A 55,520-nucleotide genomic window follows, 5' to 3' on the forward strand; every position below is an offset into this window, starting at 1 on the left:
GTCGCGATCCCCGTCTCGGGCAGGAAACGCGCCGCGATCATCGTCGCAATCCACGCCACGATGATCTTGGTGACAAGCAACGTTCCAGATTTCCGCAGCACCGTGCCGGTCGCCCGCAGATCGATGGTGGCGCCCATGCAGAAGAACCAGACCGCCAGAATCGGGACTGTGCCGGTGATCAGCCCGTTGGTGAACGAGCCGAGATAGGCGCCCGCCCCCGGGGAAAATGTCTTGCAGGCTGCGCCGAGCAACAGGGGGATCAGCATGATCCCGCCAGGAACCTTTTCAAGGAATTTTAGAATTTTCACGCTGCCTCCCAGCCACCGACGTTTGCGATTCGATTTTCTTATCAACGGCAAATAGCCTGCCCGGCCGACATGCGCCACAACCGACAAGAAGTCCCGGCGCAATTCTTCGTGGGCGTCGCCGGAATGAGGAGGGAATGAAAGCGGGCGCTTACATCTGAGTTGCCCGACGGCGCGAGAATGCGAATGTGTGACCTGCAGTTGGCGCAACACATTCGGTGTCGTCCCTGCGAAAGCAGGGACCCATAACCACCGATGTCGATTGGTGTGCAACTCTGGAACGACGAGTCCCATTCACAACGACCGCCGCGGAGTATGGGTCCCTGCTCCGGAGCGCAATTGCGCCCTAGGCAGGGACGACATCTTTACGCGGCAAGAGCGGCTCGGAATAACGACGAGAAGCCCTCACTTCCCCTTCGGCGCTTTCGCCTTCATCTTGATCTCGCGGTAGCGCTTGGCGCCGCCTTCGCGGATGGTCTGCTGGTTGCGCTCGACGGCCAACGCGTCGTCGGGCACGTCCTTGGTGATGACGGAGCCGGAGCCGATATAGGCGCCGTTGCCGATCTTGATGGGCGCCACCAGCGAGGAGTTGGTGCCGATGAAGGCGCCCTCGCCGATCAGCGTCTTGTGCTTGGAAAAACCGTCATAGTTGCAGGTGATGGTACCGGCGCCGAGGTTGGAATTGGCGCCGATATGGGCATCGCCGACATAGGAGAGATGGTTGACCTTGACGCCGGCCTCGAGCACAGCCGCCTTGGTCTCGACGAAATTGCCGATCCGCGCGCCGTCGCCGAGCGAGGTGCCGGGCCGGATCCGCGCATAGGGACCGACCGAGGCCTTCTTGCCGATCTTGGCCTCGACGATATGCGAGAAGGCATGGATCACCGCACCGTCGGCGATCGACACGCCGGGGCCGATCACCACGAACGGCTCGATGGTGACGTCGTTGCCGAATGTGGTGTCGGCGGCGAGGTAGACCGTGTCGGGCGCGATCAACGTGACGCCGGCCTCGAGCGCGGCTTTACGCAACCGCGCCTGCATCACGGCCTCGGCCTCGGCAAGCTGCGCCTTGGTGTTGATGCCGCGCACTTCGTCTTCGCTGGTTTCAATCACGACGGCCTCCAATCCCAGATCCCTGACGATGCTGACGGCATCGGTCAGATAATATTCGCCCTTGGCGTTGCTGTTGCCGATCTTCTCGATGATCGCGAGCGCCGTTCTGCCGTCGAACGCCATCACGCCGGCATTGCACAGCGTGATCCTGCGCTCCTCGGTGCTGGCGTCGGCGTGCTCGCGGATCGCGACCAGCCGGCCGTTGTCGACGACGAGCCGGCCATAGCCGGTCGGATCGGCCGCCTGGAAGCCCAGCACGGCCAGTGCCGCGCCCTGTCGCAGCGGAGCGCGCATCCGCGCAAAGGTCTCGGCGGTGATCAGCGGCGTGTCGCCAAATACAACCAGCAGGTCGTCGGCGCCGCGCGCCAATGCTTCGCGCGCCGCCAGCACCGCATGCGCGGTACCGAGCCGCTCGCGCTGGACGAAGACCTGCGCGTCGGGCCGTGTGCGCCGCGCCGCGGCGGCGACGGCTTCATGGTCCGGGCCGATCACGACCGCGAGCGACGATCCCGCGCCGGCGTCGGCGGCGTTGAGCACATGCGCCAGCAGCGACTGCGAGGCCACGGGGTGCAGCACCTTCGGCAGCGACGAGCGCATCCGCGTGCCCTCGCCGGCCGCAAGCACCACCGTCAGGCTCGATCGCGCAGTCATCACCTATCCTCAACCTCTCGCGCAGCGCTCTGCGCCGGGCCGTCTTTAATTGTTTTCCCCGGGAGAAGAAACCGATTCGCCTCCGTGCGCACCCGGATTCAAGTTCCCGGTCGATTTCCTGTTAATCTTTGCCCTGTGATTCGGCGGGCCTTGAGGAGGGCCAAGCGCGCTTTGGCCAAAGATCCCGACAACCTTGCGGCGGATTTCGACACGGAAAGCTCGACCGGCCTGCTCGCCGAGGAGCACGAGTCCGGTCGCAGCATGCTGTGGCGCCTCGGATCGTGGGGCCTCGCCGCGGTCGGTGCTGTGATCGTCGCCGTGATGGCCAACCAGTCGTCACTGACGCTCAAGCGCGACCAGGTCGCGGCCATCGACGTCGCCCGCCAGGCGCAGCAGCTGCAGACGCTGGCGAAGGAGAGCCACAACGAGACGCGGCGGCTCGCCTCGGCGATCGATACGCTCAACAGCGACCGCGACCGGCTCTATTCGCGCGTCAGCACGCTGGAGCAAGGGCTGGATTCCGTCACCGGCGCGATCGCCAAACAGCCGCCCCTCGTCCCGCCGATGTCGGCACCGGCAGCAGCTGCGCTGGTCGCTCCGACCGCCCCACCGGCACCGGCGCAGCCGTCGGCAGCCCCGGCCGTCGCACCGGTTGCCACCGCACAGCCCGCCCCGTCCGACAAGCCTACGCCATCAGACAAACCGGCGACATCGGACAAGGCGGCTGCACCGGCCGAGAAGCCGGCCGCTACGACGGAGAAATCCGCCGCGGCAGCGGACAAGAAATCAGTCCCCGCTATCAGGCCGCAGCCGGCTTCGGACGCCAAACCGCAGGCGACCTCCGACACCAAGCCCCTGGTTGCCGACAAGCCGCAGGCAGCGTCAGACAGGCCGGCGACGACAGTGCCAGACAATTCCCAGTCCTCGTCCCTGTCCGCGTCACAGGCCGCGGCTGCGCCCGCCCCAGCCGTTGCGGCGAGCCCCGCTGCCGCCGCGGCGCCGGCCGGCGCGGACGCCGGCAAACCTTCAGCGCCGACGTCCCCGGCGATACTGACGGCCGATAATTCCATGATCGGACCGCCAGCGCCTGCCGCCGGCAAGCCGCTCGAACCGATCAAGCCGCCAACGGCCAACGACGTGAAGACCACGCCGATGCCCGAACTGGCGACCGCAGATCCCGCTGACGACGCTGAGGCGGACGACGCCGGGGCACCGAAGGCGCAGATCCAGCGCACCGAGTTCGGCGTCGATCTCGGCACCGCGAATTCGGTCAACGGGCTGCGCGCACTGTGGCGCGGCCTGTTGAAGGCCAAGGCCAACGCGCCGCTCGCCGCGCTGCGCCCGATCATCGTGGTCAAGGAGAACACCAACGGCCTCGGCATGCAGCTTCGCCTGGTGGCCGGACCGCTCAACGATGCCGGCACTGCCGCCAAAATCTGCGCCGGGCTCAGTCTGACCCAGCGGACCTGCGAGACGGCGATCTATGACGGCCAGCGCCTCACCATGAAGCCCGACGACGCGCCGGCGGCGGGCAAGCCGGTTCAGCCGCAGCGGCGGTTTGCGCCCAAGCGCGCTGCTGCGCCACCGCCGGTTGCCGAGGAGAAGAAACCGGAGCCGACGACGTTCTCCTCGATGTTCCGGCGCAACGGCCAATGATCATCTGCGGCAATATGTTGCGGTCAAACTCTCAACCGATTTCATCGGTCCGGGGGACCTTGTCCGACACGTCGTTCCCGACCATAGTGCCGCGATGACAAAACCTCCGTTCCGCCTCACGCCCTACCAGGTCCAGTTCCTGCTGGTCATCGGCTTCATCACCGTCGGCTACGCGCTTTACGTGCGCTATCTGGCGATCGAGCTCTCGACGGTGGCGCTGGCCTGCGACGGCGGGCTGCAGACGCTGCTCTGCCAGGCGCGCGTGCTGTCGACGGTGCTGTTCAAGAACTCGGTATTCGGGATCACGGCGCTGGTCATCGCGGTGCTGCACGTGATGCGGCCCTCGATCGTGCTGCTGACCGGCGGGCTGATCGCGGCCGGGCTCGGCATCGTGCTCTACAATGTCGCGCTGTCGGGGATCGCGATCGGCCTGCTTATCCTGGGTTTTGCGCGGCCCGCGCCCGCCACAGCGTAGCCGCGAGCAAGAGATACATCGCGCAGGTCCAGTCCGATTGCCAGTTGATCGTGCCCTCGTTGAACAGCATGTAGGCCGCCGCGAGCACAAAAAGGCCGGCGAACACGAACTCGGCGATCGGGCGGACGCCTTCCTTCGGGCGGTTGAGCATGGTCAGCAGCGCGAACGGCACCACCGCCATGGTCAGCGAGGCAAACGGGAAATCACGGTAGCGCGGATCGAAGGTGAAGCCGAGCGCGGTCTCGGCGGCGATCACGGTGGTTGCAACAAGCACGATCGCCAGCAGCGCCCCGAGCACGCCCTTGCCGCGATAGTCGCGCGGCCCGACCAGTTCCAGGAAGGTCGGCAGCGCCCGTCCGGCGATCAGCGCAGGCGCCGACAGCAGGGGCGCGGCGATGCCAACCGCCAGCAGCGCGCCCCACAGCAGCCAGCCGCCGGCGCCGTAGCTCTCATAGGACATCTTGTCGATGGCGATCCCGAGCAGCGCGCCGGCCACCGTCGCGGAGATGCCGACCGCGATCCAGGCCGAGGGCCGCGGCGTCCAGGGCCGGCGCCGCCAGGTCAGCCACGCCACAAGGAAGGTCAAGGCGCTGAGCGCCATGCCGACGCCCATCTGCAGCTTCCAGGCGGGATAGTTGCTGATGGCGATGCCAGGCGGATACTTCACCTGCCGTTGCACGGAATCGAACAGGCCCCAATAGCCGCCGACGGTGCCCTCGAGCCTGCGCTTCCAGGGCTGGTCGTAGGCCTCGATCAGGTTGACGCGAAACCCCTCGCGCTTGGCCAGATCAAGGATCTCCGAGACCACCCGCGCCTGGTTGGTGCGCGACGGCAGCGCGCCCTCCCGCATCCGTCCCGCGCTCGGCCAGCCGGTCTCGCCGATCAGGATCTCCTTGGCCGGGAACGACACCGCCATCCGCTTGCGGATCTCGTCGACATGGGCGGCGGCGAACTTGGCCTTGACCGGCGTGTCCTCCCAATACGGCAGGATATGAATGGTGACGAAATCGACCGCGTCATAGATCTCGCGGTTCTTCAGCCAATATTCCCAGACATCGGCATAGGTCACCGGAACATTGGCCTGCGCCTTCACCGCGCGAATATTGCCGGCGAGGTCGGCGGTCGTCATCTCGCCGCGCAACAGCACCTCATTGCCGACGATCAGCGACGTGATCACGCCCGGATATTCCCTAGCGAGCCGCACCGCGATCGCGATCTGCTGCAGATTCTTGAAGCGGTTGCTGCCGAGCCAGATGCCCTGCATCACCTTCAGGCCAACCTTGGCGGCGACGCCGGGGACCAGGTCGAGGCCGTTCTCGATCGAATAGGTGCGCACGCAATCGGTGACCTTGGCGAGGTCGGTCAGGTCCTGCTCGATCTGCTCGACCGGGATTTGTGTACTGGGGTCAAGAGGCGTCTGGGCGCCGCGGAACGGCGTGTAGGACACGCATTGCAGCTTGGCGTTGGGATCGATCGGCGCGTGCGCAAGCGTGATCGGTGTGGCAAGCCACCACCACACGGCTGCGATCACGGAGAGCGAGATCAGGAGAAGCGCCAGCGGCGTACGAAGCGAAATCGGTTCCATCCTCCGGGGGACCGTCGAATTAGCCGGTCGCAGCCCGTCTGCCAAGAGCGGGAATCGGTCAATACCATGGTTGTCCTGCGACAGTTTTGCGCTGCTGCTATAAAGTTGTGAGTTTGCTGGACAAAATACCAAATTCCAGTCATGGGATTTTGCTTGGGATTTCGCTTGGGATTTCGCCAGAGTCTCCGCCGCATTGGAGACTGATTTGGACGGCATCACGCGAGCCGTTAGGATGATCCCGCGGGGCTGGAACATATCGGGGACTACATGCGTCGACGGCTGCTTGAGTTGAAGAACACGGGTTTGCGCCACCTCGCCGTCACCGGCCTCGTGCTGCTGATCGGGGCCGGCAGCGCGTTTGCCCAGAGCGGCACCCCCAATCCGCAGGACCAGGCCAAACCGCCGGCCGGCAATGCCGCCGACGCCAACGCAAACGCCGCGAAGGAAGCCAACCAGCGCAAGACCGACGAACTTGGCGAGGCGCAGCAGGCGATCAACGGCCCGGCCGGCAATCCGGAATGCGTCTGGCTCGGCCGCCGCGTGGTTCGGCTGATGTGGAACGACGACCTCGATACCGCCTTCCGCCATCTCGACCTTTACGACCGGTTCGGCTGCCCGGGCGGCCATGTCCAGGCGGCGTTCCGCTGCCTGACCCGGTTCGGTGCCCAGATCGACGACAAGGTGCCGCGCAGCCTCGATACCCGCATCCACGCCTGCTGGATCAATCCCGGCGCGCAGCCGCAGGCAGCGGCCGCCGCCGCGCCCACTCCGGCGCCGTCGACGGCCGGCAACGCCGCGCCTGTACCGGCTGCGTCGCCCTCGCCGGCTCCGTCTGCGTCGCCGTCACCTGCGCCGCCGGCGAAATAGCCGTCAAGCAATTCGCACCAGCCGTGATTTTTCACGGCTGGAGCAGCTGGCGCCCTTAAAACGCCATCGCGGCATACCAGTTGTTAAATCGTGCGGTGGAGATATCCTTAAGTCCGCCGCCGTTTGGTCGAACCCAGGGGACGGGTTCGCTTCGTCCTCAATCTCAGGCCCCGTATGGTTTAGTCGCGATGCGCGCCGTCGTCGCCGTCCTGTTGCTTGTCACCGCCGCCCACGCTGCGCTTTGGGGTCTGTTCCAGGAGAAGCAGGCGGCGCCCGACTTCCGCGGCACACTGCCGAGCCTGTCCTATACGCCGTTCGAGCCGAAGCACACCGTCGTCGACGGCGATGCCGACAAGGTGCGCGCCGACCTGAAGAAGCTCTCCACGGTCACGCGGGCGGTCCGTGGATATTCGTCGACCGAGGGAAACGAACTGGTACCGCGCATCGCCGCCGAGTTCGGCATGAAGGTGATGATTGGCGTTTGGATCGATAAAGATGCGGACCGCAATGGTCGCGAAATTGCAGCCGCTGTCGATCTTGCCAAGAGCAACGGCAACGTCACAGGCATCGTGATCGGCAACGAAACGATCTTTCGGGGCGAGCAGATTCCGATCGAGAACCTCGGGCCGATACCGCCGATACTGAAGACCAATGCCACCGCTGAAGAGAGGGACCGATTTCTTGAAGAGAAGGAGCGCTTTCTCAATGAATCCGCGCGCTTCCTTCGCGAGGACGCCCCGCGCATCGAACAAGAGGAAGAGGGACGGCTTCAAGATGCCAAGTCGCAGCCCGAGGACAAGCGCGATGAAGCGATAAAATGGGCGGTCGACGAAAACAACGTTCAGCGGCTGATCAAGGTGATCCAGCGCGCCAAGAAGTCGGTCAGCGTCTCCCTCACTCCCGTCACCACGGGCGAAATCTGGAACATCTGGCGTGACCATCCGCAGCTCGCCAATTCGGCCGATTTCATCGCCGCGCACGTGCTGCCCTACTGGGAAAACTTCACCGATGGCCAGGCGGTGGATCAGGCCGTCGACCGCTTCAATCTCCTGCGCGACAGCTTCCCCGGCAAGCGCATCCTGATCGCGGAATTCGGCTGGCCGAGCCAGGGCTACAATTTGCGCAACGCCGAGCCCGGCCCGTTCCAGCAAGCCTCGGTTCTCCGGAATTTCGTCACCCGCGCCGAAGCCATCGGCATGGACTACAACATCGTCGAGGCAATCGATCAGCCCTGGAAGTTCTTCGAAGGCGGCGTTGGGCCCTACTGGGGCGTCTTCACGGCCGACCGCGAGGCAAAATTCTCCTGGACCGGCCCGATCGTCAATCCGGACTTCTGGAAGATCGCCACGGTCGCAGTCCTGGTCGGGCTGTTCATGTCGCTGCCGATCCTGCGGCTGGCATCGCCGACGGTGATGCAGGCGCTGCTGCTGTCGGCCGCCGCCAACGGCGTCGGCGCCTGGGCCGCGACGGTGTTCGACTATTGGACCGTGCACTATTTCGTCTGGGGCTCGGCCTTTGCGCTCAGCCTCGGCCTGGTGCTGCTGGTTCCGCTGGTGCTGATCGCGATGGCACGGATCGAGGAGATCGCGGCGGTGGCATTCGGCCGCGGCCCACGCCGGCTGATCAGCGAAAGCGCGAGGCTGGCGCCGGCAACGATGGGCGAGAATGTCGCCTTCCCCAAGGTCTCGATCCACATCCCCGCCTATTTCGAGCCGGTCGAGATGCTGAAGCAGACGCTCGATGCGGTGGCGCGGCTCGACTACCCGAATTTCGAATGCGTCTGCATCATCAACAACACGCCCGATCCGGAATTCTGGCGGCCGATCCAGGATCACTGCCGGACGCTCGGCGAGCGCTTCAAGTTCATCAATGCCGAGAAGGTGCAGGGCTTCAAGGCCGGCGCACTGCGCATCGCGATGGAGCGCACTGCCGTTGATGCCGAGATCATCGGCATCATCGATGCCGACTATGTCGTGCATCCGGATTGGCTGAAGGACCTCGTGCCTGTCTTCGCCGATCCGCGCGTTGGCCTGGTGCAGGCGCCGCAGGAGCACCGCGACGGCGATCGCTCGCTGATGCACTACATCATGAACGGCGAATATGCCGGGTTCTTCGACATCGGCATGGTCCAGCGCAACGAGGCCAATGCGATCATCGTGCACGGCACGATGTGCCTGATCCGCCGCACCGCGATGGACAAGGCCGGCGGCTGGTCCAGCGACACCATCTGCGAAGACACCGATCTCGGCCTGACGATCCAGCAGCAGGGCTGGCTCACGCACTACACCAATGTGCGCTACGGCGAAGGCCTGCTGCCCGACACCTACGAGGCCTTCAAGAAGCAGCGCCACCGCTGGGCCTATGGCGGCTTCCAGATCGTCAAGAAGCACTGGCGGCGCTTTCTGCCCGGCGCCAGCCGGCTGACGCCCGATCAGCGCCGCGAGTTCTCGCTGGGCTGGCTCAACTGGCTCGGGGCCGAAAGCCTCGGCGTGGTGGTCGCGATCCTCAATTTGATCTGGGTGCCGATCGTCGCCTTTGCCGACATCGCGATCCCCGACAAGATCCTGACGCTGCCGATCATCGCCTCCTTCATCGTCTCATTGCTGCACTTCGTCGCGCTGTACCGGCTGCGGGTGAACATCAAGGCCGGCCAGATGCTCGGCGCCATGATCGCCGCGATGAGCGTGCAATGGACGGTGTCGCGTGCGGTGGCGCAGGGCCTGATCACCGAGCATCTCGCGTTCGCCCGCACCTCCAAGGGCGGCCTGTCGCGGATGTCGATCGAATTCCAGGCGTTCTGGGAGGCCGTGATCGGCGCGCTGCTGCTGCTTGGCGCCGCCGTGCTGATTACCGTGAACGGCTCCAAGCAGGTGCGCGAGATCTACATCTTCGCCGGCGTGCTGGTGCTGGAGAGCCTGCCGTTCCTCTCGGCGGTCGCGATCGCAATCCTGGAGAATTCGCGCATCAACGAGTTCGCCTTCTGGCGCAACAGCGCGATCCGCACCGCGGAACTGATCGGCCTGCGCCCGGTCAGCCTGCCCTCGGTCGCCGCACCCGCCCAGCCCGTCGCCTCCGAAATGCGCCGGGACGGCTGAGCCGGACCGTCCGAACGCCGTGGACGACCAGCCGGGCCGACTTCAAGAAGCCGCCCTAACCGCCGGTGGTGCAAAGGCAATTCCCCAACGCGCCGGCACATGATCGCGCCACCTTCCGCTATTGACCCGATGCGCCCTGCCCCCTACACAGCGCGGGCTGGAGCATGATCCGGAGACGCGGGTAACCGCTGGCGTCACGACCGGTTGCTCAGGTGAGTGAGCGCGTAGCTCAGGCGGTAGAGCACGTGACTTTTAATCATGGGGTCGTGGGTTCGAGTCCCACCGCGCTCACCAAGCAAATTCTGTCCGGCCCGGACACATCGGTAACAAGTCGTACTTAAGACATGGGTGACAATCTCGTGGCCGATGGTTGTCCGAGAGCCTAAAGCCGCTTCTCGCTCAACCGCTCGCCTCTGGGCGCCGGTGGGCCCGCGCGACCTGCTAGGTTCCGTACTCAAACCCCGTGTTGTCGATGAGACAGAATGATTCAAGGCTTCCAAATGGAGGCTTTGATGGCAAGCTCCGATTTGACAGACGCCGAATGGACGATCATCGCGCTGTTGTTGCCGGGAGCCGAGGGCAGGAAGAATGGCCGGCCCCGACCGACGATCGCAAGGTTCTCAACGGCACCGGCACTCCCTGACGTCACCTCCCGGAGCGCTATGGACCTTACATGACCGTATACAATCGGTTGAATCGCCTGGCAAAGGCGGGCATCTGGCTTCGAAAATTCTAGGCGTTGGCAGCGCGCTCACCGCGGTCGCTGCAGCTGATCGACTCCCGCCCCAGCTATACATTGCAAATAAACGCTACCGCCCACTTTCGGTTGCCAGAATCTGAACTCTACAGTTAGACTCCACGTGTCCAACAAAGCTTGTCCCATGCCCAGCGCCGACCAACTCAAAGCGCTCCTCAAGGCCTACGCCCTGGGCGACGAGGCGCAATTTCATTCGATCGCCATGCAGATCGCTGCCGGCGAAGCTCGTATTGGACATGGCAAACTTGCCGAAGAACTCCGCGACCTTATCGATAAATCGCGTGCGCGAGTGCCAAGTGGCCCGACACCAATTCCTCTCGCTCGGCCAAGGGGTGAAATAGCTGACCTTTTAACGGTAACCTATCCGCATATTCGTTTGCACGATCTGGTTCTGAATTCCAGAACGCGGAAAGTCTTGGACCGCGTTATTCGTGAACATAAAACGATCCGCGATATTCGCGCTCATGGTTTGTCACCCCGCAAAAAGCTACTTTTGGTCGGGCCGCCCGGCACGGGCAAAACCATGACCGCCTCCGCAATAGCAGGCGAGCTTTCATTGCCCTTGTTTGTCGTCCGACTGGACCGCCTCATCACGCGATTCATGGGCGAAACGGCAACAAAGCTTCGCTTGATATTCGATGCGATCGCCCAAACCCGCGCGGTCTATCTGTTCGACGAGTTCGACAGCATTGGTTCTGAGCGCGGACTCGGCAACGATGTCGGAGAGATACGTCGTATCGTCAATAGCTTCCTGCAGATGGTTGAGCAGGACGCTTCTGACAGTTTGATCATAGCCGCAACGAATCACCCGGCAATTCTCGACCGAGCGCTATTTCGACGCTTTGACGATATCGTGCAGTATTCATTGCCATCGACGAGCGAAATTCAGACTGTGTTAAAAATCAAACTCGCCGGTGCAAAAACTTCTACCAAAATGAATTGGGGGGGGCTTTCGACCCTGGCGAAAGGCCTGAGCTACGCTGATGTGACCCGCGCCACGGGCGATGCTTTGAAGCATGCTTTGATTGAGGGGCGCGCCCTTACTCACACAGATTTGCTTTCTTCCATCGCAGAACGAAAAACGGTTTTGCGTGGAAGCATCAAGAGATAATTCAAATTTATAAGGGCAGTCGATGCCACGATACCCGCATCTGTTTCTAGTAAAAGCTGCAGAGACTTCTCGCTACACTGCTACGCGCGGCCATTCCAAGGAATTCAGCAACCCCGATCGAGTGCGCGCCAACCACGCAGCCCACGTCATCGGGGCTTTGCAAACCGCACAGGCACAGCGCGAGCCATTCCCTGTTCAGATTGGTAATGGTTTTTATGAATCGCCCGGTCTGACGTTATCCTTCGAAAGCGACCCGCATTTTCCGTTGGCGTTTGAGAGTCTGGACCTACAGAAAAGTAAGATCCAACTTCTATCGGTCATTACGGATGGCGAAAATCGAACCATAGCAACCATTCGCGTGCCCGACGACAAAGTCGCAACGCTGTTAAAGAAACTGGAAGCTTACCGCGACGCTGTCCCGGGCAAGCGCGACAATCGGAAGCTCGTAGAGAGTATCGCCGATATCAAACTCGCAACCCTGCGAGAATTGTGGACTGACGATGTTGACTTGTACCCCGCCGCAAACACCGAGATTGCCTGGGAAGTCTGGTTGCGTCGCCCAGAGAAAGGCGAACCGCTCCCAAGCGAGCGCGTTCGCGCAAGCGAAACGGATTTCGGATACGAAGTCATCTCAAATGACCTGGCGTTCGTTGATCGAACGGTTTTACTCATCCGCGGAACACGGGAGCAACTAGCTCGCGGCGCCGAAGTCCTGGGCGTTATCGCCGAGGTTCGTAAAGCGAAGATTACGGCTGACTTCTATTCTACGCTAAGCGCGGCCGATCAACACGCGATATCGGCGAATCTGATCGCGCGGCTTGGGCAACTCGATGCTAATGCTCCGGCCGTCGGTTTGCTGGATACCGGCGTAAACCATGGCCACCCGTTGCTCGCTCCCGTGATGTCGGATGCCGATGTGCAGGCTCTCAAGCCTGCCTGGGGCGGCCATGATACCTATCAGCAAGGCCACGGTACTCAAATGGCCGGGCTGGCTATCTACGGCGATTTAACTGATGTGCTCAGCAGCGACGGACCGATCGAACTGACCCACGGTGTCCAATCTCTAAAGCTTTATCATGCTCCAGACCCGCATCGTCCGGAACTCTACGGTACGGTAACAATAGAGGGAATATCTCGACTTGAGGTCAACGTCGCGCGTCGCAAGGTCTATTGCATTGCGATCACCGCCGACGCGCGCGATAAAGGGCGCCCGTCTTCGTGGTCTGCCGCAATCGACAATCTCGCATTCGGCGAGGTCAACAGTACGCCACGGCTCATTTTGATTTCAGCAGGCAACACCGGCCTGTTCGACCGCGTACTCTATCCGTCTTACAACGAGACCGCCTCCGTCCAGGACCCAGCTCAGGCATGGAATGCCCTTACCGTCGGCGGTTATACCGAGCGAGCGCTGATTGACGCGACGGCCAATCCGGGCTGGACCGCGCTAGCAAAGGCTGGTGACCTTGCACCATCGAGCACAACGTCGATGACATGGCCGCCCAATATGAAGAAGCCCTTCAAGCCCGACATCGTTATGGAAGCGGGCAATATGGGGTCGCCACCTGGCGGAGGCGATCCTGATTTTCTGCCCGAACTGCAATTGCTCACGATCAACAATGAGTTCGCCGCCGGTGTTGCGCCCTTTGTTGAATTTCACGATACAAGCGCTTCCGTGGCGTTAGCGGCAAACTTGGCAGCCAAGCTTATCGCCCGGTATCCTGACTACACGCCAGAAACCGCGCGTGGGTTTATGGTTCATAGCGCCCGGTGGACGGACGCGATGTTGACCCGGGCGCGCGATCAGCATGGCAAAATAGATACTACACGGCTTCTAAGGACGTTCGGCCATGGCGTGCCGAACCCGGAAATGTTGTTCTACAGTGCGCAAAACAATCTTACGCTTGTGGCTGAGAGCACTATGCAGCCGTATTTTCTAAATGAAGATGGCGCGCTTGCCAGCCGCGACATCAATTTTCATGCGTTGCCGTGGCCGCGAGACGCTTTGCTGGCTCTACCGTTCGATACGTCAATCGAAATGCGAGTGACACTTTCTTACTTTATTGAACCAAGTCCGGGCGAGCGCGGGTGGGACCGCAAATACGGCTATCCGTCGCACGGATTGCGCTTCAAGGTGGTTCGACCGACTGAGGATATTGAACAATTCAAGTTGCGCATCAATGCGCATGACAGGGATGATGATTACGATGAGGACCATGTAGGTGAAACCGGTACATGGGAGCTCGGCACTGGCGGCCCAACCAATGGCTCAGTGCATTCAAATACCTGGCACGGTACCGCAGCAGACTTAGCCAATCGCAGCCACATTGCCGTACATCCGATCCTTGGGTGGTGGCGCACAAGAAAGCGAGAAAATCGATATCAAAACTCGGTTCGCTATTCGTTGATTGTGTCAATCTTCACCCCTAGCGCGGATGTCGACATTTATACGCCTGTCGCGATCGAGCTGGGCATCGACATACCCGTCGAAATCCAATGACATACAAGAGCCCCATCGGGGACAAACGCTTCCGCGAGTTTAGGTTGACGTGTCCGTCCCCCAAAAAGATCATAATCATCGGGTCGTGGGTTCTTGTCCCACCGCGCGCTCCAAAACTTAGCACAACAGCTCCGAGCGGATAGAGCGTTCAGCCATTTATTGCTCGCGCGCGATCGGCCAGCAATTCACGTCGAGAGCTGCGAAGTAGTTGCGGATGCTTGCACCAAATTCAACCGCTCACGTCAGCATCGAGATAGTCGCCTGAACCTGGTCGGACGCTGAGGTCACGAGGCCGTCAAACGATGTCTGGCCGTGCGCGGCTGCTTGCAAAATGTATTCGGCGACCGCGGCCTTGCCGCCCCCCTCCGAGGGCTCTCGTCGGCTTGAGCTTCGTTGAGGCCGCACGGCCGGCGCGCCGCGTCCCCACGATGAGGGAGCCGAGCCGCAGCCAAGCCACGGCTGAGCGCGGCGTCATTTCTTCAGCAGCGGCTTTATCATTGCTTCCAGTTCCCAGAACGCCGGCGCGCCTACAAACCTTTTGCCGTTGATGAAGAAGGTCGGCGTTGCGTCGACTCCGAAGGCGTCAACGGCGAAGTTCCAGTCGCGCAACAAATCTTCAGCCAGCGACTGATCTCCCCAGCATTTATCGACGGCGCTGTTGTCCATGCCGGCCTGCTGCTTGCCGATCAGCCTCAGCGTCTCAATGGTCTGCCGCATCAGTTGATCCTGCTGCTTGAAAAACTGCGCGATCACCGCATAGAATTTCGAGGTATCAGCAATGCAGCGCGCCAGCATCATGGCGGCCTGGTCCTTGCCGTTGCGCGGAAATTCGCGAAACACGAAATGCACCTTGCCGGTGTCGATGTATTTCTCTTTCAGCATCGGAAACACATTTGCGCCGAACTCGGCGCAATGCGGGCAGACTATCGATGTATATTCCACGATCCTGACGGGAGCGTCAGTGGACCCGAGCGCCATATCGGGCAGCGAGCGCGGCTCGGCGAGGCGCGCATCCATGAGGCGCGCCTCCGTCGAATCTTGCGCCATCGCTGCGCCGATCAGCAGCGGTGTGAAGCCGGCGAGGGCGGTGATCCCGATCAGAAACACCGCAGCAGCGAAAACAATGCGGATGACGATCAAGTGACGGCTCCGAAGGTTGGGCGTGAGTGGGGACATCCAGATACCAGCCGGGCGACGATTTGAAAGACCAATTCTGGCGGCGGCCGATTGCTCGCCCGGCGCGGTGACAGCCCTTGGTCCATCGGCCGCCGCGTGCCGGCTCGCGCGGCCCATGGCAAATCAGCGAAACGGCACAGGTACGGCCTCGCGGTGTCGGCTTCGGCGAATCCGGGCCCCGGATGCCCTCCCCCTGCGAAGTGTGCCACGTTCCTGAATAGGTCCCAAGCTCACCGTGTACGTTCCTAAAGCGCGATGAGATCGGGTTGAATCGTCATCGCGCTTTAGCTCTTTGTTTGAGCATGATCTTTTCGGAAAACCGCTTCACACTTTTCCGGATCATGCTCTAGATACCCCAATGTCGCGAGCCGGACCGACGGGACCGGAATTGGGGCTTTAGTCCCTGTTCCGAGCCGCAAGGGCTTGATAGTTTGCGTGCGACGGCCTGCGCTGCTTTCATAGGCTATGCGGCCTCAGAAAATCACCTTCGGCGAGATGCGCTCGATGGGCGTTTGTGGCGTGCTGATCTACTGCGCCGACCACACCTGCAGCCACTCGATTTCGATCATGGCCGATCGCTTTGCGGATGAGGTACGGCTATCTGACCTCGAGCCGCGGCTTCTTTGCAGCGCCTGCGGTAACCGGGGCGCCGATGTCCGGCCGAGCTTCAACTGGCACCCGAAGGGACCAATCGGCGGCATGGGTTATCGATAGACCGTGAGATCTGCAAAGGGGCTGGAGCTTCTTCGAAGCGGCCCGCGGATGCTTGCGCCAAATCCAACCGCTCACGTCAGCATCGAGATGATGGTCTGAACCTGATCGGACGCTGAGGTCACGGGGCCGTCGAACGACGTCTGGCCGTGCGCGGCGGCTTGCAAAATGTACTCGGCGACCGCGGCCTTGAGACCGAAGACGGCTTGGTCCGCAGGTACTCTTGCCATCACCGCCTCTAGCGCATCACGCATCGTCTGGATGAGTTCGGAGCTGTATTTCATCGCTGCCCTCCGCTCGACCAAGATAGTCCGGGAGCCTCCGCCCGCCACTCACAAGCTTGCGATTCCATCGCCACGTTTTGGTGAGTTGAATTCAGCTTGAGAGTTTCCAACGCGCAATCGCTCGCGGGGCTTTGCTTTAGAGCGTCTCCAACCTCCAGCGCATGTGATTGGCAAAGCCGACTGTGAGGCTGCGGTAAAAGCGGGCCTCCAAGGCTTGCCAAGGAAAGCCCCGCTCCTGAGCTCATGCTCGGCGGGGCTTTTTTTTGCGCGGCACGATCGAGCGTCTCGCAACCGCCATGCGGGCAACTACTCGGTCGCCTTCTCAATTTCGGAATATTGGAAATATACCCCTGAGTTGCCCGACGTGTCAAGTTGCCTTGTCGAACGCCAGCAGCCGCGAGCTACTTTGCATGGGGTTGTTTTCGATATTTTGGCAGCGCGCACCTGCGGCGGGGCCCCNCCCCGCCGATGCGGAGCCTCTCCTCGGTATATTGCAGATCAGTGACCGACCATCCCCGACCCCATCGCGCCGTCGTAGCCTGACCAGCCCGGCTGAGCAGCAACATTGCCGGGCGCGGCATAGGCATTGTTGCTGTTTCGAAATTGCTCGGTTGCTACGGCGCGGTGATTTGTTCGCGTGCGGTAGTGTCCGGAGGCAGCCGCCGCCGCTTGCGCGGTTAAGACCGCAATGATCGAGGCACCGACGACTGCAAGAATTGTCTTTCGCATCGTTATCTCCCATTTTTTGGCGGAAAGTCTGCGTTTGTACTTTCCGATTGCCTGGAGATAGCGATGGTTGGGTGGTCTGATTATGGGTGAGATTTTGAATAGACTGTTCTTTGGGAAGGGATAATCAGCGACGACCGCATTCCTTTCATTCCGGAAACAATCGGCCCCGCGGGACCGCTTGCTTAGCCCGTTCTCAGCAAGCACACGATCTCGCTCGCAAGGACATCTAAGGAACCGGACATCGCGCCTCCTCCTAATGAGTTATGGCAGCATCCGGCGCGACCGGATAAGTTGATAGTTGTTTTTGCTCATTTATTGGACCTGCACAGTGCGGATCTTACTCATTGTCCTGGGGATATGGCTGCTTCTGAACGTCCTCTTCGTGGTCGTAATAGCCCCGCCGCGCAAACCGCGGCGGACCGAACCGGCGCGCCAATCCGGCAGTGACTTCGCGCCTGCACCGATCGACAAGAACGCCTATCCGTTTGAGGACGACGAGAAGGTCTCCCTCCGCCACACCATCGTCTCGGTCGGGATGGGCGCATTCTTCGTGCTGTCCCCGTTTTTGCTCGAGGCGATCGAAGCCACGAAACGCCTCTTCAAGAGAGGCCGCGAATAACCCGCCCTCCGCCTGGAAGCACTCATGACCTCGACCGGGTTTTCGACATGATCACAAGGCGCGATTGGGCATTCGTCGTGGTCTGCATCGCAGGCGCACTGCTGCTCGGTATCTGGAGCTTCCAATTGGGTCTCGAATTTCATCGATCCCAGTCCGGCGCCACCGATCTCAGCAGCGCGCGTCGACACGATAGCGCTCCAGACAATTTGGTAACCCGCGGCGCTGAGTAGGTCGGAGGCAGCCACGGGCTCGCTCCGTAAGGTCTAAATGCGTTGGCCACGCCCCCGCGAGCCGGCGTCAACGTGAAATACAAGTTCGCCCGCGTCAGTGATGCCGGAATCATAGCCATTGCGATATCCGGCCCGGTAGAACAGCGTGGCCACTGCGCACGAGCAAAGGGCCAGAATGACGCTCGTCATAGGTTGCCTGCCATCTTTCTTCGGCGGCCCAACACGAGCCACCAGTTGCGCCGCCGACCATAGCGCGGATTACGGCGCTCCCACGGCTAAGCCGTGTCCCGCATGGGTCTGACCCAGCGTTTTGAGTTTCGCAATTTTCGCTCCGCATTGAAACGATGCTGCGTCGCCGTCAGAAAAGCTACGCGCAAGCCATGCCGGGAAAACAAGCCATGCCGGGAAAACAAGCCATGCGGGGAAAGACGGCAATGTCGTCGTCCGTGTTCGCCCGATCGCGCCGCTTGCGACCGCCGATCGCCTTCGTGCGAAGGTGACGGATATCCAGCACGCGCAGCGCAATCGGCACGCGCTGCAAAATCCAGCGAGCGTGATCAGCAGCTTGCCTGATCACGGTCATCACGGTCGCGACGCGCGTGAAGATGCCGACCAGGAAGATCATCGAGAAGATATCGATGTAGGCGAGCATGTCGCCAAGCAGCAACAATTCGGGAGGCAGCGGAATCCGGTGCAAATAGGCGAAGACGAGGATGACGACCGGGATGAACGCGATAACCCGTCGCAACGTCAGCCGATCGAGAAAGGCAGCGAGTTCAACAACCAGGATTTGCCACAACCAGTCGCCCAGCGCGGCGGGCTTGTCGATCGTCCAAGTCTGCCAAAATGGCTGCCAAAACTGCTTCCAGATCTGCCACATCGTCGCGGGCGCCCCACTGCTGCAATGTCGGGCAGCTGCTCCAAATGGACCACGCCGCCACGGCAGGTTCAATACCGCCAGATGTCACGGATCGGATGACGCCTGGTTTCCGTTGCCGTCGAGCAGGCTGGCTTCGTCGCGGCCGGACTCCGCCGACGGAAAGACGCGCTCGTAGTTCGCGCGGGCCTCACGTATCAGTCGCGCACGCTCAAGTTCGGACTTCGAAATGAACCGGATAACTTCGCCCATTTGCTCTCCAACGCAGTCTGTTCGATCAACCCGATCGACAATGCGAACCTCGTGCCAGATTGGTCCAAGAGACCTAAGTTCCCTCACCTCGGTGCTGGTGACTTGCCGCGACATGTCTCACCGGATCACCCGCGGCGGCATCCGCTGCGGGCCGAATGCAAAGCGCGGATTGTAGCCGCAAGAGGCATCCTGGCCGGATGCGGTTGCCTGACACTGCTGGTAGGTCTGGAAACCGCAATAGCCGGGATATCCCTGCTGCCTGCCCTGAATGCACCAGGGATAGTCATACGGATCGGCCGCCGCTGGCGACGCAAGGCCCATAAGCGAACCGGCGCCGAGCGCCGCAAACGCCAGAACTGCCCAAATTGTCACGCGCATGGTCCCGTTTCCTCTTCCGATCGGCCCCACCCGTTGATGTAGGTACGGAAGCGGATTACGCGAGGTTTCCGGCCGCCGTCTCAAGAAGCCGTGAGGGACGATCGAGACCAGTTCCCCACGTTGAATGAAGGCGGCTGGCCGGCCTTCAACGTCCGCGCCTGATCCGTCGATGCCTGCTGTCCTGGCTCCGCTGGACGCATGTGGTCAACCGGCAGTTAACGCAACGGGTGCGGTTGAGGTGCGCAACTTAAGTGCGCTGCAATGCGCACGCTCTAATCTCGGTGCCGATCACCATGACGAACGACGACAGACGACCTTCAGTTTGTCGCACAGGGGGATATTCATGCGTTGTACGCTCGTCGCCTCAATCATCCTGTCGCTCACGCTTGGCCATGCACTGGCTGGACCAAGAACATCCGAGCCGTCCAATGCGCCCGCACCGACGCCGACCGGCTTCGAGAAATATCGCGGCTATGTTTTCGATCTCTCCGAGAATACCGAACGCAAGGACGTCGCTGACCTCGCCGACATGGTCCGCCGCCAGCTCGACGTCGTGGAAGCGGCGCGCTTCAGCCCGAGGGTGCTGCAATTCTTCCACAGCGTGCCGATTGTTGCGAGCGAGATGGCGTGTCTTGAGGAGGGAGCCGCCGCGGCCTGCTACGGCATCATGTCTCCTGAATGGGACCAGCGCACGACGCGCGATATCACCATCTGGGATCACGATAAGCAGCAGTGGACCAATTCGGACCCGCTGGCACTTGCCGTCGATTCCGGCATTGGCGTCATCAAACTGCGCCCGAACATGATGCGCTCTGAGAAGGACCCGGTGCTGCTGCACGAATTCCTTCACGCCTATCACGCCCGGCTGATGCCGAACGGTTATGAAAACAAGGTCATCAAGAATTTCGCCGGCGAAGCCAAGTCAAAGGAGCTGTTCCCAAAGGACGCCTACGCGTTGAAAAACCATCAGGAGTTCTTCGCGGTTACGGCGAGCATCTTCCTTGCGGGCAAGGATTCTGCGCACGAACCCTATACGCGCGCCAAGCTCAAGGAGAAGATGCCGGAATACTATAAGTATCTCGTCGGCCTGTTCGGCTTCGACCCGGAAGAGACAAGCGTCACGCCCGTCGCATCGGCGAACTGAATTTTGAAACTACTGAATCTCGACACTGCCGAAAAGAGCACGAGGCCCGGTGTGCCTAGGAGACCGGGCCTCGCGTCTTCTGTCCCCCGCCTCACGTGGCGGATCAGGTGATGTCTGATGACACGCGTGTTAGATCAAGTCTTCCGCGCGATCCATTCCGGATGACTACGGTATCGGCCGCGTGATCAGATCTCACTTGCTGTAGCTGTAAAATCCCTGACCGGTCTTGCGGCCGAGATGACCGGCATCGACCATTTCCTTCAAGAGCGGCGCGGGCCGGTACTTGGGATCGTTGAATCCGGTATAAAACACCTCCATCACCGACAGCATCGTGTCGAGGCCGATCAAGTCGGCGAGCGCGAGCGGTCCGATCGGGTGGTTACAGCCGAGTTTCATGCCGGCATCGATCTCCTCGGCGGTGGCAATGCCCTCCTGCAGCGCGAAGATCGCCTCGTTGATCATCGGGCACAGGATGCGGTTGACGGCAAAGCCCGGGCTGTTCTTCGCAGTGATTGCGACCTTGCCGACGCGCTTGGCGAAAGCGGTTGCCTTGGCGACAGTATCGTCCGACGTCTGCAGCCCGCGGATCAATTCAAGCAGCGCCATCACCGGAACCGGGTTGAAGAAATGCATCCCGATGAAGCGGTCGGGACGATCCGTCGCGGCCGCGAGCCTGGTGATCGAGATCGACGATGTGTTGGTGGCGAGCAGCGTGCTCGGCTTCAACGATGCGCAGAGGTCCTTCAGGATCTTGATCTTGAGGTCCTCATTCTCGGTGGCAGCCTCGATCACCAGGTCACAGGCGACGAGCTTGGCTTTGTCTGACGTCGCCGTGATGCGCGCCAGCGTCGCCTCGCGGTCGGCAGCGGTCATCTTCTCCTTGCTGACCAGGCGATCGAGGCTTGCCCCGACCGTCTTCAGGCCGCGCTGCACCGCGGCGTCGGATATGTCGACCATGGTGACGCCGAGCCCCGCCGCAGCGCTCACCTGGGCGATGCCATTGCCCATGGTCCCGGCACCGATGATGCCAACCGTCTCGATCATTGTGTTCGTCCTTCCCGTCGCTTGAGCCGCCCCGCGGCACCGTCAAGAAAATGCGGACCTGCCATCCGCGGAAAGCGCATGCATAGCAGTCCGCTCAGGCGGCCGATACGGGAATGGCTGGTATCCTGGTGATGCTATTCGGGGCGCGGCGGCAACGATTGCCGCGGGGGCACGGCCGCGCGTGGCGGCACCCTGAGACGCGGCGGCTCGGCGACGCGCGACGGCTCGAGCATGCGATTCAGCCTGACGATCCACCAGGCCAGCCGTCCGTAGCTGCGGCGAAGCGCCGGCAATATCCCCTCGTCGATGTCATGCTCCGGGTCCATCTCCGCGCCTTGCTAGCCTCCATCCTTGAAGGAACGGTTTGGTGCAATCGCGCAGTGGAGGATCAGCTTTAAGAAATTGACAACCAACCCTGATAGACCGAATCACCGTACTCATGAGGTAGACTGGTTCCACACGGAAATAGTGGCAAGGTGCGACCTTCTGCTACTTCCACGCGAGCCGGAAGATTGCTAGTTTGTTGCAGGGATGGCACTCAGAAACGCTGGGGGATGCGGTGTTTCGATTGTTTCGGTGGTGGAGGACGAGCAAGCTGACGTTGGCTTGCCCGAATTGCAAAGAGATCGCCTCATCGGGTGTGTTCCGGCGCGGGCGCTATCTGCTGGGCGACGCGCCATTGCGTTGCGACCATTGCGAATCCGCGACGCCGGTGACGTTGTGGCGCTTCGAGGGGTTGTCGCAACGCCGATGTGCGGCCGCCGGCCATGCCTATCCGCGGCAGTCGCTGCTGTCGGATTCGTCCGCGAACTAGATCGGCGACGTTCCGCAAAGCGCGCTGATGTCGCGGCTGCCAGTTGAGCGGCTGTTGCGCGCGACCAGTAATCTCCCGGATTGATGACCGATACCGTGGCGCTGCAACATCGCGCCGGCCGGCATGCCTCGCGTTGAGTTGATCGAATTTTGGAGCAAGCGCCGCGACCTAAGAAAATAACCGATGAGGGCTATGCCCATGCTTGCCGAAAAATTCTTTTTGTATCTCGAGACGTTGCTCAAGAGCCCAACCCACTCCGACGGAAGCCCGCGCGTGGTGAGCACGTCGCCCCATGTGCCGGTCAAGCTGCCGGGCAGCAAATAATCCGGAAGCCACATCGTCCGGAGGTCTGGACCACTGACGGGAATGCTGTCAGCCTCGTCGCGCGGACGTTTGGTCCGCAATGAGGTGAGCCGATGAAACGGGCAGCCCGTTGCCTCCGATATGCGCCGCTCGCCGCGCTCGCCCTGATCGTTGGCGCGCTGCCCGCGGCAGCCCAGGAGCTGTGGCCGGCCGTTCCGCCCGAACTAGGCCTGCGCGCGCCGCTGGCGGACGTTTGGCTCCCCTACCGCTGCAGCACCGGCCCCGTGCAAAACTTCTACCACGGCGCGCTCTACCGCGAACCGCCGGCGATCTATCGCGGCTACGCCTATCGTCCGTACTATCGCTACACCGCCTCGCGCGTTGTGCCGCGAACCTATGTCTGTGTGGACGAGCACGTGAGCCATCTCACAGCCCGCTGACGTCAGGTGCGTTACACGGGCTCCGTAAGACCACGGAGCCGTCATGGGCAACAGGATCGATTTCGGGACCATCATCGTTGCGGTCTGCGTTGCCGGATACGCGGCGATCATGCTCGCTTGTGTGGCCCAAACCGGGTTCGGCCTGTCCGCCGCGCAGATCCGTCATCTCTCGATGATCACTGCACTTTTCATCGCGCTCCCGGTGGCGCTGGATTTCCTTCGTCCACGGCCCGACAAGGCTCGCTGAGCCGGCGCGGATGACGGCATCGCGCGTTCGCCGCGCGCCCCGATCCGGGGCGTCGCCGATTCACTCAACGCAACATGGCGCTGGCTGAAACGACGCGAATCAGCGCTACTCCACAACTGATCATTGCTTGAGATTCCGGCGGCATGACCCAGCCCGAGGTCTTGGATCAGAATATTCGCGCCCTGCAGGAATGGCTGCGCAAGGCCTGGCTGCAGCTCGGGGATCCTTCGCTCACCGCTTTCTCTCGTCGCGAATTGCGCAACCAGATGAAACAATGCAGCGCGGATCTGCGCATGCATTTGCAGACCGCATCGGAGCGGCCACCGCAGCCCTCCGCGAAGCCCCCCAAGGCGTTCGCCAAGCCAGAGCTGCGGCTCCTCGCCCTGAGCTAGGCACAATCACGGGCCGTCAGGCGTTGCAACGCTCGGCCATGGCGCGCGTGCCAAAATGCCGCGTTGCCCGCCGCATGCGCGTCATACCTGCGGCCGGCTTGCGCCTGACCGCCCCACAAGGCACAGCAAATCAGCTCCGGCGTGCCTATATAGCGGCCGTCGTGTCGCGGCGAACGCCGCCGAATGCTTTAGGGACCCCTGTGTTATATCTGGAACTTGCGATCGTGGCGGTGCTGATCGTCGTCAATGGTCTGCTGTCGATGTCGGAGCTCGCCATCGTCTCGTCGCGCCCGGCGCGGCTTGCGGCCATGGTTGAGAAAGGTGTCAGAGGCTCGCGTCGCGCGCTCACCCTTGCCTCCAATCCCGGAAAATTCCTGTCAACGGTGCAGATCGGCATCACGCTGATCGGCGTGCTGTCCGGCGCGTTCTCGGGCGCAACGCTCGGCCAGCGCCTCACGCAATGGCTGCTCGATATCGGGCTGTCGCCGGGCCTTGCCAACGCGCTCGGCGTCGGCCTCGTCGTCGGCGTGATCACCTATGCCTCGCTGATCATAGGCGAGCTGGTGCCGAAGCAGATCGCGTTGCGCGATCCAGAGGCGGTCGCGGTGAAGGCCGCGCCGGCGATGACGCTGATGGCAAAACTCTCGCTGCCGCTGGTGTGGCTGCTCGAACACTCCGGCAAGGCGCTGCTGTGGCTGCTCGGCCATCGCGAGGACGCGCAGGACCGGATCAGCGAGGACGAGATCAAGACGCTGGTAGTGGAGGCCGAGAACGCCGGCGTGCTGGAGCCCGGCGAAAAGGAGATGATTGCGGGCGTGATGCGGCTCGGCGACCTTCCGGTCGGCGCCGTGATGACCCCGCGCCACGAGGTCAGCCAGATCGACCTCGCCGACCCCGCGCCCGAGATCCTGGCGACGCTGCAGAAGAGCAGTCACTCGCGCTGCGTGGTGTTCGACGGCAATCGCGACCACGCGCTCGGCATCGTGCAGGCCAAGGACGTGCTCGACGTCTATCTCGCCGGCCGCACGCCCGACATCCGCGCGCTGACGCGCGATGCGCCGATCATTCCCGAGACCGTGGATGCGCGCGACGTGGTCGCGATCCTGCGCGATTCCGCCGTGCATATCGGCCTTGTGCATGACGAGTACGGCACCTTTCAAGGCGTCGTCACCAGCTTCGACATTCTCGAAGCCATCGTCGGCGCCTTCCACACCGAGGAAGGTCCGGCGGAGCCCGCCTATGTCAGGCGCGACGACGGCTCCTACCTGATCTCGGGCTGGATGCCTGCGCTCGCCTTCGCCGACCTGCTCCGCATCGCGCTGCCCTCGCCGCGGCCCTACCAGACCGCGGCCGGCTATTTGCTGCACGAGTTCGGCACGATTCCCAATGTCGGCGAGAAGATCACCGCGCAGGACTGGGACTTCGAGATAGTCGATCTGGACGGCCGGCGTATTGACAAGGTCCTGGTGAGCCGCGTGGAGGCGGCCTGACGTTGCGGCCCGGCCCCCCTGTTGATAACAGGCAGGAAAGCGAAACAGGCGGTCCTGCTGTGCTATCGGCATAGCTGTCCGAGCCAATCACGGAACTGATCCCATGAAACTTACCCTCGTCGGCTCCCGCCATTTCGGCGTGACGACTTTGAACATGCTGCGCGAGCACGCCGTCGAGATCGCCAGGGTCGTCGTTCATGACGGCGAGGACCGGCTGGCAGCGGCAGCCAGAGCTGTTGGCATCGAGGTCGCCGTGCAGGCCGATCCCAAGCTGGTGACGGCGTCCGAGATCGCGCCCGGCACCGACCTGATCGTGACGGCGCACAGCCACGCCCGCGTCAGCAAGGAAGCGTTGACGGCAGCCCGGCTTGGCGGCATCGGTTACCATCCGTCGCTGCTGCCCCGGCACCGCGGGATTGCGGCGGTCGAATGGACCATCAACGAAGGCGACCCGATCGCCGGCGGGACCATCTACCACCTCGCCGACCGCATGGATGCCGGCGCGATCGCAGCGCAGGACTGGGTGTTCGTGAAGAAGGGCGAGACGGCGCGGGAGCTATGGGAGCGCGCGCTGGCGCCGCTCGGCCTGCGCCTGCTCGGAGAGGTCATCGATTACGCGAAAGCCTTCAAGACCCTGCCGGCAAAACCGCAGGATGAGCAGTTTGCGACCAAGGCGCCCAGCCTACCTGGCAGCAAGCATTAGGTCCGGAACGGCCACATCCGGACACGCCCGCAAGCAAGCCTCCCATGCGATTTTTTCGTTCCGGGCCCGGAACCAGATTCACTATGATGTGTTTGAGTCCACAGGAACTTTCCTGGATTCTGCGGTGCAGCAAACTTTGGTCACATTGTGCCCGGATAAGCCGTGCCATCACACCAAAATTACGGGGAATTGATTCATGCGTTCGAACCGCATCCGCGACCTGATTGCCTGCTCCCTCGCCGCTGCCGCCGTGCTTGCCGCTGCGCCTGTTTCCGCCCAGCAGCCCTATGATGGCCTTTGGCAGGTCACCGTCGTGACCAAGACCGGCAGCTGCGAACCGTCGGCCAGCTCGACCCTGACCGTGGCCGAGGGCAAGATCAGTGGTCCGGGTGCCGCAATCTCCGGCACGGTGGGCAGCGGGGGACTTGTGCGAGTCTCGATCAATGGTGCATATGCGAACGGTCAACTCAATGGCAACTCCGGATCGGGGAAGTGGAATGGGGCATCAGCTGGCGTACCGTGCAGCGGCCGATGGGAAGCGTCCCGTCAGTAAGATCAGCAGCGCGGCGGGAATTTTTGCCAGGGCGCGGCGGCCTGCATTCGCAGCCGTCGCGTTTTTCATGACGGCCTTTTTCGTGACGGTCTTGGCGAGCACCGCCGGCCACGCTCAGTCGGGCCCGTTCGCGGGCCTCGCCGGTAGCTGGTCGGGCAGCGGCTCGGTCACGCTGGACGACGGGTCAAGCGAGCGGATTCGCTGCCGTGCAACCTACCGTGTCTCCGGCCCGACCATGGCCATGACCCTCACCTGCGCCAGTGACGCCTACAAGTTCAACCTGGCAGCCGACCTGCAAGCTGAAGGCAGCGCAGTCACCGGCTCCTGGAGCGAGGCCAGCCGCAATGTCAGCGGCAGCCTGCAGGGCCGCGGCGGCGGCGGTAACTTCCAGGTCGTCGCGAGCGCCCCGGGCTTCAACTCCGACATCTCGCTGCGCACCAGCGGCAACCGGCAATCGGTGACGATCAGGGCCGACAGCCAGTTCCGCGGCGCCAATATCACGCTGACGAAGTAAGTTCGACCCAGTCAAAGAAGCCCTCGGGATCGCGCGATTCCGAGGGCTTTTGTCTGCATGATGCTAGGCCGTCCGCGGCTTCGCGAGCTTCTCGGCGGTCTGCTGGATGTTGCGGGCCAGCAGCAGCGCCTGCTCCTTGTTGAGGATGAAGTCGTGCGCGCCCTTCGCCGTCTTCATCGAGATTACCATGATGTCGGGCTGATCATTGGGCCAGCCGGTCGCGAAGCCCGTGAGGAATTCCGGCTTTGTGAGATTGTCCATTGCAGTCAGTCCTATGTGGCAGGAACGAACGCGGTGACTTCGATTTCGACCTTGGCGCGCTGGTCGACCAGGCCGTCGATATAGAGCAGCGTCGAAGGCGGAAAATTGCGGCCGAGCGTCTCCTTCCACGCAGCCCCGATCCCGGTGCCCGCGGCTTCATATTCGCTGCGGCTGGTCAGGTACCAGGTCAGGCGAACGATGTGCTCGGGTCCCGCTCCGGCTTCGCTCAACAGCTTGATGATACGCTTCAGCGCGCTGCCGATCTGGGCGGCCATATCGGGTTGATACTCGCCCTTCTCGTCACCGCCGGTCTGCCCGGCCAGCACGATCCATTGGCCCGGGCCGTCGAAAGCGACGCCATGCGAGAAGCCGCGGGGTTTCGACCATTCGGCCGGTTGCAAAACACGCATGAGCAGATCCTCCTGATGACTGTCATTCCGGGATGGCTCGTTTCATTTGCGCCCCGGAATGATCACATATTCGAACGCTGCTTAGCACCGATTACCCGGACGACGCATCACCGCATCGGCGGAAATGCGCGTTGCAAATCCTCGTCAACTCGCCGATACCGGCCGTCCCCGCCTCACCTCATCCTCGGCCATGGACCGCACTCCCTCAAAGACTCGCGCCGCGCTGTGGATGTCGGGTTGGCTATCGCTGATGTTGGTCATGGTGGTGGCCGGCCGCGAGGCGACGCGCGAGGTGAACGTCTTCCAACTGATGGAAGTGCGCTCGGTGCTCGGCTTCCTGATGCTTTATCCGATGATCCGCATCAATGGCGGCTTCGCGATCCTGAAGACGGCGCGCCTCCATTTGCACATCGCGCGCAACCTGATCCACTATACCGCGCAAGTCGGCTGGTTCTACGCGCTGGCACTGATCCCGATCGGCCAGGTGGTCGCAATCGAGTTCACGATGCCGATCTGGACCGCGCTGCTTGCGGCAAGCTTTCTCGGCGAACGGATGACAATCCCGAAGATCGCCGCGATCATGCTCGGCGTTGCCGGCGTGCTCGTGATCGTGCGCCCGGCCACCGGCGAGATCAATCCGGGACAGTTGATCGCGCTTGCCGCCGCTGTCGGCTTCGGCGTCTCGCTCGTCATGGTGAAATCCCTGACGCGGACCGAACAGGCAGTGGCCATCATCTTCTGGCTCTTGACGATTCAGGCGGTCGTGAGCTTCGTGCCAGCGCTCTACGTCTGGACTTGGCCACCGCTCTCGACGTGGGGATGGCTCGCAGTGATCGCGTCCTGCGGCACCTACTCACACTATTGCATGGCCCGTGCCTTGCTGCACGCCGATGCGACCGTGGTGGTCCCGATGGATTTCCTGCGGGTTCCGCTGACCGCGATCGTCGGCTGGCTGGTCTACGCGGAACGGTTGGATGCCTTCACAGTGCTCGGTGCCGCATTGATCCTCTCCGGCAACCTTTTGAACCTGAAGCCGAACGCACCGGTTTCAGCTCGCGCGTGACCATGAATTAGCGGGCGATATGTGAGCTAGGTCACGCCACGCGATTTCGCGAGCCGATAACGTCGGGCTTTGGGAACGCCGCCTTTCACCGCCGGGTGCTTGCAATTTTTGCTGCGTGAAGTGCAGCTTTTTCGTGTAAACTGGCGCTGCTTTGCCGCCCAAGTCTATTTTCGATTCTGCCAGGGGATTTCATATGCGCACCCTCACCCTCATTGCGTCCCTGATTTGCGTAGCGCTGACCACGACCGCGGCGCAGGCCGAAAAACGGGTGGCCTTCGTGGTCGGCAACGGCGCCTACAAGAACGTCACGCCGCTGCCGAACCCGACCGTCGACGCCAAGGCGATGGCCGGAGCCTTGCGCAATGTCGGCTTCGACGTCGTCGAAGGCTCCAACCTCACCCGCGACAAGATGACGGAAAAACTGCTCGACTTCGGCAAGAAGGCGCAGGGCGCCGATATCGCGGTGTTCTACTATGCCGGCCACGGCATCGCGATCGGCGGCACCAACTATCTGTTGCCAGTTGACGCCGACATCAAATCCGAAATGGACGTCAAGCTTGGGGCCGCGATCAACATCGACCTCACGCTGGATCAGACCATGAGCGATGCCAAGGTGAAGCTGGTGTTCCTTGATGCCTGCCGCGACAACCCGTTCGCCGCCAAGATCAAGTCGAACTCGGCGACCCGCAGCGTCAACGTGCAGACCGGACTTGCCGAGATGAAGTCCGGCGAAGGCACCCTGATCGCATTCGCGACCGGCCCGGGCCAGACCGCGCTCGATGGTCAGGAAGGCACCAACAGCCCGTTCACCCGCGCGCTGGTCGACAACATTGCCCAGCCGGGCATCGAGATCCAGCAGGCGATGACCAAGGTCCGCGCCCAGGTCAACGAGGAGACCAACAAGGGACAATTGCCCTGGGGCCACACCAACCTGATCGGCGCGGTGTACCTCAACGGCGCGCCCGCTCCGGCCAATAGCGCAGCGGCCGCGCCATCGGCTCCATCAGCGGTCGCCGCGGCGCCGGGCTCTGACGTCGAACTCGAGTTCTGGCGCTCGATCAAGGACAGCAACAAGCCGGAAGAACTCAACGCCTATGTCTCCAAATACCCGAACGGCCAGTTCAAGCCGCTGGCGCTGGCGCGCATCGCGGCGCTTGAGAACGGGCCGAGCACCACCACCCGCAACCTGACCACCGGCGTCGATCCCGCGACCTTCAACGACGAAGCGAGCCAAGTCACCGAGGACCAGATCGGTCTCGACAAGGGCCAGCGCCGCGACGTGCAGCGCCGCCTCAACGGCCTCGGCTTCGACACCAAGGTGACCGGCAAGTTTGACGAGACGACCCGCGCAGTGATCACGCGTTGGCAGGCCGCCCGCGGCTACCCGAAGAGCGGCTTCCTGAACAAGCTGCAGCACAAGGCCCTGCTGACCGAGATCGTCTCGACGACGTCGACGGCCAGCTCAGACGATGAGGATCGCCCTGCCCGCCGGCGCTCGAGCGGTGGCGGCGGAGGCGGTGGCGGCGGCCGTCACTATCACGGTGGCGGCGGCGATCCGGCCGGCGTCGGACGCTTCATGGGTGGCGTGATGGGCGGCATCCTGCGCTAGACGGCCCGCGCCACAATGCATCGACGGCAAAAAGCCCGGGATCGCTCCCGGGCTTTTTGACATTGAGATGGTGCTATTTCCCCGCGGCCTTGCGCAAAGCCGTGTTGATCCGGTCCTGCCAGCCCGGACCGCCTTCCTGGAAGTATGCCAGCACGTCCTGGTCGATCCGCAGCGTGACCTGCTCCCGGACGCCGGGCGCCGCTATCGTCACCGGCTTTGGCGGCGGTGCCTCCGCCACCTTGGTGGTGGCACGTTTGAAGGCGGCCTCAGCCTCGCTGCGGGCGTCGTTCAAGGTTCGCGGTCGCCTCGGCAGATCGGCCATATCTCAAGATTCCTTCAAAGTCTCAGATTCCTTCAAACAGCGCAGTCGACAGATAGCGCTCCGAGAACGACGGCACAATCACCAGGATGGTCTTGCCGGCGGCCTCCGGGCGCTTGCCGATCTGCAACGCCGCCGCGATCGCGGCCCCCGATGAAATGCCGCCGGGGATGCCCTCGTTGCGCGCCAGCGCCCGCGCCGTCTCAATTGCGGTCGAACTGTTGATCTTGACGATCTCGTCGATCACCGAGCGGTCGAGGATGTCAGGGACGAAGCCGGCGCCGATGCCCTGGATCTTGTGCGGCGTATGCTGGCCGCCCGACAGCACCGGGCTCTCCTCCGGCTCGACCGCGACGATCCGCAACGACGGCTTGCGCGGCTTCAGCACCTGCCCGACGCCGGTGATGGTGCCGCCGGTGCCGACACCGGCTACGAAGTAATCGATGTTGCCGCCGGTGTCGTTCCAGATTTCCTCAGCGGTGGTGCGGCGATGGACTTCCGGATTGGCGAGGTTCTTGAACTGCTGCGGCATCACTGCGTTCGGCGTCGTGCGCACGAGCTCCTCGGCGGCGGCGATCGAGCCCTTCATGCCCTGCGCCGCCGGCGTCAGCACGATCTCGGCGCCAAGGAAGGCCAGCATCCGCCGCCGCTCGATCGACATCGATTCCGGCATCACCAGCTTCAGCCGGTAACCGCGCGAGGCCGCGACATAGGCGAGCGCGATGCCGGTGTTGCCCGAGGTCGGCTCGATCAGCACGGTGTCGGCGTTGATGATGCCAGCTTTTTCCATCGCGATGACCATCGCAGCACCGATGCGATCTTTCACGCTGGCCGCCGGATTGAAGTATTCCAGCTTGGCGAGGATCGTCGCGCTGACGCCGTTGGCCTGCGGCAATCTGCGCAGACGCACGATCGGCGTGTTGCCGATCGCGTCGACGATGGAGTCAAAGACGCGTCCGCGTCCGGGTTGCACTGCACTCGTTGTCGACGATGCGGCCATCAAGCGGCTCCTGTGGTGGGAATGTGCAGGGAATGTGGGGTCATCCCTCATTAGAAGCAGCGCGTCATGACGCGCAAGTGAGAAACCGCCGCATCCAGCGTTGGTTGCATTGCAAAATGAAAACCTGCGCAAATAACGTAAAACCTACGTATTTGTGTTGCGACAAGGTCAAACAATTCGGGCTATATACTTTCGTTAAGTAGCTGAGGTTCAGAACGCAAAGGAGGTCACGATGCCAGCGCTTGCTGCAGTCCTGTCGACCGTCGCGTCCAGGCCCGATCCCCGCGGCAGCGAACTGCCGACCTGTCCGGTGTGCGCAGACTCCATGGTGGCGGCGGAAGCCTCCGCCTACCTCCATGACAATTTGATCAGTTATCTCTGGACCTGCGACACCTGCGGTTATGGATTTGTGACCAAACACGCGGTGAAACCGATCGTCTGCAACTGACGACCGCCGCTCACCTCGGAGCGATATCCCCGCGCGCCCATCCGGCGCGCGTTTCCGTTCTGAAGTCCTCGAACGTGCCGTTTGCGATCGCGCCGCGGATGCCCTGCATCAGTTCCTGGTAATAGGCGACGTTGATCTCCGACAGCAGCATCGCGCCGAGCGTCTCGCCGGAGCGCACCAGATGATGCAGATAGGCGCGCGCGTAGCTGCGCGCCGCCGGCCACGCGCTCTCCTCGTCCAGCGGGCGCGGATCGTCGATATGGCGGGCGTTGCGCAGATTGATCTGGCCGAACCTCGTAAACGCCATGCCGTGGCGTCCGTTCCGGGTCGGCATCACGCAATCGAACATGTCGACGCCGCGCGCCACCGCTTCCAGCATGTCCTCGGGCGTGCCGACGCCCATCAAATAGCGGGGACGGTCAACCGGCAGCGCCGGCGCGGTCTCCTCGATCATCGCCAGCATGACAGCTTGCGGCTCGCCGACCGCCAGCCCGCCGATCGCGTAACCGTGAAAGCCAATCTCGGTAAGTCCGCGCGCACTGACGTGCCGCAGCGCAGGGATATCGCCGCCCTGCACGATGCCAAACAGCATGGTGCCGTCGGGCGCTGTCTCGAAGGCGCGCTTTGAGCGCTCCGCCCAGCGCAACGACAATTGCATCGCACGCTCGATGTCGGCGTGCTCGGCCGGCAGCCGCACGCATTCGTCCATCTGCATCGCGATATCGGAGCCGAGCAGCCGTTGCACCTCGATCGAGCGCTCCGGCGACAGTTCGACCTTGGCGCCGTCGATATGAGAGCGGAAGGTGACGGCCTTCTCGGTCACCTTCCGCAGCTCCGAGAGCGACATCACCTGGAAGCCGCCCGAATCCGTCAGCATCGGGCCGCCCCAGCCGGTGAAGCGTTGCAGGCCGCCCAGCGCCGCGATGCGCTCGGCGCCCGGCCGCAGCATCAGATGATAGGTGTTGCCGAGCACGATGTCTGCCCCGGCCTCGCGAACCTCGCGCCAGTGCATGCCCTTCATCGCGCCGGCGGTGCCGACCGGCATGAAGGCGGGTGTGCGCACCATGCCATGCGGCGTGGCCAGGCGGCCGGTCCGCGCGGCGCCGTGGGTTGCGAGAAGCTCGAAATGATTGGGAAGGCTCATGCGGCTGCTTATTGCGTGCCGCCGGTGCCTGATCAACCCTCGCAGGTTTGCCCGTGCCCGGGCTCCCAGGGCGCGGACGGCTGGATGGAGGTTTGATCGAGACTTGTGCCTGACGGGCTCCCGCCTTAAATAAAACGAAACCGTATCGTTTTATGACGAGAATAAGGCGGCGAAACCCTTCGCTGCGCCTGCATCCCGCGCGAACCGTAACGGGCCTCAGATGTTCTCACCTTCCAAGACCCGGCTTCCATGACCCGGCAGTCCGCCTGCGCCGGGCTTCGAATGACGGCAACCGGCGCGATCCGGCAAGCGGTTCTCCTGTGCGGCCTCGCGCTTGCGCTGGCGGCCTGCAGTTCGCTCCCGCGCGTGTCTTACACCGCGGCCGACGCTGCCGATTCGCGCGTCCTCGATCTCGACGGGCTGCGGCGCTATGCGGATGACCCCGTCTCAAAATTCCAGATCGACAAGCAGGTCCCCTCGCAGGTCCAGACATACCTAGCCCTCTCCGGCGGCGGCGCCGACGGCGCCTATGGCGTGGGCGTCCTCAACGGCTTGACGGCGGCCGGCACCCGCCCGACCTTCTCGGTCGTCTCGGGCGTCAGCACCGGCGGCCTGATGGCGCCCTTCGCGTTCCTCGGCCCGGGTTACGACGAGACGCTGAAAGACGTCTACACCAGCGGCATCGCGGAAACCCTGCTGAAGGATCCGAGCATCATGCGGGTGCTGTTCGGATCCGGCCTATTCGGCAACACGCGGCTGCGCGAGCTGGTGGCCCGCTATGTCGGGCCCGACGTCCTCAGCGCCGTGGCGCGCGAAAATGCCAAGGGCAGAAAACTGCTGATCGTCACGACCGATCTCGACACCCAGCGGACCGTGATCTGGGACATGGGGCGGATTGCCGCCGTCGGGACGCCTGAGGCGCTGCAGCTGTTCCGCGACGTGATGGCAGCCTCGGCCAGCATCCCGCTGGTGTTTCCGCCGATCATGATCGACGCCGAGGGTCAGGGGCAGCGTTTCCAGGAGATGCATGTCGATGGCGGCGTGACGGCGCCGGTGCTGACGCTGCCGGACGCCCTGCTGTTTCAGGGACACGCGTGGCCCGCAAACGGCCGGCTGAACATCTACATTCTCGTCAACAAGAAGCTCGAACGGACCTTCGAGCTCGTGTCCAACTCCACCCTGGACGTCGCCTCCCGAAGCATTTCCTCGCTCACGCAGGCGCAGACGCGCTCGGTCATCCTCTCGACCTACGACTTCGCCAGACGCAACCGCCTGGGCTTCCATTTGTCCTATATCGAGCGCGACTACCCGGAGCCGGCGTCGGCCGCCTTCGATACGGCCTATATGCGCGCCCTCTACGACTACGGATATGCGAAGGCTGCGGCCGGCCGCGCCTGGACCTCGACGCCACCATGAACTGATAGCTCGAGACGCCCCCGAATGGACGAATCCGCCCGTCGCGGGGTATAGACTGGAGAAACCCGTCCGACGCACAACGAGATGAATGGGCAATGGGATTGACGGCAACCAAGGTCAAGGCGGCAAAACGCGGCGTCGTGAAGTCGCGCGGTGGCCGGCCGACCCGGGACGCCGCGATCGAGCGCGACCAGCGGCTGATCGAGGCCGCCACGCGCTTGTTCCTGGAACGCGGCTTCGACGCGACCTCGATCGACGCATTGGCCGAGGCCGCACGCGTCAGCAAACCAACCGTTTATGCGCAGTATGGCGACAAGCGCGGCCTGTTCACCGCGGTGCTTCGGCGCGAGATTGCGCGCTGGCTCGCGCCACTTGCAGAGGCCGCGAGCGAGATGCGGTTCGACGACCTGTCAGCCGGTGCGGTCGAGCAGCGGCTGATCGATCTCGGGCGCCAGTTGCTCACGATGAACTGCGGCGACGATGCGATCGCCTTCAGCCGGATCCTGACCGCCCAGGCGATCAATTTTCCCGAGATCGCCAAACTTGCCGTAGACGAAGGCTGGTCGAAAGCCGTCTCCACGACGGCCGAATTCTTCGATCATCTGGTCGCCGGCGGTGCCCTCGACCTCGAGGACACGACCATCGCGGCCGAGACGTTTCTCAACATGGTGGTCGGCCACACCCACCGGATGGCGACGTTCGGTATCCCGATCGACATGGCGACCGCCGAGCAGCGGATGGAGGTGTCGATCCGGCTGTTTCTGGCGGGCGCCCTTGGACCGCCGGACCGGTCCCGGGACGCGGCCAAGGCCCGGCGTCGGCCGGCCCGCTGACGGTTCTAAAGACGTTCGATTTCCGCTGCGATTTCCGCTGCGAATACCGCCAATTCGTCCTTGACCAAAACAAAACGAAACCGTATGGTTTTATTATAAAGAAGACGCGGGAAACCCGTGATCCAGCCCCCATTGGTCTCGCGTCGTCTTGAAAACTTCGATCGTCGCAAATGGAGCCGTTCTGTCCAAGACATTCGGCGGCCGACCTTGCATTGAAGGTCGGCCGCACCACTCTTGAACGTAATGGCTCCTGCGGCGGACGAAAGCATGGGTGCGGCGATGACAACAGGACGACTGCGCATGCTGGAGGATCGGGCGTTTGGAGCGCTGTTGCTGGCGACAGCCCTGTTGTTGCCGTTCGCGTCCCCCTCCTATGCGGTCGCGACGTTGGACACTGCTCTAGCTCCGCTCCAGGCTCCTGCCGATGATGCCACCGACCTCGACCCGGAAACGGTCCGCCGCGAGCTCGACAGTTTCCGCGCCGCCCGGATCACATTGCGCCAGGCGATGACCATCGCCGAGGCCCTGCACGCCGGCTCGACGACAGCGGATATCAGCTTCGATGGCGCCGCTGCGCAGCCGGTCTACCGGGTCAAGACTGTGCAGCGTGATCGCGTCTGGCGGCATGCCATCAACGCCACGACGGGCGAAGTGATGGACCACCAAGCCGCCTCCCCCCTCGCGACGCTCGATACCGAGGACCAAAGCAACCTGCTCGTATTGCGGGCGCTGCGGCACCGCCTGTCGGACGCCGTGCTGGTGGCCGAGCGCGCGGCGGCCGGAAAGGCAATCAGCGGCGGCCTTACGCGCGAGGCCGGCAAGCTCAATTTCGTGATCGTCGTGGTCAGCGGCGCCGATCTGAAACAGGTGATCCTCGAGCCCCCGCGGGCGCGCGTGCGCTAGAGCATTTTCGGTTCTGATTGAATCAGAACCGAAGCTCTAGATTGTTGTTTTGACGCGTTTTCTTTACGCGAACCGGTATCCACTTCGCTCGAAAACGCTCTAGGATCGACGGCTGCGCGTCCAAAATCGGTTGACGGGCGCAAAACTCTCCCTCATATATCCGCGCCATGATCACGACCACCAAACGCACGACCAAAACCACCAAGCCCTCTGGGGCCTCGGGAGGCGTGCGCGCGTAGTCGATCGAACCGCATCATCTCATCCCGAAGCCCCGCCTGATGAAGGACCGGGGCTTTTTTATTGCCTAAAGCGAACGCAAATCGAAGGAGGACAAAGTGAGTAACGATCCCGTCGTCGCGATTGTCGGCGTCACCGGTGCCGTCGGCGCCGAATTCATCGCCACCATGGACAGACGCGGATTCCGCGTCGGCAGACTGAAGGCGCTGGCGAGTGCCCGCTCCGCCGGCAAGACCATCGACTTCCGCGGCAAGCAAGTCGTGATCGAGGAACTCACCGAGCGCGCCTTCGAGGGCGTCGACCTCGCGCTGTTCTCGGCCGGCAGCGGCATCTCGAAGAAGTTTGCGCCGCTGGCGGTCAAGTCCGGCGCCGTCGTGATCGACAATTCCTCGGCGTTCCGGATGGATCCGAACGTGCCGCTGGTGATCCCGGAGATCAATGCGAACCGCATCCGCGAGCACAAGGGCATCATCGCCGTTCCAAACTGCGCCGCCATCACTGCGCTGGTGCCGCTGTGGCCGGTCCACCAGAAGAACCGCATCAAGCGCGTGATCATCTCGACCTATCAGGCCGCGAGCGGCGCTGGAGCGGCCGCGATGGAAGAACTCGTGGAATCCACCCGCGCCAATCTCAACGGTCAGGTCTTTACGCCGAAGGTGATGCCGCATCCCTACGCCTTCAACCTGTTCAACCACAACACATCAGTCGATCCGGAGACCGGCTACAACGACGAGGAGACCAAGGTCATCAAGGAGACCCGCAAGATCTTCGAGGACGAGAGGATCGCGATCGGCGTCACCTGCGTTCGCGTGCCGGTGCTGCGCGCCCATTGCGAGGCGATCACCTTCGAATGCGAGAAGCCGATCACCGAGGACCAGGTGCGCGCGATCATGGCGCAGGCGCCGGGCGTCAAGGTCGTCGACGACCGCGTGAAGAACTACTTCCCGATGCCGATCGATGCATCCGGCCAGGACGACGTGCTGGTCGGCCGCATCCGCAAGGACCTCAGCGATCCCTCGGGTCATTCGATCTCGATCTTCGTCGCGGCCGATCAGCTCCTGAAGGGTGCTGCGCTCAACGCGGTGCAGATCGCCGAGCTATTGCCCGAGCGCGTGATGGCGTGAGGCACCTCCCGCTGACCTGTCATCTCCGGCAAAATCGGGGATGACCGGTTGGCCTCTGACGGAATCCTTCGACATGAATTCCCCGGCTGAACAATTCGAGATCAGAGACCTGCACGCGCATTCCGCGCGCGAGCAACTCCTGCGCCTGAACAATGCCAGCGCCCGGGAAACGTCGCTGCTGACGGCGGCGCGGTTCGAGCAGCTGATCGAGACCGCAGCGGTCGCGCTGTTCATTCCGCCCTCCGCCGCGTTGCTGTTGGCGTTCGAGCACTCCGACGCCTACGACGGCACCCATTTCGGCTGGTTTCGCGGCCGGATGGACCGGTTCCTCTACGCCGACCGGATCGTCGTTGGCGAAGCATGGCGACGGCACGGACTGGCGCGCATGCTCTATCGCGAGGTGTTCCGGCAGGCCGCGCGTCGCGGCCTTGGCCGTGTCTGCTGCGAGGTCAATGTCGAGCCGCCGAATCCAATATCGGACGCTTTCCACGACTCGCTTGGCTTCGAGGAAGTCGGCCGGGCCACGATCGACGGCGGCGTCAAGACGGTCCGCTATCTCTGTTCGACGCTTGAGGCTTGAGGCTCAATCGCGCCCGCGAAACAGCAGGCAGGCGTCGCCATAGGAATAGAAGCGATAGCCGTCCTTGATCGCATGCGCATAGGCGCGCTTCATGGTCTCCAGCCCGGAAAACGCCGAGACCAGCATGAACAGCGTCGAGCGCGGCAGATGGAAATTTGTCAGCAGGATATCGACCGCGCGGAAGCGATAGCCCGGCGTGATGAAGATCGACGTCTCCGCCGAGAACGGCTGGATGGTGCCGTCGGCGGCGGCCGCGCTTTCCAGCAGCCGCAGCGACGTCGTACCGATCGCAACGATACGGCCGCCGTTGGCGCGCGCGGCGTTCAGGGCTGATGCGGTCTCGGCGCTGATGCAGCCCCATTCGGCGTGCATCCGGTGCTCCGATGTCTCCTCCACCTTCACCGGCAGGAACGTCCCTGCCCCGACATGCAAGGTCAGCCGGTGTAGCGTGATGCCGCGGCCGCGCAGCGCAGCTTCCAGCGCCGGCGTGAAATGCAACCCCGCCGTTGGTGCAGCCACCGCGCCTTCATTGGCCGCGAACATGGTTTGGTAGTCGGCAGCGTCCTGGTCGTCAGGCGTGCGCTTGGAGGCGATGTAGGGCGGCAGCGGCGGTGTGCCGACATCGGCAATGGCCTGATCCAGCGCCGGTCCGTGGAACGAGAACGACAAGGTCACCTCGCCGTCCTGCCCCTTGGCCTCGACCTGCGCGTCGAGATGACCGAGCAAGCAGACCTTGCCCTCGTTGCCGAACCTGACAGTGTCGCCGGGGCTGAGCTTCTTCGCCGGCTTCACCAGAGCCTGCCAGCGCGAGCCGTCGAGCCGCTTGATCAGGGTCGCCTCGATCTTCGGCTCGGTCTCGCGTCCGATCCGGCGGCCCTTAAGCTGCGCCGCGATCACCTTGGTGTCGTTGACGACGATCTGATCGCCCGGCTCGAGCCAATGCGGCAGGTCGCCGATGGTGGCATCGCGCAACACCCCGTCGGGATGCACCACCAGCATCCGCGCAGCATCGCGCGGGCTCGCGGGCCGCAGCGCGATGCTTTCGGGGGGGAGCTCGAAGTCGAAGAGATCGGTGCGCATGGCGCCTCACTCGGCGTCATTCCGGGGCACGCGAAGCGTGAACCCGGAATCTCGAGATTCCGGATGGCCGCGCAGAGCGCGGCCTCCGGAATGACGTTGTGTGTGGCTTACTTCGCGTCGGCAGCCATGTGCGCCTTGACGATCTTGTCCGGGTCCTTCACCGGCTCACCGCGCTTGATCTTGTCGACATTGTCCATGCCGTCGGTGACCTTGCCCCAGACCGTGTACTGGTTGTTGAGGAAGGAGGCGTCGTCGAAGCAGATGAAGAACTGGCTGTCGCCGGAATCCGGGCTGGCGGCGCGGGCCATCGAGGTGGTGCCGCGGACATGCGGCTCCTTGTTGAATTCGGCCTTCAGCTTCTTGCCGGAACCGCCCGTGCCGGTGCCCTGCGGGCAGCCGGTCTGCGCCATGAAGCCTTCGATCACGCGATGGAACACGATGCCGTCGTAAAAGCCCTCGCGCACCAGTTCCTTGATCCGCGCGACGTGGCCCGGCGCAAGATCGGGACGCATCTCGATCGTGACGGGGCCCTGGGTGGTTTCGAGGATCAGAGTATTTTCGGTAGCAGCCATGCTCGCTTCTCCTGGCTTCTGGGTGGATATTTCTTGTTTCTGAACGGGATCGCGAACGGGCGGCCGGCCACCGCACCGCCCAAGTTCTCGGTAAATGGCAACGGCGTGCAACGTTGCAACGCCTCCATCACCGCGACCCGGTATTGCACGCGGTCGTTATCAGTCGCCTGTTCCGATTCATAGCTGATCCTCGGATGGCCGAGGATCGCGCCCTCGCGGTTGAAGCTGACGATCACGGTGATGTCGATCGGGTTAGCTTTTTCCAGCGGCGGTGGCCGCCAGCAATTGTGAATGGCGAGGACGACATCCCGGATCGTGTCGAGTTGCGCCGGCTCGGCCGATACCCCCGCGCTCAGTGTGAACCACAGCAGTGGCGCGGCAAACCAGCAAATCGGTCTGCTGCGCGCAACTGCCATCAGTCACTTGATGTCGGATGCGACTTGCACCTTCACCATCTTGTCGGGGTCGGGAACCGGTTCGCCGCGCTTGAGCTTGTCGACCACGTCCATGCCGGACACCACTTCGCCGATCACGGTGTACTTGCCGTTCAGGCTCGAGCCGTCGGCGAACATGATGAAGAACTGCGAATTCGCCGAGTTGGGATCGCTGGTCCGCGCCATGCCGACTATGCCGCGCTTGTACGGCACGTTGGAGAATTCAGCCGGAAGATTCGGATATTTCGAGCCGCCGGTGCCGTTGAAATTCTTGCCGTCGCCGGTTTGCGCCATGAAGCCGTCGATCACGCGATGGAACGGCACGTTGTTGTAATAGCCGTCTCGCGCCAGCTGCTTGATCCGCTCGGCGTGCTGCGGCGCGAGATCGGTCCTCAGCTTGATGACGATGCGGCCCTTGGTGGTGTCGATGACGATCGCATTGGCCTTGTCGAGGCCAGCGGGCAGCGGTTGCGCGATCGCGGGAACCACGCAGAACAGCGCGGCAACGAATGCGAGAATTCGGATCATGGAAACTCCGGCTCAGGACGTTCGGGGTGTGGCTAATAGCCGGCGTCAACCGGCGAATTTGGCCTTCAGGCTAGCGGCGACCGATGACGGCACGAAGGCTGAGTAGTCGCCGCCCATCTGGGCGATTTGGCGCACCAGTGTGGCGGTGATCGGGCGGACCGCCACCGAGGCCGGGACGAACACGGTATGCACCTCGGGCGCCATCGCCTCGTTCATGCCGGCAAGCTGCATCTCGTAGTCGAGATCGGTGCCGTCGCGCAGGCCGCGAATCATGATGGTCGCGCCGAGCTTGCGCGCCGCCGTCACGGTCAGATTGTCGTAGGTGGTGCAATCGAAGGCGCAGCCCGCCTTCTGGGCGATCGGGGCGCACACCTGCGCCAGCATCTCGAGCCGTTCATCGGTCGAGAATAGCGGCTTCTTGCCGGCATGGACGGCCACGGCGACCACCAGACGGTCGCACAGCGCGACGGCCTGCCGGACCACGTCCAGATGGCCGTTGGTGACGGGATCGAAGGAGCCGGGATAGAGCGCGATACGGGGCATGGGTCCCGTCTAACCCGCCCCGCTTTCCGCGGCAAGCCAGCCCGGTTCCCGGCCACCGCGGTTTTTTATTTCGCCTGGGCCAGTGAACTAACCGTGGGATCCCAGCGTCTACCCGGCGGAATGTTTCGTCGCGGCGTAGCGGACGAAACAAAGCCGGCCCGGGACGAAACCATTTCCCGAGCCGGCGAAGACAGCCGGAAACTTGCGGCCGGTAGAGATTGGACAACGAAACGACGGGCCCGGGGGGCCCGATCACAGGGGACCGTCATGATCAAGGCATTTTCCGCCATCGCTGTTGCCGCGTTCATTGCCGCCGCGCTCACCGTTCTTCCGGGCTTTGCCCCGCAGGTCGAGGCTTCGACACCCCAGCCACTCGCCAAGGCTGACCGCCTCGATATCCACCCCGTCGGCAAGGACTGTTCGCAGCAGGCCTGGCCGAATTTTGAGGCCTCCTGCCTGCGCGCCTCTGGTAGCAAGCTGGTGGTTCGTGAAGCCCGCCTCGTTACCGCCGACCGCACCCCATAGTCAGTCCTGACCGTTACGGCGTCACTTCCGACCGTCACGCAAATCCCATGGTAATTTGCGACGTCCCGTCGCAGACTATGGTCTAACGCGCCCACCGGATGCCCCGGCGGGCGCGCGACCATCGGGGGATCTGCACGTGTCCACTACGCCAGCCATCGCGTCTTCTGGCCACCCTCCGAGCCCGCTTCCGATTGCCACGACACTCGGCGCCCTCGGGGTGGTCTATGGCGACATCGGCACCAGCCCCCTCTACGCGCTCAAGGAAGCCGCCAAGGCCGCCGCTCATGGCGGCGACGTCACATCGAGCCAGGTGCTCGGCGTGGTCTCGCTGATCCTGTGGGCGCTGATCCTGATCATCTCGCTCAAATACGCCATGCTGATCATGCGCGCGGACAACCGCGGCGAAGGCGGCATCGTCGCGCTGCTGGCGCTGCTCTCGGCGCGCAACGCGCAGCCCGGGACCTGGCGGGTGCATTTGCTCGTCGTCGGCCTGATCGGCGCAGCCCTGCTCTACGGGGACGGGGCGATCACGCCCGCGATCTCCGTGCTGTCGGCGATCGAAGGCCTCAAGGTCGACGCGCCGTCGCTGGCACCCGCGGTGGTGCCGATCACCATCGCCATTCTGGTCGTCCTGTTCTTCATCCAGAAGCACGGCACCGGTCTTATCGGCCGGATCTTCGGACCGGTGATGCTGGTCTGGTTCCTGGTGCTGGCCCTGCTTGGCATCCACGGCATCATGAAGGCGCCCGGCGTGCTGGCGGCGCTGAGCCCGACCTACGCGCTGAACATGATGCTGCACGAGGATTTCCGGATCAGCTTCGCCATTCTCGGCGCCGCCTTCCTCGCTGTCACCGGGGGCGAGGCGATGTATGCCGACATGGGGCATTTCGGCCGCTTGCCGATCCGGCTGGCCTGGTTCACGATCTGCCTGCCCGCGCTGGTGCTGAACTATTTCGGCCAAGCCGGCCTTTTGATCTCCGACCCGACCGCGATCGACAACCCGTTCTTCCAATTGTCCCCCGACTGGGCGCATTACCCGATGGTCGCATTGTCGGCGATCGCGACCGTGATTGCCTCGCAGGCGATCATCTCGGGCGTGTTCTCGCTGACCCAGCAGTCGATCCAGCTCGGCTTCCTGCCGCGCATGTATATCCGCCACACCACCAGTGATGCGATCGGGCAAATCTACGTGCCGCTGGTCAACTGGCTGCTCGCGGCCGCAACGCTTGGCGCAGTGCTGGCGTTCGGCACATCGGATGCGCTGGCCGGCGCCTACGGCATCGCCGTGTCACTGCTGATGGCGATCACCACGCTGCTCGCGGCGCTGGTCGCGATCCAGTGGGGCTATTCGCCGATCCTGGTGATCGCGGTGAACGGCTTCTTCTTCATCATCGACCTGATCTTCTTCGCGGCGAATTCCGAGAAGCTGATGGAGGGCGGCTGGTTCCCGCTGCTGCTCGCCGCGGCCGTCGCGTTCCTGATGATGACCTGGCGCGGCGGCGTGAAGCTGGTCGAGAAGGCGCGCAGCAAGCTGCGCCAGCCCGAAGAGGACCTGATCGAGACCGCGGTCAACAAGTGCCAGAGCCGCCTGCCCGGCACCGCCGTGTTCCTGGCGTCGGCGCCCAACGGCGTGCCGCTGGCGCTGACGCAATTCGTCAAGCACAACCACGTGCTGCATGAGCGCGTGCTGCTGGTCACCGTGCTGATCGAGGAGGCGCCGCGGATCTCCGACGACGACCGCGCCAGCATCGTCGAGATCGTCCCGGGCATTACCCGCATCATCCTGCATTACGGCTTCATGCAGTATCCGACCATCTATGAGGGGCTGAAGCTCGCCTGCCGGCAAGGCAAGCTGCCGGGCATCGATCTCACCGACGTGACCTACTACATCGGCCGCGAGACCATCATCCCGAGTGAGGACATCCCGGGCATGTGGGTGTGGCGGGAGTCGCTGTTCGCCTTCCTGCAGCGCAACGCCGAACGCACCGCCGCGTTCTTCGGCGTGCCAAGCGGGCAAGTCGTGGAGTTCGGGACCGAGATCGAGATTTAGCATCCGTAGCCCGGATGGAGCGAAGCGCAATCCGGGACAGTCGAGACCGCGTTCAGACTCCCGGATTTCGCTTCGCTCCATCCGGGCTACGGAACGAACCTGTTGCAGGCAGAACGAAGCTTCATGCCGCCCATCTCTTACGCAACTCGGATATTTGCTCCCCGCGCACAGTTCAAAGTGTTGCTCGGAATAGGCCTCACTTGGGCCTGCACGTACATCTTCTTCACGGGACTGACCGAAGCCACGCTGGAAGGCGAGCCATACGCTTTTCCGGTATTCGGGGGGGCCAATTTTCTGATCCTGATCAGCGCCCCGGTCGCACAATCCGTCTTCTTCGTTCTGGCCCAGAAAACGTCATGGCTGCTGAACCTTTATCTCGCGATCTCCATCGCCTGTTGCGCTGTCGCCGGGCTGCACGTGGCGGACGGCGGCTATCAATTCACCTATTGGCATCAAGGTGACTTGCTATGCAGACACGGGTGCGACGACGTATGGATCTTTGGCTGGCTGGTCTTCGGGCAAGCCTGCATTCTGGCGGTTTCGTCACCATTCGTTTTCGAGGATTTCCCAGGAATTTGGAAAGCGATAACGAGACTCTTCCTCATCATCGTACTTTCGTTGCTATCTCTGACGTCCTGCGCACTAACGATGTCGTTCTGAGATGATAGCGTCGCTGCGTAGCCCGGATGGAGCGAAGCGCAATCCGAGACAGCGGACGCGGCATGGCGAGAACCCCGGATTTCGCGTCGCTTCACCCGGGCTATAGGAACGCAAATGTCCGACGAGCCCCTTCAGCTAAAACCCCGGCTGGCAATCTCGATCGACCAGGCGCAGGCGATCATCGGCCGCGTCGCGCCTCGTGCAACGGTGCGCGAGGTCATCGAGCTGCGCGGCGGAGAGATCAGTACGATCCTCGAGATCGTGCTGACCGAAGCTGCAAGCTACATCCTCAAGGTCTATCCGGAACAGCTGCAGTGGAAGATGGCGAAGGAGGTCCATGTGCTCGGGCTCCTCGAGCGGGTCGACATCCCCGTTCCCCGCATTCTACTCGCCGACGACACGCGCTCGGTGATCGATCTCTCGTTCGTGCTGATGACCAGGCTCGACGGTGTCGAACTCGGCCGGCGCGATCCGGAGCTGAGCGCTCAGGATCAGTTTGCGATCTTTGCCGAGATGGGCGCGGCGCTCCGCACGATCAACGACATCACCCTCGACAGCTTTGGCTATATCGGCCCGAACGGGGTCTGGACGCCGCACCCGACCAACCGCGCCTACATGTCGGCCCAGTTCGACAAGAAGCTGACGGAGTTTTGCACGCGCGGCGGCGACGAGGCGTTAGCCGCCCGACTACGGGCCAGCATCGCTGCGCACCGACATCTGCTCGACGCCGCAGACGTGCCCGCCTCTGCCACTACGATCTCCATGCCGGCAACGTGCTGGTGACGCCACAAGGCAAGCCGCAACTCCTGGGAATCGTCGATTTCGAGAATGCCGTCGCCGGCGATCCGCTGATGGATATCGCCAAGGCGCTGTACTATTTCACGCCGAAGGATGCGCCCAAGCGCGACGGACTGCTCGCGGGTTACGGTGAACTCGGCCGCCCGGATTGGCAGGCCACGCTCGGCCTCTACCGGCTCGCCTCCACGCTGGAGCTGTGGTGCTGGTTCGCGCAGATCGGCAAGCCCGAGAGGCTTGGCGATCTGACGCAGGAGCTGGCGCGGTTCGAATAGACCCCGGCGGCGCTAACCGCCGTTCCCGTTCTCGTTTTCCTCTTCCGGAATGTGCTCGACCGAGACGACATGCTCGTCCTCGGCGGTGTCGAACACGATCACGCCCTGGGTCGAGCGGCCGGCGACGCGGATGTCGGCGACCGGGCAGCGGATCAGCTGGCCCTTGTCGGTGACCAGCATGATCTGGTCGGCATCCTCGACCGGGAACGAGGCCACCAGCTTGCCGTTGCGGTTGTTGACGCTCATCGCGACGATGCCTTTGCCGCCGCGCCCGGTGGTGCGGTACTCGTAGGACGAGGTCCGCTTGCCATAGCCGTTGATCGAGACCGTGAGCACGACCTGCTCCCTGGCCGACATTTCGGCATAGCGCTCCTGCGACAGCTGGATCGCGTTCGACGTCTCCTCACCCTCGGCATCCGAAGGCTCTTCAGTCGTGGCCTCGCCGGCCACTGCACGGCGCATCTTCAAATACGCCGAGCGCTCGTCCGAGCTGGACTCGACATGGCGCAGAATCGAAAGCGAGATCAGCGTGTCGGCTTCGGCAAGCGCGATGCCGCGCACGCCCATCGAGGTACGGCCGGTGAAGACGCGCACGTCGGTGACGGGGAAGCGGATGCACTGGCCGCCGGAGGCGGTCAGCAGCACGTCGTCATGATCGGTGCAGATCTGCACGTCGACGATCGCCTCGCCCTCGTCGAGCTTCATCGCGATGATGCCGGAGCGGCGGACGTCGACGAAATCGGACAGCTTGTTGCGGCGGACGTTGCCGCCTGTTGTCGCGAACATCACGTCGAGATTGGCCCAGGAGGATTCGTCCTCCGGCAGCGGCATGATGGTGGTGATGCGCTCGCCCTGCTCCAGCGGCAGGATATTGATCAGCGCCTTGCCACGCGCGTTCGGCGCGGCCACCGGCAGCCGCCAGACCTTCTCCTTGTAGACCTGGCCGCGCGACGAGAAGAACAGCACCGGGGTGTGGGTGGACGCCACGAACAGGCGCGCGACGAAATCCTCGTCGCGGGTCTGCATGCCGGCGCGGCCCTTGCCGCCGCGGCGCTGCGCCCGATAGGTCGAAAGCGGCACGCGCTTGACATAGCCGGCGTGCGATACCGTCACCACCATGTCCTCGCGCTGGATCAGGTCCTCGTCCTCGACCTCGCCTTCCTGCTCGATGATCACGGTCTTGCGCGGGGTCGCGAACTGCTGCCTGACCTCGGCGAGTTCGGTCTTGACGATCTCCTGGACCCGCGCACGCGAGCGCAGGATGTCGAGATAGTCGGCGATCTTCGCCGCGAGCTGGTCGAGCTCTTCGGATATTTCCTCGCGCCCGAGCGCGGTCAGCCGCTGCAGCCGCAGATCGAGAATGGCCTTGGCCTGCTCCATCGATAGCCGGATCGTGCCGTCGTCGTTGATGCGATGCCTGGGATCGTCGATCAGCGTGATCATCGATTCGACATCCCGCGCCGGCCAGTCGCGCGACATCAAGGTGTCGCGCGCGGTGTTCGGGTCGGGCGAGGTTCGGATCACCCGGATCATTTCATCGATATTGGCGACCGCGATCGCAAGGCCGACCAGGATATGGGCGCGGTCACGCGCCTTGCCGAGCTGGAACTTGGTCCGGCGGGTCACCACCTGCTCGCGGAACGCGATGAAGATGGTGAGCAGATCCTTCAGATTCATGGTCTGCGGACGGCCGGAATCCAGCGCCAGAATATTGGCGGGGAAATTCGACTGCAGCGGCGTGAACCGATAGATCTGGTTGAGCACCACATCGGGCACCGCATCGCGCTTCAGTTCGATGACGACACGATAGCCATCGCGGTCGGACTCATCGCGCAGATCGCCAATGCCCTCGATCTTCTTCTCTTTCACCAGATCGGCGATACGCTCGACCATCGTCGCCTTGTTCACCTGATAGGGAATTTCGGTGATGATGATCGCTTCACGATCCTTGCGGATGGTGTCGATCGAGACCTTGCCGCGCATCACGATCGAGCCACGGCCGAGATGATAGGCCGAGCGGATGCCCTGGCGCCCCAGGATGATGCCGCCGGTCGGGAAATCCGGGCCCGGAATGATGTTGATGAGATCGTCGATCGAAAGCGCCGGGTTGTCGATCAGCGCGACGCAGGCATCGACGACTTCGCCGAGATTGTGCGGCGGGATGTTGGTCGCCATGCCGACGGCAATTCCTCCGGCGCCGTTGACCAGAAGGTTCGGGAACCTGGCCGGCAGAACCGTCGGCTCGGTCTCGGAGCCGTCGTAGTTGGCCTGGAAATCGACCGTGTCCATGTCGATGTCGGCGAGCACGGCCAGCGCCGCCTTCGTCAGCCGTGCCTCGGTATATCGATAGGCCGCCGGCGGATCGCCGTCGACCGAGCCGAAATTGCCCTGGCCGTCGATCAGCGGCACGCGCAGCGAGAAATCCTGCGCCATCCGGACCATCGCGTCGTAAATCGACTGGTCGCCGTGCGGATGATACTTACCGATCACGTCGCCGACCACGCGGGCGGATTTGACGTATTTCTTGTCCGGCGTGTGTCCCTGCTCGTGCATCGAGTAGAGAATGCGCCGATGCACCGGCTTCAAGCCGTCGCGCGCATCGGGCAGCGCACGCGCCACGATCACGCTCATGGCGTAATCGAGGTAGGACTTCTTCATCTCGTCGAGAATGGAAACGGGACGAATATCGGAGGGCACCGGCGGCTCGCCGGGCTTGTCGTCTTCGGGTTCGGACAAAGGGGAAATCCGGTTAGTTCTGGTCGGGAATCATATAACCCACCGACGGCCTGATAACCACCCTTAACCACCCCAGGGCGGTCCCCGCAAGCCGTTTTTCCCTTCGTTTTTTCATGGACTTACCGGCCGGTTACAAGGTTTCGCAGGGCCTTGCATCGGACGGCGAATAGTGACTGGCGAATAGCCGGTGGAAACCCCTATTCGCCACGCGCGATTTGCCACTCATTCACTGCCCAAACACCACCGCATGCATGATCCGCCCGGGCACGAAGGTGAACAGCCCGGCAATGACCAGTGCGCCGAAGAAGATGCCGATCATCGTGAACCTGTGACGGCGGACATTGTGGGTCCGCGCGGCCATCACGCCCAATACCAGCATCACCAGCGAGAAGATCGACAGCAGGTGGATCGGGCTCCACGGGCCCAGCAGGCGGATCTGGTGGATCCAGAACGAGCTCAGCGCCACGACGAGCATCAGGATTACCCAGATCCAGCCCAGCGTCCGGTGCGGCACGGTGCCCTTCGGCGCGGCCAATTGCACCACGCCGAGCACGAAGGCGGCCATCGCCGCAAACGCATGGAGCGGGATCGCAGGAGCGGCGTCGAGAAGCGGCGCGAGCGACATATGAGACACCGGAAGCGATGACACCGAAGAGATCGACCGAACGGCCAATGTAATGAATATTTACATCTATCTTTACAATGTCAAGTTCAAACGATGCGTCAATTTGGCGTCGCAGTCTCTGCGCGTTACACAATGCGCGAAATGAAGTCAGGCCTCAGGGCCCGGGCCTCAAGACCCAAGCCTCAAGACCGTGTCTTGAACGCGCATTCCAGCATCATCGAACATGACCAACGTCCTATTCGTCTGCAGCGCCAATCGCCTGCGCAGTCCCACCGCCGAGCAGGTCTTTTCGACATGGCCCGGCGTCGAGACGGATTCGGCCGGCGTCTCGTCCGGCGCGAGCGTGCTGTTGTCCTCCGAACAAGTCGATTGGGCCGACATCATTTTTGTGATGGAGAAGACCCATCGCAACAAGCTGGTTCGCCAGTTTCCGCGCCATTTGAAGAACAAGCGCGTCATCTGTCTCGACATCCCTGACGACTATGCGTTCATGGATCCAGTTCTCGTCCAGTTGCTCGAAAGCCGGGTCAGCCGCTTCCTCCCTCGGGCCAAATCGGCCGCAAGAAAGCAGCGCGGCGACGCCGGCTGATCGTCGATTGCTCCGAGAGGTCGCGACTTAGAACGGGATGTCGTCGTCCATGTCGCTGTTGCGGGCGCCTGCCCCGCCGCCCGCGGCAACTGCACGGCGCGGCGCCGAGCTAACCGGACCGGCCGATCCGAAGTCGCCACCGCCGCTGTCATCGGAGAAGCTACCGCCGCCACCGCTGCGGCCGTCGAGCATGGTCAGGCTGGAGTTGAAGCCCTGCAGCACGACCTCGGTCGAGTATTTCTCGACGCCGCTCTGGTCGGTCCATTTGCGGGTCTGCAACTGACCCTCGATGTACACCTTGGCGCCCTTCTTCAGGTACTGCTCGGCGACCTTGCAAAGGCCTTCGTTGAAGATCACGACGCGGTGCCACTCGGTCTTTTCCTTGCGCTCGCCGGTGCCCTTGTCGCGCCAGGTTTCCGAGGTTGCGATGGAAAGATTGGCGATCGGACGACCGTCCTGCGTCCGCCGGATCTCCGGATCCTTGCCGAGGTTTCCAACCAGAATCACCTTGTTCACGCTTCCCGCCATCGCTTCTTCTCCGCCAAAACAGGGCCAGCCGGACATCGGCCGCCACTCTCAACCTTCGCCACTTACTGCAGGCGCCGCGGACGACCCTATACTGCGACGCCGGTCCGCCGCCTCCGCGATCGCGCAGGCCCGCAACGGTTATCCACATATAGCATCGCAGACGTCGATGTTCCAGTTTCGTTCTCTGCAACCAGCCGTAGCAGTGATCGCGACCATGGTGAGTCGGCCGGCTCCACCTTGCGAGCCGCGCGAGGCCTTCGCCACTTCAAGAAAAGTGCAAACAAATCATTACCTTGCCGCGATTTCACTTCTCCGGCGAGTGTTGCATTTGGGAGACGGCCATTGTGGTTGAATCGCGCTATGGATGTGACCGAACGGGCGTGGGCGCTCGCGACACTTTTCTGGACCTCAACGCTTCGGGACCAACGAGAAGCGGACAAGAGCTGGAGTTTGATAATAATGAAGAAGTTTTTGCTCGGAACGGTTGCCCTGGTCGCGTTTGCCGCGCCGGCTGCCGCTGCTGACCTCGCTGCACGTCCTTACACCAAGGCGCCCCCGATGATCGCCCAGGTCTATGACTGGAGCGGCTTCTACGTCGGCGCCAACGGCGGCTGGGGTTCGAGCCACAATTGCTGGGATCAGGTCCCGGGCGGTATCTTCATTGGTTCGGATGGTTGCCATGACGCAACCGGCGGCGTTGCCGGTGGCCAGATCGGCTATCGCTGGCAGACCGGCACCTGGGTGTTCGGCCTCGAAGCGCAGGGCGATTGGGCTGACCTGAAGGGCACCAATGGCAGCTTGATCTTCCCGGGCTTCTTCACCAACCAGACCAAGGTCGATGCCTTCGGCCTGTTCACCGGCCAGATCGGCTACGCCGCCAACAATGTGCTGCTCTACTTGAAGGGCGGCGCGGCGGTGACCGACAACCGGTACAACACCTACTTCACGCCGACTGGCCTTTTCCTCGCCAGCGCCAGCGACACCCGCTGGGGTGGCACGGTCGGTGTCGGCCTCGAATACGGCTTTGCTCCGAACTGGTCGGCCGCGGTCGAGTACGACCATCTGTTCCTGCAGGACAAGACCTACAACCTGACCACGCCGGGCGGCTTGCTGTTCAGCTCGATCCGCGAGCGTCAGGACGTCGACCTCGTCACCGTCCGCGTCAACTACAGGTGGGGCGGCCCGGTCGTCGCCAAGTACTGATCAGATGTACTGATCGGGCGATCTGACTTCATTCGAACGAAAGGCCGGCCTCGCGCCGGCCTTTTTGTTTGCGGACGGTCCGCGGCCATCGATCGACGGCGAATCGATATGGTTAAATATTAATAAACTGTAAAATATTCAGCGAAATCAAATTGATAGTCCATGTTGCGCGCGGGTGACGGTCGCGTTCAACCCCAGATGGTAGCCTGTCCCGCAATTGCAGATTCGAAGCGGGATGGATCCCATGAGAAAGCTTCTTGTTGCAGCCACCCTCGCCGCTCTCAGCGTCTCCTCCGTTTCAGCGGCTGACCTCGCCCCAGCGCCCGTAGCCAAGGCACCGGTGCCGCCGGCCGTCGCTCCCGCGCTCAACTGGAACGGGTTCTACGTCGGTGTTCAGGGCGGCGGCGACTGGGGGACCAGCAAGGAAACCTTCCGCGGCGCGCCGAACGATCCGACCTTCGTCGGCACCCAGACCTACGACACCAGTGGCGGCTTCGTCGGCGGCGTGATCGGCACCAACTGGCAGGCCGGCCCCGCGGTGTTTGGCCTCGAGGGCGACTATCACTGGTCCGGCATCAATGGCCGCTCAGCGGTGATCAATGTCGGGCCTCCGAGCTTGCTCGACACCTACTACACGGCCTTGCGCAGCTTCGGCGACATCAAGGGCCGGCTCGGCTATGCCGACGGTCCCGCGCTGTGGTTCGTCAGCGGTGGCGCCGCGGTTGGCGACATCCAGCACCGTTACAGTGCCGGGCTCGTGCCTCCGTCAGTTTCCGCCAGCGAGACACGCTGGGGTTGGACCGTCGGCGCCGGCGTCGAATACATGTTCGCACCGAACTGGTCGGCCAAGGTCGAGTACAACTACCTCGATCTCGGCAAGGGCTCGATCCAGTACACATCAGCGACCGCCGACCGCTCGGACTGGAACGACACCTTCCACACCGTCAAGGCGGGCCTCAACTATCACTTCAACTGGGGTGGTCCTGTCGTCGCGAAGTACTGATTGCGTGGGCTGATCCATGAGCAAAAGGCCGGCCTCGCGCCGGCCATTTTTGTTGCCCCAAAGCACTACCCAGGTGCCTCGAACTGCACGTTTGCCGTGCATTGTTGCGCTGCGGTTACACCATTTCCGGTCTTGTCCCTATAGATACACGTCAACGTCAGGCAACACGGCCGGCGCTCCCCTCCAAAGGCCCTCCAAAGGCTTGGAGGGAAACCACAAAACGGGACTGGGAATTTTTGAAATGAGGAATGTTCTGCTGGCATCGGCCGGCTTGCTCGTTCTGAGCGCGTTTGCACCGGCCATGGCTGCCGATATGGCGGCCCGGGCTCCCTACGTGAAGGCGCCGCCGTTGGCCGCCGTCTACAACTGGACCGGCTTCTACATCGGTGGCTTCGGCGGCTATGCCAGCGAGGACTCCGGCACGCCGAAGATGAGCGGCGGCTTCGGCGGCGGCACCGTCGGCTACAACTGGCAGGCCGGCAACATCGTGTACGGTCTTGAGGCCGACGCCGGTGGGGCTGACGTCAGCGCTTCGGTTACGGCGCTGGGCATCACCGCGAAGAGCAAGACCGACGCGCTCGGTACGGTTCGCGGCCGCATCGGCTTCGCTGTCGACCAGGTGCTGTTCTACGGCACCGGCGGCTACGCCTGGATCGACAACAAGATCAGCCTCAGCGCGCTCGGCGTGACCGTGTCGCAGAGCAACTTCCACTCCGGCTGGACCGTCGGCGCCGGCATCGAGGCGTTCTTCGCCCCGCAGTGGTCGGTCAAGGGCGAGTATCTCTATCGCGACCTCGGCAGCGAGACCTACTTCGGCATTCCCTCCGGCGACCTCAAGCTGCACAGCGTCCAGGTCGGCGTGAACTATCACTTTGGCGGCCCGATCGTCGCCAAGTACTGAGCCGAGTACTAGGTGAAATACTGATACGCTCACGACCAAATCGTGACGAAAAGGCCGGCCTCGCGCCGGCCTTTTTGCTGTGTGGGAACCCCCGCTGCTGACGGCTGCTGCCAACGGGCAAACTATCCGTTGATGGACGCAACTCGGCACTGGAAATCCCTGACCGTTCTTCCTACGTTCCAGCCTTCACAGCATCGGCGCAGGGTCCCGGCATCACCGGCGATGCGCGCCCCAAAAAGGCGCACGCGTCACGCGCCCGGAAATTGCCGCTATGGATGAAGTGCTCAAGTCGAAGCGCCCGCAGAACGGCTCCTCATCGCGCGCCATCACGATCCGCGGCGCGCGCGAGCACAATCTGAAGAACGTCGACGTCGAGATTCCGCGCGACAAGCTCGTCGTGTTCACCGGACTGTCCGGCTCCGGCAAATCCTCGCTCGCGTTCGACACCATCTATGCCGAGGGCCAGCGCCGCTACGTCGAGTCGCTGTCGGCCTATGCGCGGCAATTTTTGGAGATGATGCAGAAGCCCGACGTCGACCAGATCGACGGTCTATCTCCTGCAATCTCGATCGAGCAGAAGACGACGTCGAAGAACCCGCGCTCGACCGTCGGCACCGTCACCGAGATTTACGATTACATGCGCCTGCTCTGGGCCCGCGTCGGCGTGCCCTATTCGCCGGCCACCGGACTGCCGATCGAGAGCCAGATCGTCTCGCAGATGGTCGATCGCGTGCTCAATCTGCCCGAGGGCACCCGGCTCTATCTGCTGGCGCCGGTCGTGCGCGGCCGCAAGGGCGAATACAAGAAGGAGCTCGCCGAATATCTCAAGAAGGGCTTTCAGCGCGTCAAGATCGACGGCACCTTCCACGAGCTGTCGGAAGCGCCGACGCTGGACAAGAAATTCCCGCACGACATCGACGTCGTGGTCGACCGCATCGTGGTGCGCCCCGACCTCTCCCAGCGCCTCGCCGAGAGTTTTGAGACCGCGCTGAAGCTCGCGGAAGGTCTCGCCGTGATCGAATACGCCGACGCGCCGGCGGGTGCTGCGGACGAGAAGAAGTCCGACAAGAAGACCGCAAAAATCCACGACAAGAGCGGCCCCGAGCGCATTTTGTTTTCGGAAAAATTCGCCTGCCCGGTCTCCGGCTTCACGATTCCCGAGATCGAGCCCAGACTGTTTTCCTTCAACAACCCCTATGGCGCCTGCCCGGCCTGCGGCGGCCTCGGCGTCGAGCAGCATATCGACGAAGACCTCGTCATCCCCGACAAGGAGCTGACCTTGCGCAAGGGCGCGATCGCGCCCTGGGCGAAATCATCTTCGCCCTATTACATCCAGACCCTGACCGCGCTCGGCAAGCACTACAAGTTCGCGCTCGACACCAAGTGGAAGGATTTGCCGAAGAAGACGCAGGCAGCGCTGCTGCACGGCTCCGGCGAGGACGAGATCAAGTTCTCCTATGAGGACGGCGTGCGCTCCTACGACACCAAGAAGCCGTTCGAGGGCGTCGTCACCAACATCAACCGCCGCTACCGCGAGACCGAGAGCGAGTGGGCGCGCGAGGAGCTGGTGAAGTATTTCTCCGACGTGCCCTGCGAGGGCTGCCACGGCTACCGGCTCAAGCCGGAGGCGCTCTGCGTCAAGATCGGGGCCAAGCATATCGGCGAGATTTCGGAGCTCTCGGTGCGGCGCGCCGGCGAATGGTTCGAGACCGTGCCGGCGGCGCTGAACGCCCAGCAGAACGAGATCGCCGCGCGCATCCTGAAGGAGATCCGCGAGCGGCTGAGCTTCCTGCTCGACGTCGGCTTGAACTACCTGACGCTCGCGCGCGCCTCCGGCACGCTGTCAGGCGGCGAGAGCCAGCGCATCCGCCTCGCCTCGCAGATCGGCTCGGGGCTGACGGGCGTGCTCTACGTGCTGGACGAACCCTCCATTGGCCTGCACCAGCGCGACAATGCCCGCCTGCTCGAGACCCTCAAGCGACTCCGCGACTTGGGCAATACCGTCATCGTGGTCGAGCATGATGAGGACGCCATCCGCCTCGCCGATTACGTGCTCGACATCGGTCCCGGCGCCGGCATGCATGGCGGCCACATCGTCGCCGAGGGCACACCCG

Annotated in this window: 58 protein-coding genes, 1 tRNA gene and 1 pseudogene (2 of these 60 only partly in view); 34 read left to right on the top strand and 26 right to left on the bottom strand. The window is 62.9% G+C overall.

The window, feature by feature from the left end; all coding sequences use genetic code 11:
* Positions 1–308, bottom strand: the 5' portion of a protein-coding gene (kdgT, locus tag UP09_RS31420; RefSeq protein WP_044542199.1) for a 2-keto-3-deoxygluconate transporter. 694 nt of this gene lie to the left of the window's left edge; 308 of the gene's 1,002 nt are visible here — the first part of the coding sequence; the start codon lies at positions 306–308; its stop codon lies beyond the left edge, outside the window.
* A gap of 402 nt (positions 309–710) precedes the next feature.
* Entirely contained in the window at positions 711–2,069 is a 1,359-nt protein-coding gene (glmU, locus tag UP09_RS31425; protein ID WP_044542200.1) for a bifunctional UDP-N-acetylglucosamine diphosphorylase/glucosamine-1-phosphate N-acetyltransferase GlmU, read from the bottom strand.
* Positions 2,070–2,240: 171 nt separating this feature from the next.
* On the opposite strand from glmU, the gene UP09_RS31430 reads away from it, so the two are divergent.
* Both UP09_RS31430 and UP09_RS31435 read left to right on the top strand, forming a co-directional pair.
* On the top strand, positions 2,241–3,725 hold the full coding sequence (locus UP09_RS31430) for a hypothetical protein (protein ID WP_044542201.1): 1,485 nt from the start codon (positions 2,241–2,243) through the stop codon (positions 3,723–3,725).
* A gap of 94 nt (positions 3,726–3,819) precedes the next feature.
* The gene (locus UP09_RS31435) at positions 3,820–4,200 is read left to right on the top strand and encodes a hypothetical protein (protein WP_044542203.1); all 381 of its coding nucleotides are present in this window, start codon (positions 3,820–3,822) and stop codon (positions 4,198–4,200) included.
* Here UP09_RS31435 and UP09_RS31440 read toward each other — a convergent pair.
* Positions 4,160–5,785, bottom strand: a complete 1,626-nt coding sequence (locus tag UP09_RS31440) for a glycoside hydrolase family 17 protein (RefSeq protein ID WP_044542204.1) — start codon at positions 5,783–5,785, stop codon at positions 4,160–4,162. The two genes, UP09_RS31435 and UP09_RS31440, sit on opposite strands and share 41 nt — an antisense overlap.
* Before the next feature lie 267 nt (positions 5,786–6,052).
* Between UP09_RS31440 and UP09_RS31445 the strand changes: the two genes are divergently transcribed.
* The 5 genes from UP09_RS31445 to UP09_RS31470 all read left to right on the top strand — a co-directional run bounded on the left by UP09_RS31445 (position 6,053) and on the right by UP09_RS31470 (position 14,112).
* The gene (locus UP09_RS31445) at positions 6,053–6,652 is read left to right on the top strand and encodes a hypothetical protein (protein ID WP_044542205.1); all 600 of its coding nucleotides are present in this window, start codon (positions 6,053–6,055) and stop codon (positions 6,650–6,652) included.
* A gap of 188 nt (positions 6,653–6,840) precedes the next feature.
* Complete coding sequence (locus UP09_RS31450) at positions 6,841–9,747, top strand: glycosyltransferase (RefSeq protein WP_044542206.1); 2,907 nt, start codon at positions 6,841–6,843, stop codon at positions 9,745–9,747.
* 218 nt (positions 9,748–9,965) lie between these two features.
* Positions 9,966–10,041: transfer RNA gene (locus tag UP09_RS31455), tRNA-Lys, on the top strand.
* A 587-nt stretch (positions 10,042–10,628) separates the two neighbouring features.
* Positions 10,629–11,615 carry an AAA family ATPase gene (locus UP09_RS31465; RefSeq protein WP_044542208.1) on the top strand — a complete coding sequence of 329 codons (987 nt, stop codon included), beginning with the start codon at positions 10,629–10,631 and terminating at the stop codon, positions 11,613–11,615.
* Positions 11,616–11,637: 22 nt separating this feature from the next.
* A complete protein-coding gene (locus tag UP09_RS31470) occupies positions 11,638–14,112 on the top strand; it encodes a S8 family peptidase (protein ID WP_044542209.1) in 2,475 nt (824 codons plus the stop codon).
* A 471-nt stretch (positions 14,113–14,583) separates the two neighbouring features.
* On the opposite strand, the gene UP09_RS31475 is transcribed toward UP09_RS31470, so the two are convergent.
* Positions 14,584–15,405 carry a DsbA family protein gene (locus UP09_RS31475; protein ID WP_245302289.1) on the bottom strand — a complete coding sequence of 274 codons (822 nt, stop codon included), beginning with the start codon at positions 15,403–15,405 and terminating at the stop codon, positions 14,584–14,586.
* Between the two features lie 348 nt (positions 15,406–15,753).
* Between UP09_RS31475 and UP09_RS31480 the strand changes: the two genes are divergently transcribed.
* Positions 15,754–16,002, top strand: coding sequence for a hypothetical protein (locus UP09_RS31480; RefSeq protein WP_044542211.1), 249 nt, complete (start codon positions 15,754–15,756; stop codon positions 16,000–16,002).
* A gap of 71 nt (positions 16,003–16,073) precedes the next feature.
* Here the strand turns inward: UP09_RS31480 and UP09_RS31485 are convergent, their stop codons facing one another.
* Entirely contained in the window at positions 16,074–16,283 is a 210-nt protein-coding gene (locus UP09_RS31485; protein WP_044542694.1) for a hypothetical protein, read from the bottom strand.
* A gap of 498 nt (positions 16,284–16,781) precedes the next feature.
* The gene (locus UP09_RS37900) at positions 16,782–17,012 is read right to left on the bottom strand and encodes a hypothetical protein (protein WP_156164867.1); all 231 of its coding nucleotides are present in this window, start codon (positions 17,010–17,012) and stop codon (positions 16,782–16,784) included.
* Positions 17,013–17,310: 298 nt separating this feature from the next.
* On the opposite strand from UP09_RS37900, the gene UP09_RS31490 reads away from it, so the two are divergent.
* A complete protein-coding gene (locus tag UP09_RS31490) occupies positions 17,311–17,631 on the top strand; it encodes a hypothetical protein (RefSeq protein ID WP_245302291.1) in 321 nt (106 codons plus the stop codon).
* Positions 17,632–18,228: 597 nt separating this feature from the next.
* On the opposite strand, the gene UP09_RS38265 is transcribed toward UP09_RS31490, so the two are convergent.
* From UP09_RS38265 to UP09_RS31500, 3 genes are all read right to left on the bottom strand, one after another.
* Positions 18,229–18,813 (bottom strand): hypothetical protein, encoded by a 585-nt coding sequence (locus UP09_RS38265; RefSeq protein WP_197082774.1) that lies wholly within the window; start codon positions 18,811–18,813, stop codon positions 18,229–18,231.
* A gap of 12 nt (positions 18,814–18,825) precedes the next feature.
* Positions 18,826–18,990, bottom strand: coding sequence for a hypothetical protein (locus UP09_RS38270; RefSeq protein ID WP_197082775.1), 165 nt, complete (start codon positions 18,988–18,990; stop codon positions 18,826–18,828).
* A gap of 117 nt (positions 18,991–19,107) precedes the next feature.
* Entirely contained in the window at positions 19,108–19,368 is a 261-nt protein-coding gene (locus UP09_RS31500; protein ID WP_044542212.1) for a DUF3551 domain-containing protein, read from the bottom strand.
* 169 nt (positions 19,369–19,537) lie between these two features.
* Here UP09_RS31500 and UP09_RS31505 point away from each other — a divergent pair, with 169 nt between their 5' ends.
* Positions 19,538–20,512 (top strand): hypothetical protein, encoded by a 975-nt coding sequence (locus UP09_RS31505; RefSeq protein ID WP_245302293.1) that lies wholly within the window; start codon positions 19,538–19,540, stop codon positions 20,510–20,512.
* 192 nt (positions 20,513–20,704) lie between these two features.
* On the opposite strand, the gene UP09_RS31510 is transcribed toward UP09_RS31505, so the two are convergent.
* The 3 genes from UP09_RS31510 to UP09_RS37905 form a co-directional block, all read right to left on the bottom strand.
* Positions 20,705–21,556, bottom strand: coding sequence for a 3-hydroxybutyryl-CoA dehydrogenase (locus UP09_RS31510; protein ID WP_044542214.1), 852 nt, complete (start codon positions 21,554–21,556; stop codon positions 20,705–20,707).
* A gap of 134 nt (positions 21,557–21,690) precedes the next feature.
* Entirely contained in the window at positions 21,691–21,882 is a 192-nt protein-coding gene (locus UP09_RS31515; RefSeq protein WP_044542215.1) for a hypothetical protein, read from the bottom strand.
* Positions 21,883–22,366: 484 nt separating this feature from the next.
* Complete coding sequence (locus tag UP09_RS37905; protein ID WP_156164868.1) at positions 22,367–22,774, bottom strand: hypothetical protein; 408 nt, start codon at positions 22,772–22,774, stop codon at positions 22,367–22,369.
* A 12-nt stretch (positions 22,775–22,786) separates the two neighbouring features.
* Between UP09_RS37905 and UP09_RS31530 the strand changes: the two genes are divergently transcribed.
* From UP09_RS31530 to UP09_RS31560, 7 genes are all read left to right on the top strand, one after another.
* The gene (locus UP09_RS31530) at positions 22,787–23,113 is read left to right on the top strand and encodes a hypothetical protein (protein ID WP_044542217.1); all 327 of its coding nucleotides are present in this window, start codon (positions 22,787–22,789) and stop codon (positions 23,111–23,113) included.
* 43 nt (positions 23,114–23,156) lie between these two features.
* On the top strand, positions 23,157–23,360 hold the full coding sequence (locus tag UP09_RS31535; protein WP_044542218.1) for a hypothetical protein: 204 nt from the start codon (positions 23,157–23,159) through the stop codon (positions 23,358–23,360).
* Between the two features lie 143 nt (positions 23,361–23,503).
* The gene (locus UP09_RS31540) at positions 23,504–23,752 is read left to right on the top strand and encodes a hypothetical protein (RefSeq protein WP_044542219.1); all 249 of its coding nucleotides are present in this window, start codon (positions 23,504–23,506) and stop codon (positions 23,750–23,752) included.
* 200 nt (positions 23,753–23,952) lie between these two features.
* Positions 23,953–25,242: a hemolysin family protein gene (locus tag UP09_RS31545; RefSeq protein ID WP_044542220.1), complete on the top strand. Its 1,290-nt coding sequence runs from the start codon at positions 23,953–23,955 to the stop codon at positions 25,240–25,242.
* A gap of 103 nt (positions 25,243–25,345) precedes the next feature.
* A complete protein-coding gene (locus UP09_RS31550) occupies positions 25,346–25,945 on the top strand; it encodes a formyltransferase family protein (protein ID WP_044542221.1) in 600 nt (199 codons plus the stop codon).
* 196 nt (positions 25,946–26,141) lie between these two features.
* Entirely contained in the window at positions 26,142–26,498 is a 357-nt protein-coding gene (locus tag UP09_RS31555; protein ID WP_044542222.1) for a hypothetical protein, read from the top strand.
* 67 nt (positions 26,499–26,565) lie between these two features.
* Positions 26,566–27,012 carry a hypothetical protein gene (locus tag UP09_RS31560; protein WP_156164914.1) on the top strand — a complete coding sequence of 149 codons (447 nt, stop codon included), beginning with the start codon at positions 26,566–26,568 and terminating at the stop codon, positions 27,010–27,012.
* A 63-nt stretch (positions 27,013–27,075) separates the two neighbouring features.
* Here the strand turns inward: UP09_RS31560 and UP09_RS31565 are convergent, their stop codons facing one another.
* Both UP09_RS31565 and UP09_RS31570 read right to left on the bottom strand, forming a co-directional pair.
* A complete protein-coding gene (locus tag UP09_RS31565) occupies positions 27,076–27,273 on the bottom strand; it encodes a hypothetical protein (RefSeq protein ID WP_044542224.1) in 198 nt (65 codons plus the stop codon).
* An 11-nt stretch (positions 27,274–27,284) separates the two neighbouring features.
* Positions 27,285–27,683, bottom strand: coding sequence for a RidA family protein (locus UP09_RS31570; RefSeq protein ID WP_044542225.1), 399 nt, complete (start codon positions 27,681–27,683; stop codon positions 27,285–27,287).
* A gap of 190 nt (positions 27,684–27,873) precedes the next feature.
* On the opposite strand from UP09_RS31570, the gene UP09_RS31575 reads away from it, so the two are divergent.
* Together UP09_RS31575 and UP09_RS31580 are read left to right on the top strand one after the other, a co-directional pair.
* Positions 27,874–28,746 carry a DMT family transporter gene (locus UP09_RS31575; RefSeq protein ID WP_044542226.1) on the top strand — a complete coding sequence of 291 codons (873 nt, stop codon included), beginning with the start codon at positions 27,874–27,876 and terminating at the stop codon, positions 28,744–28,746.
* 193 nt (positions 28,747–28,939) lie between these two features.
* A complete protein-coding gene (locus UP09_RS31580) occupies positions 28,940–30,355 on the top strand; it encodes a caspase family protein (protein ID WP_044542227.1) in 1,416 nt (471 codons plus the stop codon).
* Positions 30,356–30,428: 73 nt separating this feature from the next.
* Here UP09_RS31580 and UP09_RS31585 read toward each other — a convergent pair whose 3' ends face one another.
* Both UP09_RS31585 and cysK read right to left on the bottom strand, forming a co-directional pair.
* Complete coding sequence (locus tag UP09_RS31585; RefSeq protein ID WP_044542228.1) at positions 30,429–30,677, bottom strand: BrnA antitoxin family protein; 249 nt, start codon at positions 30,675–30,677, stop codon at positions 30,429–30,431.
* 22 nt (positions 30,678–30,699) lie between these two features.
* Positions 30,700–31,674, bottom strand: coding sequence for a cysteine synthase A (gene cysK, locus UP09_RS31590; RefSeq protein ID WP_044542229.1), 975 nt, complete (start codon positions 31,672–31,674; stop codon positions 30,700–30,702).
* Between the two features lie 232 nt (positions 31,675–31,906).
* Between cysK and UP09_RS31595 the strand changes: the two genes are divergently transcribed.
* Positions 31,907–32,122, top strand: a complete 216-nt coding sequence (locus UP09_RS31595; protein WP_044542230.1) for a hypothetical protein — start codon at positions 31,907–31,909, stop codon at positions 32,120–32,122.
* A gap of 10 nt (positions 32,123–32,132) precedes the next feature.
* Here the strand turns inward: UP09_RS31595 and tgt are convergent, their stop codons facing one another.
* Positions 32,133–33,266 (bottom strand): tRNA guanosine(34) transglycosylase Tgt, encoded by a 1,134-nt coding sequence (gene tgt, locus UP09_RS31600; RefSeq protein ID WP_044542231.1) that lies wholly within the window; start codon positions 33,264–33,266, stop codon positions 32,133–32,135.
* A gap of 282 nt (positions 33,267–33,548) precedes the next feature.
* On the opposite strand from tgt, the gene UP09_RS31605 reads away from it, so the two are divergent.
* Both UP09_RS31605 and UP09_RS31610 read left to right on the top strand, forming a co-directional pair.
* Positions 33,549–34,682, top strand: a complete 1,134-nt coding sequence (locus UP09_RS31605) for a patatin-like phospholipase family protein (RefSeq protein ID WP_044542232.1) — start codon at positions 33,549–33,551, stop codon at positions 34,680–34,682.
* Between the two features lie 95 nt (positions 34,683–34,777).
* Complete coding sequence (locus UP09_RS31610) at positions 34,778–35,515, top strand: TetR/AcrR family transcriptional regulator (RefSeq protein WP_044542233.1); 738 nt, start codon at positions 34,778–34,780, stop codon at positions 35,513–35,515.
* A 5-nt stretch (positions 35,516–35,520) separates the two neighbouring features.
* Here UP09_RS31610 and UP09_RS38275 read toward each other — a convergent pair whose 3' ends face one another.
* Complete coding sequence (locus UP09_RS38275) at positions 35,521–35,817, bottom strand: hypothetical protein (protein WP_197082792.1); 297 nt, start codon at positions 35,815–35,817, stop codon at positions 35,521–35,523.
* Here UP09_RS38275 and UP09_RS31615 point away from each other — a divergent pair.
* From UP09_RS31615 to UP09_RS31625, 3 genes are all read left to right on the top strand, one after another.
* Positions 35,816–36,418 carry a PepSY domain-containing protein gene (locus UP09_RS31615; protein ID WP_245302295.1) on the top strand — a complete coding sequence of 201 codons (603 nt, stop codon included), beginning with the start codon at positions 35,816–35,818 and terminating at the stop codon, positions 36,416–36,418. The genes UP09_RS38275 and UP09_RS31615 overlap by 2 nt on opposite strands.
* A gap of 335 nt (positions 36,419–36,753) precedes the next feature.
* Positions 36,754–37,779 carry an aspartate-semialdehyde dehydrogenase gene (locus UP09_RS31620; RefSeq protein WP_044542234.1) on the top strand — a complete coding sequence of 342 codons (1,026 nt, stop codon included), beginning with the start codon at positions 36,754–36,756 and terminating at the stop codon, positions 37,777–37,779.
* A 73-nt stretch (positions 37,780–37,852) separates the two neighbouring features.
* Positions 37,853–38,359 carry a GNAT family N-acetyltransferase gene (locus UP09_RS31625; protein ID WP_044542699.1) on the top strand — a complete coding sequence of 169 codons (507 nt, stop codon included), beginning with the start codon at positions 37,853–37,855 and terminating at the stop codon, positions 38,357–38,359.
* 3 nt (positions 38,360–38,362) lie between these two features.
* Here UP09_RS31625 and queA read toward each other — a convergent pair whose 3' ends face one another.
* The 5 genes from queA to coaD form a co-directional block, all read right to left on the bottom strand.
* Positions 38,363–39,439 (bottom strand): tRNA preQ1(34) S-adenosylmethionine ribosyltransferase-isomerase QueA, encoded by a 1,077-nt coding sequence (queA, locus tag UP09_RS31630; protein WP_044542235.1) that lies wholly within the window; start codon positions 39,437–39,439, stop codon positions 38,363–38,365.
* A gap of 107 nt (positions 39,440–39,546) precedes the next feature.
* A complete protein-coding gene (locus UP09_RS31635) occupies positions 39,547–40,011 on the bottom strand; it encodes a peptidylprolyl isomerase (protein ID WP_044542236.1) in 465 nt (154 codons plus the stop codon).
* Complete coding sequence (locus UP09_RS31640; protein ID WP_044542237.1) at positions 39,987–40,427, bottom strand: UCP034077 family protein; 441 nt, start codon at positions 40,425–40,427, stop codon at positions 39,987–39,989. The genes UP09_RS31635 and UP09_RS31640 overlap by 25 nt, the downstream gene beginning before the upstream one ends.
* A gap of 3 nt (positions 40,428–40,430) precedes the next feature.
* A complete protein-coding gene (locus UP09_RS31645; RefSeq protein WP_044542238.1) occupies positions 40,431–40,973 on the bottom strand; it encodes a peptidylprolyl isomerase in 543 nt (180 codons plus the stop codon).
* Between the two features lie 45 nt (positions 40,974–41,018).
* On the bottom strand, positions 41,019–41,516 hold the full coding sequence (gene coaD / locus UP09_RS31650) for a pantetheine-phosphate adenylyltransferase (protein WP_044542239.1): 498 nt from the start codon (positions 41,514–41,516) through the stop codon (positions 41,019–41,021).
* Between the two features lie 267 nt (positions 41,517–41,783).
* On the opposite strand from coaD, the gene UP09_RS31655 reads away from it, so the two are divergent.
* From UP09_RS31655 to UP09_RS31670, 4 genes and pseudogenes are all read left to right on the top strand, one after another.
* Positions 41,784–42,041: a hypothetical protein gene (locus UP09_RS31655; protein ID WP_044542240.1), complete on the top strand. Its 258-nt coding sequence runs from the start codon at positions 41,784–41,786 to the stop codon at positions 42,039–42,041.
* 154 nt (positions 42,042–42,195) lie between these two features.
* Positions 42,196–44,091: a KUP/HAK/KT family potassium transporter gene (locus tag UP09_RS31660; RefSeq protein ID WP_044542700.1), complete on the top strand. Its 1,896-nt coding sequence runs from the start codon at positions 42,196–42,198 to the stop codon at positions 44,089–44,091.
* Positions 44,092–44,193: 102 nt separating this feature from the next.
* Positions 44,194–44,751, top strand: coding sequence for a hypothetical protein (locus UP09_RS31665; protein ID WP_156164871.1), 558 nt, complete (start codon positions 44,194–44,196; stop codon positions 44,749–44,751).
* A 114-nt stretch (positions 44,752–44,865) separates the two neighbouring features.
* Positions 44,866–45,821: pseudogene (locus UP09_RS31670) on the top strand (phosphotransferase family protein).
* Between the two features lie 12 nt (positions 45,822–45,833).
* On the opposite strand, the gene gyrA reads toward UP09_RS31670, so the two are convergent.
* Positions 45,834–48,557 (bottom strand): DNA gyrase subunit A, encoded by a 2,724-nt coding sequence (gene gyrA, locus UP09_RS31675; protein WP_044542242.1) that lies wholly within the window; start codon positions 48,555–48,557, stop codon positions 45,834–45,836.
* Between the two features lie 226 nt (positions 48,558–48,783).
* Positions 48,784–49,182 (bottom strand): DUF2306 domain-containing protein, encoded by a 399-nt coding sequence (locus UP09_RS31680; RefSeq protein WP_044542243.1) that lies wholly within the window; start codon positions 49,180–49,182, stop codon positions 48,784–48,786.
* A 223-nt stretch (positions 49,183–49,405) separates the two neighbouring features.
* On the opposite strand from UP09_RS31680, the gene UP09_RS31685 reads away from it, so the two are divergent.
* Entirely contained in the window at positions 49,406–49,771 is a 366-nt protein-coding gene (locus UP09_RS31685; protein ID WP_044542244.1) for a low molecular weight protein tyrosine phosphatase family protein, read from the top strand.
* Positions 49,772–49,798: 27 nt separating this feature from the next.
* Here UP09_RS31685 and UP09_RS31690 read toward each other — a convergent pair whose 3' ends face one another.
* On the bottom strand, positions 49,799–50,299 hold the full coding sequence (locus UP09_RS31690) for a single-stranded DNA-binding protein (protein WP_044542245.1): 501 nt from the start codon (positions 50,297–50,299) through the stop codon (positions 49,799–49,801).
* A 459-nt stretch (positions 50,300–50,758) separates the two neighbouring features.
* Here UP09_RS31690 and UP09_RS31695 point away from each other — a divergent pair, with 459 nt between their 5' ends.
* The 4 genes from UP09_RS31695 to uvrA form a co-directional block, all read left to right on the top strand.
* A complete protein-coding gene (locus UP09_RS31695; RefSeq protein WP_044542246.1) occupies positions 50,759–51,502 on the top strand; it encodes an outer membrane protein in 744 nt (247 codons plus the stop codon).
* A gap of 244 nt (positions 51,503–51,746) precedes the next feature.
* Positions 51,747–52,505: an outer membrane protein gene (locus tag UP09_RS31700; RefSeq protein ID WP_044542701.1), complete on the top strand. Its 759-nt coding sequence runs from the start codon at positions 51,747–51,749 to the stop codon at positions 52,503–52,505.
* A gap of 241 nt (positions 52,506–52,746) precedes the next feature.
* Complete coding sequence (locus tag UP09_RS31705) at positions 52,747–53,406, top strand: outer membrane protein (RefSeq protein WP_044542247.1); 660 nt, start codon at positions 52,747–52,749, stop codon at positions 53,404–53,406.
* 271 nt (positions 53,407–53,677) lie between these two features.
* A protein-coding gene (gene uvrA, locus UP09_RS31710) for an excinuclease ABC subunit UvrA (protein ID WP_044542248.1) crosses the window boundary here: on the top strand, positions 53,678–55,520 show its 5' portion. The gene runs 1,139 nt beyond the window's last position; 1,843 of the gene's 2,982 nt are visible here — the first part of the coding sequence; the start codon lies at positions 53,678–53,680; its stop codon lies beyond the right edge, outside the window.

The organism is Bradyrhizobium sp. LTSP885, from assembly GCF_000938305.1.
Classification (GTDB): Bacteria; Pseudomonadota; Alphaproteobacteria; order Rhizobiales; family Xanthobacteraceae; genus Bradyrhizobium.

Excerpts from the sequence above, each read along its gene's own strand:
- glmU (WP_044542200.1), bottom strand. The coding sequence starts at position 2,069 with ATGACTGCGCGATCGAGCCTGACGGTGGTGCTTGCGGCCGGCGAGGGC.
- UP09_RS31435 (WP_044542203.1), top strand. The coding sequence starts at position 3,820 with ATGACAAAACCTCCGTTCCGCCTCACGCCCTACCAGGTCCAGTTCCTG.
- UP09_RS31440 (WP_044542204.1), bottom strand. The coding sequence starts at position 5,785 with ATGGAACCGATTTCGCTTCGTACGCCGCTGGCGCTTCTCCTGATCTCG.
- UP09_RS31445 (WP_044542205.1), top strand. The coding sequence starts at position 6,053 with ATGCGTCGACGGCTGCTTGAGTTGAAGAACACGGGTTTGCGCCACCTC.
- UP09_RS31450 (WP_044542206.1), top strand. The coding sequence starts at position 6,841 with ATGCGCGCCGTCGTCGCCGTCCTGTTGCTTGTCACCGCCGCCCACGCT.
- UP09_RS31465 (WP_044542208.1), top strand. The coding sequence starts at position 10,629 with ATGCCCAGCGCCGACCAACTCAAAGCGCTCCTCAAGGCCTACGCCCTG.
- UP09_RS31470 (WP_044542209.1), top strand. The coding sequence starts at position 11,638 with ATGCCACGATACCCGCATCTGTTTCTAGTAAAAGCTGCAGAGACTTCT.
- UP09_RS31475 (WP_245302289.1), bottom strand. The coding sequence starts at position 15,405 with ATGGGCCGCGCGAGCCGGCACGCGGCGGCCGATGGACCAAGGGCTGTC.
- UP09_RS31480 (WP_044542211.1), top strand. The coding sequence starts at position 15,754 with ATGCGGCCTCAGAAAATCACCTTCGGCGAGATGCGCTCGATGGGCGTT.
- UP09_RS31485 (WP_044542694.1), bottom strand. The coding sequence starts at position 16,283 with ATGAAATACAGCTCCGAACTCATCCAGACGATGCGTGATGCGCTAGAG.
- UP09_RS37900 (WP_156164867.1), bottom strand. The coding sequence starts at position 17,012 with ATGCGAAAGACAATTCTTGCAGTCGTCGGTGCCTCGATCATTGCGGTC.
- UP09_RS38270 (WP_197082775.1), bottom strand. The coding sequence starts at position 18,990 with ATGGGCGAAGTTATCCGGTTCATTTCGAAGTCCGAACTTGAGCGTGCG.
- UP09_RS31500 (WP_044542212.1), bottom strand. The coding sequence starts at position 19,368 with ATGCGCGTGACAATTTGGGCAGTTCTGGCGTTTGCGGCGCTCGGCGCC.
- UP09_RS31505 (WP_245302293.1), top strand. The coding sequence starts at position 19,538 with ATGCCTGCTGTCCTGGCTCCGCTGGACGCATGTGGTCAACCGGCAGTT.
- UP09_RS31510 (WP_044542214.1), bottom strand. The coding sequence starts at position 21,556 with ATGATCGAGACGGTTGGCATCATCGGTGCCGGGACCATGGGCAATGGC.
- UP09_RS31515 (WP_044542215.1), bottom strand. The coding sequence starts at position 21,882 with ATGGACCCGGAGCATGACATCGACGAGGGGATATTGCCGGCGCTTCGC.
- UP09_RS31530 (WP_044542217.1), top strand. The coding sequence starts at position 22,787 with ATGAAACGGGCAGCCCGTTGCCTCCGATATGCGCCGCTCGCCGCGCTC.
- UP09_RS31535 (WP_044542218.1), top strand. The coding sequence starts at position 23,157 with ATGGGCAACAGGATCGATTTCGGGACCATCATCGTTGCGGTCTGCGTT.
- UP09_RS31540 (WP_044542219.1), top strand. The coding sequence starts at position 23,504 with ATGACCCAGCCCGAGGTCTTGGATCAGAATATTCGCGCCCTGCAGGAA.
- UP09_RS31550 (WP_044542221.1), top strand. The coding sequence starts at position 25,346 with ATGAAACTTACCCTCGTCGGCTCCCGCCATTTCGGCGTGACGACTTTG.
- UP09_RS31555 (WP_044542222.1), top strand. The coding sequence starts at position 26,142 with ATGCGTTCGAACCGCATCCGCGACCTGATTGCCTGCTCCCTCGCCGCT.
- UP09_RS31560 (WP_156164914.1), top strand. The coding sequence starts at position 26,566 with ATGACGGCCTTTTTCGTGACGGTCTTGGCGAGCACCGCCGGCCACGCT.
- UP09_RS31565 (WP_044542224.1), bottom strand. The coding sequence starts at position 27,273 with ATGGACAATCTCACAAAGCCGGAATTCCTCACGGGCTTCGCGACCGGC.
- UP09_RS31570 (WP_044542225.1), bottom strand. The coding sequence starts at position 27,683 with ATGCGTGTTTTGCAACCGGCCGAATGGTCGAAACCCCGCGGCTTCTCG.
- UP09_RS31575 (WP_044542226.1), top strand. The coding sequence starts at position 27,874 with ATGGACCGCACTCCCTCAAAGACTCGCGCCGCGCTGTGGATGTCGGGT.
- UP09_RS31580 (WP_044542227.1), top strand. The coding sequence starts at position 28,940 with ATGCGCACCCTCACCCTCATTGCGTCCCTGATTTGCGTAGCGCTGACC.
- UP09_RS31585 (WP_044542228.1), bottom strand. The coding sequence starts at position 30,677 with ATGGCCGATCTGCCGAGGCGACCGCGAACCTTGAACGACGCCCGCAGC.
- cysK (WP_044542229.1), bottom strand. The coding sequence starts at position 31,674 with ATGGCCGCATCGTCGACAACGAGTGCAGTGCAACCCGGACGCGGACGC.
- UP09_RS31595 (WP_044542230.1), top strand. The coding sequence starts at position 31,907 with ATGCCAGCGCTTGCTGCAGTCCTGTCGACCGTCGCGTCCAGGCCCGAT.
- tgt (WP_044542231.1), bottom strand. The coding sequence starts at position 33,266 with ATGAGCCTTCCCAATCATTTCGAGCTTCTCGCAACCCACGGCGCCGCG.
- UP09_RS31605 (WP_044542232.1), top strand. The coding sequence starts at position 33,549 with ATGACGGCAACCGGCGCGATCCGGCAAGCGGTTCTCCTGTGCGGCCTC.
- UP09_RS31610 (WP_044542233.1), top strand. The coding sequence starts at position 34,778 with ATGGGATTGACGGCAACCAAGGTCAAGGCGGCAAAACGCGGCGTCGTG.
- UP09_RS31615 (WP_245302295.1), top strand. The coding sequence starts at position 35,816 with ATGCTGGAGGATCGGGCGTTTGGAGCGCTGTTGCTGGCGACAGCCCTG.
- UP09_RS38275 (WP_197082792.1), bottom strand. The coding sequence starts at position 35,817 with ATGCGCAGTCGTCCTGTTGTCATCGCCGCACCCATGCTTTCGTCCGCC.
- UP09_RS31625 (WP_044542699.1), top strand. The coding sequence starts at position 37,853 with ATGAATTCCCCGGCTGAACAATTCGAGATCAGAGACCTGCACGCGCAT.
- queA (WP_044542235.1), bottom strand. The coding sequence starts at position 39,439 with ATGCGCACCGATCTCTTCGACTTCGAGCTCCCCCCCGAAAGCATCGCG.
- UP09_RS31635 (WP_044542236.1), bottom strand. The coding sequence starts at position 40,011 with ATGGCTGCTACCGAAAATACTCTGATCCTCGAAACCACCCAGGGCCCC.
- UP09_RS31640 (WP_044542237.1), bottom strand. The coding sequence starts at position 40,427 with ATGGCAGTTGCGCGCAGCAGACCGATTTGCTGGTTTGCCGCGCCACTG.
- UP09_RS31645 (WP_044542238.1), bottom strand. The coding sequence starts at position 40,973 with ATGATCCGAATTCTCGCATTCGTTGCCGCGCTGTTCTGCGTGGTTCCC.
- coaD (WP_044542239.1), bottom strand. The coding sequence starts at position 41,516 with ATGCCCCGTATCGCGCTCTATCCCGGCTCCTTCGATCCCGTCACCAAC.
- UP09_RS31655 (WP_044542240.1), top strand. The coding sequence starts at position 41,784 with ATGATCAAGGCATTTTCCGCCATCGCTGTTGCCGCGTTCATTGCCGCC.
- UP09_RS31680 (WP_044542243.1), bottom strand. The coding sequence starts at position 49,182 with ATGTCGCTCGCGCCGCTTCTCGACGCCGCTCCTGCGATCCCGCTCCAT.
- UP09_RS31685 (WP_044542244.1), top strand. The coding sequence starts at position 49,406 with ATGACCAACGTCCTATTCGTCTGCAGCGCCAATCGCCTGCGCAGTCCC.
- UP09_RS31690 (WP_044542245.1), bottom strand. The coding sequence starts at position 50,299 with ATGGCGGGAAGCGTGAACAAGGTGATTCTGGTTGGAAACCTCGGCAAG.
- UP09_RS31695 (WP_044542246.1), top strand. The coding sequence starts at position 50,759 with ATGAAGAAGTTTTTGCTCGGAACGGTTGCCCTGGTCGCGTTTGCCGCG.
- UP09_RS31700 (WP_044542701.1), top strand. The coding sequence starts at position 51,747 with ATGAGAAAGCTTCTTGTTGCAGCCACCCTCGCCGCTCTCAGCGTCTCC.
- UP09_RS31705 (WP_044542247.1), top strand. The coding sequence starts at position 52,747 with ATGAGGAATGTTCTGCTGGCATCGGCCGGCTTGCTCGTTCTGAGCGCG.